The 57,671-nt window shown below is 66.0% G+C and carries 42 protein-coding genes and 2 pseudogenes (1 of these 44 running past the window's edge); 15 read left to right on the forward strand and 29 right to left on the reverse strand.

Translation table 11 applies throughout. The features are described from left to right. From V6M37_RS02185 to V6M37_RS02225, 9 genes are all read right to left on the reverse strand, one after another. Window positions 1-273 (reverse strand): cyclase family protein (locus V6M37_RS02185; RefSeq protein WP_332670693.1); only part of this gene is annotated, 273 nt, incomplete at its 3' end. Between the two features lie 59 nt (window positions 274-332). After that, on the reverse strand, window positions 333-1,577 hold the full coding sequence (locus V6M37_RS02190) for an SDR family NAD(P)-dependent oxidoreductase (protein WP_332670695.1): 1,245 nt from the start codon (window positions 1,575-1,577) through the stop codon (window positions 333-335). Then, complete coding sequence (locus tag V6M37_RS02195; RefSeq protein ID WP_332670696.1) at window positions 1,574-2,746, reverse strand: thiolase family protein; 1,173 nt, start codon at window positions 2,744-2,746, stop codon at window positions 1,574-1,576. The genes V6M37_RS02190 and V6M37_RS02195 overlap by 4 nt, the downstream gene beginning before the upstream one ends. Continuing rightward, on the reverse strand, window positions 2,743-4,377 hold the full coding sequence (locus V6M37_RS02200; RefSeq protein ID WP_332670697.1) for an AMP-binding protein: 1,635 nt from the start codon (window positions 4,375-4,377) through the stop codon (window positions 2,743-2,745). Before V6M37_RS02200 ends, V6M37_RS02195 begins: the two co-directional genes overlap by 4 nt. A gap of 14 nt (window positions 4,378-4,391) precedes the next feature. Beyond that, a complete protein-coding gene (locus V6M37_RS02205) occupies window positions 4,392-4,874 on the reverse strand; it encodes an aromatic-ring-hydroxylating dioxygenase subunit beta (RefSeq protein ID WP_332670699.1) in 483 nt (160 codons plus the stop codon). A gap of 10 nt (window positions 4,875-4,884) precedes the next feature. Continuing rightward, on the reverse strand, window positions 4,885-6,198 hold the full coding sequence (locus V6M37_RS02210; RefSeq protein WP_332670701.1) for an aromatic ring-hydroxylating dioxygenase subunit alpha: 1,314 nt from the start codon (window positions 6,196-6,198) through the stop codon (window positions 4,885-4,887). A gap of 39 nt (window positions 6,199-6,237) precedes the next feature. Further along, entirely contained in the window at window positions 6,238-7,218 is a 981-nt protein-coding gene (locus V6M37_RS02215; RefSeq protein ID WP_332670703.1) for a PDR/VanB family oxidoreductase, read from the reverse strand. Window positions 7,219-7,281: 63 nt separating this feature from the next. Next, the gene (locus tag V6M37_RS02220) at window positions 7,282-8,874 is read right to left on the reverse strand and encodes an indolepyruvate oxidoreductase subunit beta family protein (RefSeq protein ID WP_332670705.1); all 1,593 of its coding nucleotides are present in this window, start codon (window positions 8,872-8,874) and stop codon (window positions 7,282-7,284) included. Between the two features lie 10 nt (window positions 8,875-8,884). Then, on the reverse strand, window positions 8,885-11,086 hold the full coding sequence (locus V6M37_RS02225; RefSeq protein ID WP_332670707.1) for an indolepyruvate ferredoxin oxidoreductase subunit alpha: 2,202 nt from the start codon (window positions 11,084-11,086) through the stop codon (window positions 8,885-8,887). Between the two features lie 905 nt (window positions 11,087-11,991). Between V6M37_RS02225 and V6M37_RS02230 the strand changes: the two genes are divergently transcribed. Next, window positions 11,992-13,416: an aldehyde dehydrogenase family protein gene (locus V6M37_RS02230; RefSeq protein WP_332670710.1), complete on the forward strand. Its 1,425-nt coding sequence runs from the start codon at window positions 11,992-11,994 to the stop codon at window positions 13,414-13,416. Between the two features lie 197 nt (window positions 13,417-13,613). Here V6M37_RS02230 and V6M37_RS02235 read toward each other — a convergent pair whose 3' ends face one another. From V6M37_RS02235 to V6M37_RS02250, 4 genes are read right to left on the reverse strand one after another with little or no spacing between them, the layout of a single operon-like run. Beyond that, window positions 13,614-14,876: a DUF1329 domain-containing protein gene (locus V6M37_RS02235; protein ID WP_332670712.1), complete on the reverse strand. Its 1,263-nt coding sequence runs from the start codon at window positions 14,874-14,876 to the stop codon at window positions 13,614-13,616. Between the two features lie 20 nt (window positions 14,877-14,896). Beyond that, a complete protein-coding gene (locus tag V6M37_RS02240) occupies window positions 14,897-16,489 on the reverse strand; it encodes a DUF1302 family protein (protein ID WP_332670715.1) in 1,593 nt (530 codons plus the stop codon). A 50-nt stretch (window positions 16,490-16,539) separates the two neighbouring features. After that, complete coding sequence (locus V6M37_RS02245; RefSeq protein ID WP_332670716.1) at window positions 16,540-18,912, reverse strand: efflux RND transporter permease subunit; 2,373 nt, start codon at window positions 18,910-18,912, stop codon at window positions 16,540-16,542. Between the two features lie 54 nt (window positions 18,913-18,966). Then, the gene (locus tag V6M37_RS02250; protein ID WP_332670719.1) at window positions 18,967-20,043 is read right to left on the reverse strand and encodes a YCF48-related protein; all 1,077 of its coding nucleotides are present in this window, start codon (window positions 20,041-20,043) and stop codon (window positions 18,967-18,969) included. A 377-nt stretch (window positions 20,044-20,420) separates the two neighbouring features. Between V6M37_RS02250 and V6M37_RS02255 the strand changes: the two genes are divergently transcribed. After that, window positions 20,421-20,609, forward strand: a complete 189-nt coding sequence (locus V6M37_RS02255) for a hypothetical protein (RefSeq protein WP_332670720.1) — start codon at window positions 20,421-20,423, stop codon at window positions 20,607-20,609. Window positions 20,610-20,711: 102 nt separating this feature from the next. Continuing rightward, window positions 20,712-24,311, forward strand: coding sequence for a PAS domain S-box protein (locus tag V6M37_RS02260; protein ID WP_332670723.1), 3,600 nt, complete (start codon window positions 20,712-20,714; stop codon window positions 24,309-24,311). Between the two features lie 178 nt (window positions 24,312-24,489). On the opposite strand, the gene ycaC is transcribed toward V6M37_RS02260, so the two are convergent. From ycaC to V6M37_RS02270, 3 genes and pseudogenes are all read right to left on the reverse strand, one after another. Continuing rightward, the gene (gene ycaC, locus V6M37_RS02265; RefSeq protein WP_332670875.1) at window positions 24,490-25,116 is read right to left on the reverse strand and encodes an isochorismate family cysteine hydrolase YcaC; all 627 of its coding nucleotides are present in this window, start codon (window positions 25,114-25,116) and stop codon (window positions 24,490-24,492) included. Between the two features lie 495 nt (window positions 25,117-25,611). Beyond that, window positions 25,612-25,797: pseudogene (locus V6M37_RS18705) on the reverse strand (VOC family protein); the annotation flags it as partial. 36 nt (window positions 25,798-25,833) lie between these two features. Further along, complete coding sequence (locus V6M37_RS02270) at window positions 25,834-26,097, reverse strand: Lrp/AsnC ligand binding domain-containing protein (RefSeq protein ID WP_332670724.1); 264 nt, start codon at window positions 26,095-26,097, stop codon at window positions 25,834-25,836. Window positions 26,098-26,368: 271 nt separating this feature from the next. On the opposite strand from V6M37_RS02270, the gene V6M37_RS02275 reads away from it, so the two are divergent. Then, entirely contained in the window at window positions 26,369-26,878 is a 510-nt protein-coding gene (locus V6M37_RS02275; RefSeq protein ID WP_332670726.1) for a hypothetical protein, read from the forward strand. A 233-nt stretch (window positions 26,879-27,111) separates the two neighbouring features. Further along, window positions 27,112-28,824: an HAD family hydrolase gene (locus V6M37_RS02280; protein ID WP_332670728.1), complete on the forward strand. Its 1,713-nt coding sequence runs from the start codon at window positions 27,112-27,114 to the stop codon at window positions 28,822-28,824. Between the two features lie 251 nt (window positions 28,825-29,075). Here the strand turns inward: V6M37_RS02280 and V6M37_RS02285 are convergent, their stop codons facing one another. The 3 genes and pseudogenes from V6M37_RS02285 to V6M37_RS02295 all read right to left on the reverse strand — a co-directional run. Next, window positions 29,076-29,639, reverse strand: coding sequence for a mechanosensitive ion channel family protein (locus tag V6M37_RS02285; protein WP_332670731.1), 564 nt, complete (start codon window positions 29,637-29,639; stop codon window positions 29,076-29,078). Between the two features lie 158 nt (window positions 29,640-29,797). Next, window positions 29,798-30,493, reverse strand: coding sequence for a DUF6064 family protein (locus tag V6M37_RS02290; RefSeq protein ID WP_332670733.1), 696 nt, complete (start codon window positions 30,491-30,493; stop codon window positions 29,798-29,800). Between the two features lie 51 nt (window positions 30,494-30,544). Next, window positions 30,545-30,916 (reverse strand): annotated as a pseudogene (locus V6M37_RS02295) (Tn3 family transposase); the annotation flags it as partial. On the opposite strand from V6M37_RS02295, the gene V6M37_RS02300 reads away from it, so the two are divergent. Continuing rightward, a complete protein-coding gene (locus tag V6M37_RS02300) occupies window positions 30,850-31,161 on the forward strand; it encodes a DsrE family protein (protein ID WP_332670736.1) in 312 nt (103 codons plus the stop codon). The pseudogene V6M37_RS02295 and the gene V6M37_RS02300 overlap by 67 nt on opposite strands. Window positions 31,162-31,367: 206 nt before the next feature. On the opposite strand, the gene V6M37_RS02305 is transcribed toward V6M37_RS02300, so the two are convergent. The 3 genes from V6M37_RS02305 to nhaA all read right to left on the reverse strand — a co-directional run bounded on the left by V6M37_RS02305 (window position 31,368) and on the right by nhaA (window position 38,634). Further along, the gene (locus V6M37_RS02305) at window positions 31,368-35,927 is read right to left on the reverse strand and encodes an EAL domain-containing protein (RefSeq protein ID WP_332670739.1); all 4,560 of its coding nucleotides are present in this window, start codon (window positions 35,925-35,927) and stop codon (window positions 31,368-31,370) included. Between the two features lie 278 nt (window positions 35,928-36,205). Continuing rightward, the gene (locus V6M37_RS02310) at window positions 36,206-37,258 is read right to left on the reverse strand and encodes an AI-2E family transporter (RefSeq protein WP_332670741.1); all 1,053 of its coding nucleotides are present in this window, start codon (window positions 37,256-37,258) and stop codon (window positions 36,206-36,208) included. Window positions 37,259-37,284: 26 nt separating this feature from the next. Beyond that, window positions 37,285-38,634: a Na+/H+ antiporter NhaA gene (gene nhaA / locus V6M37_RS02315; RefSeq protein WP_332670744.1), complete on the reverse strand. Its 1,350-nt coding sequence runs from the start codon at window positions 38,632-38,634 to the stop codon at window positions 37,285-37,287. Between the two features lie 266 nt (window positions 38,635-38,900). Here nhaA and V6M37_RS02320 point away from each other — a divergent pair, with 266 nt between their 5' ends. Further along, window positions 38,901-39,167 carry a hypothetical protein gene (locus V6M37_RS02320; RefSeq protein ID WP_332670746.1) on the forward strand — a complete coding sequence of 89 codons (267 nt, stop codon included), beginning with the start codon at window positions 38,901-38,903 and terminating at the stop codon, window positions 39,165-39,167. 236 nt (window positions 39,168-39,403) lie between these two features. Here V6M37_RS02320 and V6M37_RS02325 read toward each other — a convergent pair whose 3' ends face one another. From V6M37_RS02325 to V6M37_RS02340, 4 genes are all read right to left on the reverse strand, one after another. Further along, the gene (locus V6M37_RS02325; RefSeq protein ID WP_332670748.1) at window positions 39,404-40,681 is read right to left on the reverse strand and encodes a nucleotidyltransferase family protein; all 1,278 of its coding nucleotides are present in this window, start codon (window positions 40,679-40,681) and stop codon (window positions 39,404-39,406) included. Further along, window positions 40,678-40,887: a hypothetical protein gene (locus V6M37_RS02330; RefSeq protein WP_332670749.1), complete on the reverse strand. Its 210-nt coding sequence runs from the start codon at window positions 40,885-40,887 to the stop codon at window positions 40,678-40,680. The genes V6M37_RS02325 and V6M37_RS02330 overlap by 4 nt, the downstream gene beginning before the upstream one ends. After that, window positions 40,862-41,572 (reverse strand): hypothetical protein, encoded by a 711-nt coding sequence (locus V6M37_RS02335; RefSeq protein ID WP_332670751.1) that lies wholly within the window; start codon window positions 41,570-41,572, stop codon window positions 40,862-40,864. Before V6M37_RS02335 ends, V6M37_RS02330 begins: the two co-directional genes overlap by 26 nt. Window positions 41,573-42,154: 582 nt before the next feature. Beyond that, window positions 42,155-42,448 carry a PqqD family protein gene (locus tag V6M37_RS02340; RefSeq protein WP_332670753.1) on the reverse strand — a complete coding sequence of 98 codons (294 nt, stop codon included), beginning with the start codon at window positions 42,446-42,448 and terminating at the stop codon, window positions 42,155-42,157. A 340-nt stretch (window positions 42,449-42,788) separates the two neighbouring features. Here V6M37_RS02340 and V6M37_RS02345 point away from each other — a divergent pair, with 340 nt between their 5' ends. The 4 genes from V6M37_RS02345 (at window position 42,789) to fdhD (ending at window position 47,955) form a co-directional block, all read left to right on the forward strand. Next, entirely contained in the window at window positions 42,789-45,416 is a 2,628-nt protein-coding gene (locus tag V6M37_RS02345; protein ID WP_332670754.1) for a molybdopterin-dependent oxidoreductase, read from the forward strand. Beyond that, on the forward strand, window positions 45,416-46,030 hold the full coding sequence (locus V6M37_RS02350; protein ID WP_332670756.1) for a 4Fe-4S dicluster domain-containing protein: 615 nt from the start codon (window positions 45,416-45,418) through the stop codon (window positions 46,028-46,030). The genes V6M37_RS02345 and V6M37_RS02350 overlap by 1 nt, the downstream gene beginning before the upstream one ends. A 99-nt stretch (window positions 46,031-46,129) precedes the next feature. Next, on the forward strand, window positions 46,130-47,035 hold the full coding sequence (locus tag V6M37_RS02355; protein ID WP_332670759.1) for a hypothetical protein: 906 nt from the start codon (window positions 46,130-46,132) through the stop codon (window positions 47,033-47,035). 23 nt (window positions 47,036-47,058) lie between these two features. Further along, on the forward strand, window positions 47,059-47,955 hold the full coding sequence (gene fdhD, locus V6M37_RS02360; protein WP_332670760.1) for a formate dehydrogenase accessory sulfurtransferase FdhD: 897 nt from the start codon (window positions 47,059-47,061) through the stop codon (window positions 47,953-47,955). 282 nt (window positions 47,956-48,237) lie between these two features. Here fdhD and V6M37_RS02365 read toward each other — a convergent pair whose 3' ends face one another. The 3 genes from V6M37_RS02365 to V6M37_RS02375 form a co-directional block, all read right to left on the reverse strand. After that, a complete protein-coding gene (locus V6M37_RS02365; protein ID WP_332670763.1) occupies window positions 48,238-49,524 on the reverse strand; it encodes an enoyl-CoA hydratase-related protein in 1,287 nt (428 codons plus the stop codon). A gap of 21 nt (window positions 49,525-49,545) precedes the next feature. Further along, window positions 49,546-50,253: a 3-hydroxyacyl-CoA dehydrogenase family protein gene (locus tag V6M37_RS02370; protein WP_332670766.1), complete on the reverse strand. Its 708-nt coding sequence runs from the start codon at window positions 50,251-50,253 to the stop codon at window positions 49,546-49,548. Window positions 50,254-50,386: 133 nt separating this feature from the next. Beyond that, the gene (locus V6M37_RS02375; RefSeq protein ID WP_332670768.1) at window positions 50,387-50,947 is read right to left on the reverse strand and encodes a winged helix DNA-binding protein; all 561 of its coding nucleotides are present in this window, start codon (window positions 50,945-50,947) and stop codon (window positions 50,387-50,389) included. A 571-nt stretch (window positions 50,948-51,518) separates the two neighbouring features. On the opposite strand from V6M37_RS02375, the gene V6M37_RS02380 reads away from it, so the two are divergent. From V6M37_RS02380 to V6M37_RS02395, 4 genes are all read left to right on the forward strand, one after another. After that, complete coding sequence (locus V6M37_RS02380; RefSeq protein ID WP_332670771.1) at window positions 51,519-52,724, forward strand: thiolase family protein; 1,206 nt, start codon at window positions 51,519-51,521, stop codon at window positions 52,722-52,724. A gap of 50 nt (window positions 52,725-52,774) precedes the next feature. After that, the gene (locus tag V6M37_RS02385; RefSeq protein ID WP_332670773.1) at window positions 52,775-54,883 is read left to right on the forward strand and encodes a hydantoinase/oxoprolinase family protein; all 2,109 of its coding nucleotides are present in this window, start codon (window positions 52,775-52,777) and stop codon (window positions 54,881-54,883) included. Between the two features lie 77 nt (window positions 54,884-54,960). Continuing rightward, window positions 54,961-56,712, forward strand: a complete 1,752-nt coding sequence (locus V6M37_RS02390) for a hydantoinase B/oxoprolinase family protein (protein ID WP_332670775.1) — start codon at window positions 54,961-54,963, stop codon at window positions 56,710-56,712. Further along, on the forward strand, window positions 56,709-57,671 hold the 5' portion of the coding sequence (locus tag V6M37_RS02395; RefSeq protein WP_332670777.1) for an acyl-CoA mutase large subunit family protein. 678 nt of this gene lie beyond the right edge of the window; only the first 963 of its 1,641 coding nucleotides appear in the window; it begins with the start codon at window positions 56,709-56,711; its stop codon lies beyond the right edge, outside the window. The genes V6M37_RS02390 and V6M37_RS02395 overlap by 4 nt, the downstream gene beginning before the upstream one ends.

Below are 57,671 nucleotides of genomic sequence, written 5' to 3' on the forward strand. Positions count from 1 at the left end.
GTTGTTCGGCTGGTCCTTGCCGGTGACCCAATGCACCGGCGCGTCGAAGTGCGTGCCGGTGTGCTCCGAGCACGAGAAGTTGTTCCAGTACCACGCCGGGCCGCGCTCGTCGTAGCGCGAGATCTCCTCGACGCGGAACGGCCACGCCTGGCCGAATTCCGGCGGCAGCACGATCGTCGGGAATTCCGGCGTCAGGGTCTGCGTGAGGTCAACGAGTCTTACGCGGCCGGACAGCAACTCGGCCATGAACTGCGCGAGGATCGGGGTGCTCACGATGGGGGTCTCCTTCGGTGGTTGGGGTGCCCTTGCGGGTCTATTCGTTGGGTGGGCCTTCAATTGCCGAGCTCGCGCTCGACGGCCTTGTGGTTTTCGCGCAGCCGCGCGCGCAGCTCCTCGGCGACTTCGCCGACATAGAGGTCCTCGACGCCGTCCTGCAGCGCGCGGGCGATCGCCTTCGCGACGGCGAACGGCGCGAGTTTCGGCGGCGGCGTGAGCTGCTCCCATTCGTCGTCGATCGGGCCGGGGAAGACGTTCAGCACGCGGATGCCGGACGCGCGAAACTCCGCACGCAGCGTCTGCGCGAGCGACAGCGCGGCGGCCTTCGACGCGGACCATCCGCCGCGGGTCGGCAGCGCCGCGAGCGCGTGGATCGACAGCACGTTGACCCACGCGACCGCGTGGTTCGCGCCGTCGCCGGCGCGCGCTCCCAGCGCCGGGCCGAACGCCTGCGCGAGGCGCATCAGGCCGAGCACATTGACGTCGATCGCGTCGCGCGCGATGCCGACGTCCCGGCGCGTCATCACGCCGCCGTCGCGCGGATGGTCCGCGGTATTCACGAGGATCTCGACCTTGCCGCCGATCGACGCCGCGAGGCGCTCGACCGAGTCGGTGTCGGTGACGTCGAGCGCGACCGGCTCGATGCGCGGATCGGACGTGACGAAGGCGTCGAACGCGGCGTCGGCTTTCCAGGTCGTCGGGTCGCCGACGAACACCGTCGCGGCGCCGGCGTCGAGCAGCGCTTTCGCGAGCGCGCGCCCGAGCGCGCAGCGGCCGTCGGTGACGAGCGCGCGGCGGTGCTTCGGGTCGCAGTGGCTTTCGCGCAGTTGCGGCGAGTCGTTCATGTTCGGGGTGTCCTCCGGGGGCAATGCGTGCAGCACAGCCTGGCCGCTGCGGTCGAGTCTCAGTGCGAGGCGCACGCGACCGTCGTCGGCGCAATCCTCGTGCACATGCGCGACGACCGACGGGCCGGCGTCCATCCTCACGGTCCCGACGCGCCACGGCAGGCGCTCGCGGAAATACAGGTCATTGCTGTGGCGCAAGGTGGTCGTCGCGACGAGCCGCCCGCCGTCGGCGACGGCGCGCCAGTCGAGCCGCTCGGACAGGCAGTCGCCGCAGACTTCGCGCGGCGGGTATTGCACCGCGCCGCAATCGGCGCAGACCTGCATCTCGAAGCGGCCTTCCGCCGCGGCGCGGGTGAGGCCGAGCGCGGTGCGGCTGCGCGAGCCGGGCGGCAGCGTCGGCAGGCGGGTGCGGGCGGTCGGGTTCTTCTTCGTCGGTTTGCCGAACGCTTCCGTCATGCCATCCCCCGTTCGAGCAGCGCCGCGCCGGAGCACAGGCCGCGGTCGTAATTGATCATGCCGAAGCCGGACACGAGGGCGATGCGGGCGTCCTTGACCTGCATGTCGCCGGCGCTGTTCGTCAGCTGGCGCAGCGCCTGCACGAAGCCGAGGTAGCCGCCGGCCGCACCCGCCTGGCCGACCGACAGCTGGCCGCCGGAAGTGTTGAACGGGAACGAGCCGTCGATCGTGAAGCGGTGCTCGCGCACGAAGGCCGGCGCTTCGCCTTTCGCGCAGAACCCGAGGTCCTCGAACTGCATCATGTTGATGACCGGATAGTCGTCGTAGGTCTCGACGAAATCGACGTCGGCGGGCGCGACCCCGGCGTGCTCGTACAGCGCGTCGCGGTCCATCGCCCAGCCGCCGCGGAACTGGATCGGGTCTTCGGGGAACGCGTTGTGGCGCTCGATCGTCGAGCGAATGCGGGCGAACGGCAAGCCGAGCGCGTGGGCACGTTCCTCGCTCATCACGAGGTAGCCTTCGGCGCCGGCGCACGGCATCACGCAGTCGAAGAGGTGGATCGGGTCGGTGATCGGCCGCGCGTCGAGGTACTGCGCGAGCGTCAGCGGCTTCTTCATCAGCGCGTGCGGATTCTTCAGGCTGTTGTCGCGCTGCGCGACGCACAGCTTGCCGAAGTCCTCGCGCGTCGCGCCGTACTGCTTCATGTAGTAGTCGGTCAGCAGCGCGAAGCTCGCGTTCGGGCCACCGGCCCCGTAGGGATAGACGGCGTCCTGCGCGAAGCGCGAGAACTGGCTGACGGTGTTGCGGAAGGAATCGACCTGGTTGGTGTCGCCCGCGATGCACGCGATGACGTCGGCGTCGCCGCCCTGCACCGCGCGCGCCGCCCGGCGCAGCGCGACGACGCCGGACGCGCCGCCCATCGGGATGTGGTCGAGCCAGCGCGGCGTCATGCCGAGGTGCTGCATCAGGCCGACCGCGGTGTCCGGGCCGAGCGTGAAGCTCGACACGCAGACGCCGTCGATGTCCGCCTTCGCGATCCCCGCGCCCCGAATCAACCCGGCGAGCGCGCGGCCGAGCCACCAGTGCGCGCTGTGCGTCGAGTAGCGTTCGTACGGCACCGTGACCGGCACCGCGACGGCGACGCCGTCGTAGCCGAGCCAGCGCGTCACTTGCCGACCTCCTGGCGCTTCTTCATCGCGCAGGTGTCGACGCAGTTCGCGCGGCCGACGAGCGTCGGCGCGAGCGTCTTCAGTTCGCCGCGCTGGATCTTGTTCGTCGCGGTCAGCGGCAGGCTGTCGACGAACGCAACGAAGCCCGGCGCCTTGTAGTACGCGATCTGGCCGAGTGTCCAGTCGACGAGTTCGGCCGCAGCCGCCTCCATCGTCGCGCGGTCGGCAGGCGGCTGCTGCGCGACGACGCAGGCCATCACTTCGTCGCCGCGCACCGGGTCGGGCACCGCGGCGACCGCGACGGCTTTGACGAGCGGGTGCTGCTGCAGCACGCTCTCGACCTCGACCGCGGCGATGTTCTCGCCGCTGCGGCGGATCACGTTCTTCTTGCGGTCGACGAAATGCAGCAAGCCGTCGGCGTCGCGCCGCACGACGTCGCCGCTGTGGAACCAGCCGCCGGCCCAGGCCTCTGCGGTCGCGGCCTCGTCCTTCAGGTAGCCGGCGAGGAAGCCGTAGCGCGCGTCGTCGCCGGCGTGGCGGACGAGCAGTTCGCCGTGTTCCTCGATCGCGGCGTCGCGGCCGTCGTCGGTGACGACGCGCACCTCGACGTCCGGTCCCTCACGCCCGAAGCAGCTCGTGCCGATCTTCCTCGGCTCGCGGTTCGCGATGATCACCGCGCCGGCGCCGGTCTCGGTCATCGCCCACGCTTCGAGCAGCGGGAAGCCGAAGCGGTCCTCGAAGATGCGGTGCAGGCTGCGGTCGACACCGGCGCCGAAGCCGAAACGCACCGAATGCTCCCGGTCTTCGGGGGACGGTTCGGCCTTCATCAGCATCGCCGGCATCACGCCGAGGTAATGCACGACGGTGGCGCGCGCGTCGCGGACATTCGCCCACCAGCTCTTCGGGTGGAAGCGGTCGAGCGGGATCAGGCAGCCGCCGGTCGTGAGCATCGCCATCGCCGAATACGCCATCGCGTTCATATGCACGAGCGGCAGCGGCGTGATCATCCGCTCCTCGCCCGGGTACAGGCGCGCGAGCCCGCCGACGTCCGCGTACCAGCGGCCGGCGTGCAGGAAGTAGCGGTTCGGCAGGATGCAGCCTTTCGGTCGCCCGGTCGTGCCCGACGTATAGAGCAGCGCGCATTCGGTCAGCTCGCCGACCGAGGTCCCGGCGAGCGGGGCCGCGAACGCGGCCGGCGGCGGCGCTTCGCCGTCGGCGACGACGCGGAACGGGCGGCCGGCGCGGTCGGCTGCGGCGACGAGATCGGCGTGGCGCTCGGGCAGCGCGACCGCGAGCGCGATTTCGGAATGGCCGATCAGGTATTCGAGCTCGGCCGCGCGCAGGTCGGCATTGATCGGCACGACCGATGCGCCGAGCGCGTTGAGCGCGAACCAGTGCAGGAAGAACGCCGGGCGGTTCTCGAGCAGCAGGCCGATGCGGTGGCCATGGCCGTAGCCGGCGGCGGCGTAGGCGTTGCGCAGCGCGGCGATTTTCGCGGCCGCGTCGCGGTAGCTGAGTTCGCCCGCCTCGATGCCGTAGATCGCCGCGGTTTCCGGCAGCACGCTGAGGAAGGGCCGCTCGGCCCAGCGCGCGGCCGAGGCGGTGAAGAGCCGATGGACGGTGTCGCTCACGTCGTCGTCCCCGCTCACATGAAGAGCTGGATGTTCGCGAACGCCGCGTCGCAATTGACGAGGTCGACGCGCTTCAAGCGGATCTTCAGCGCATCGCCGTCGGCGACGAGATGGTGCGTCGTCCAGCCCGCGTACAGCGTCTGCCGGTCCTCGCGCGTCTCGACGTAGTGGAACGCCGTGCGCACGACGTGCTCGCCCGCCGGGGCCGACGATTCGACGGACGGCGCCTGCAGCAGGTGGTGGCAGCGGCTCTTCGGCTGCTGCGAGAACGTGCGCTGGCCGGCGAGGCGCTCGACGCGCACGCGCAGCAGGAGCTTGTCTTCGTACAGCAGCGACGTCTGCAGGCGCGGGTCGGTCTGGCCGTGTGCGAGCGGCATCCAGTAGTAGCCGTCCTCGGCGAAGAGGTTCAGCCAGTCGCCGAAGCGCTGCTCGTCGAGCATGCGTGCTTCGGCGTAGACGAAGTCGGTCAGGGTCTTGTGCGTGATGTCGATCGTCATTGTCCTGGCCTCACATCGTCTCGGTCATGAACCGCGCCCACGCGCGGAACTGGTTGCGCATCTGCCACTCGTTCGTGCCGTTCGTCGCGACGTTCTTCCGGTCCTTCTCGGCGGGGTCGAACAGCCGTGCGACGTTGATCCAGTCGCGGCCGCGCGACTGCAGCGCTTCCTGCGCGCGCTCGTACATCTCGAGGTCGTCGTGGCCGACGACGGAGGTCGGCGCGTTGATCAGCCGGTTGTACATCAGCGTGCGTTCGAGCAGCAGGTCGGGCGCGCCGACGAGGCGGAAGGTCCAGGACTCGACGAGCGTCTTGTTCGCGGCGATGGGCTTGAAGATGCGCAGCGTCTGGATCGGCCCCTTGACCATGATGTTCGGGAAATACACGGTGTTGTGCCGCGTGTCGCCGAGGATCGCTTTCGCGCGCTCCTCGCCGTAGGCGGCGACCATCTGCTCCCAGTAACCGGGCGCGGGCGAGTACGCGGCGTGGATCGAGTCGCCGACGCCGGTGTGGCCGTGGCCGTTGTCCCACACGCGGATGCCCATGTTCTCGAAGAACTCGTACGACGACACGAACGGCGCGAAGAGCTCGACCGCCATCGGCTTCGGCGTGCCTTCCGGTGCTTCCTTCCAGACTTTCACCGCGGTGCCGGCCGACGACTCGTGCGCGACCATCGGATGGCAGGTGTCGGTCTGGTTGTCGACGAGCATCTTCCAGTTGCAGTCGTGCATGTAACGCAGCACGCCGCCGGCGACCTCGAGCCGGCCTTCGGGCGAGCGGTCGACCATGTTGTCGAGCGTCGACAGCGACTCGCCGAAGTAGTCCTCGAACGAGATGCCGTTCGGGTTGAGACGGCAGAACACGAAGTCGCGGTAGACCTTCACGTTGTCAACCGCGGCCATGCCGTGCTTCGCCTCGCACGAATCGAAGCCGGTGTTCTCGTAGCCTTTTTTCAACGGCACCGCGAGCAGTGCGCCGTCGGTCTTGAACGTCCACGCGTGGTACGGGCAGCGGAAGAACTTGCCGGTGTTGCCGCAGGTCTCGCCGGCGACCTTGACGCCCTTGTGCGGACAGCGGTTGTACAACACGCGGATCGAATCGTCGGTGTGGCGCACCATGACGACCGGCTCGGTGCCGACCGTCGTCGTGTAGAAGTCGCCCTTGTTCGGCACCTGGCTCGCGTGGCCGACATAGACCCAGGTGTTCGCGAAGAGATGTTCCATCTCGAGCTCGAACAGCTCCTGGTCGATGTAGGTGTCCTTATGCACTTCGAGGTCGCGCACGAGCGCGCGCACGGCTTCGGGGTTCTCTCTGTAGCGGTCCATCCTGGTCTCCTCCTGCGAGTTTTCTCGTCTGTGGTTTTTTTAAAGATCGAGCACCAGCCGCGCCGTCTTCGCGCGCGAGATGCAGATCTGGATCAGCTTGCCTTCGGCCTTCTCGGCGTCCGACAGCACGTAATCGCGGTGGTCGGGCACGCCTTCGAGCACGGTCGCCGAACACACGCCGCATTCGCCGCGCTTGCAGTCGATCATCGGGTCGCAGCCGGCTTCTTCCATCACTTCGGCGATCGTCTTGTCGGCCGGCACCACCAATACCTTGCCGGACTGGCGCAGCTCGAGTTCGAACGGCTGGTCGCCGGCGACCGGAGCCGCCGTCGCGAAGAGTTCGAAATGCACGTTGTCCGCCGGCCAGCCGCGCGCTTTCGCGCCCGCGATGGCCGCGTCGATCATGGCTTTCGGGCCGCAGACGTAGAGATGGCACGCGTCGATGCCGTTCGGGCGCCGCGCGTCGAGCAGCGCGCCGAGGTCGAGCCGCGTCGCGTCGTCGTCGTCCGCATGCAGCGCGAGCGCGTCGCCGGCGAGCGCGGCGAGTTCGTCAGTGAAGGCGAGCTGGTCGCGGCTGCGGCCGCTGTAATGGAGTTCGAACGGCCGTCCGGCTGCCTTCAGCGCGGCGGCCATGCTCGCGATCGGCGTGATGCCGATGCCGCCGGCGAGCAGCACGACCGGGGGTTCGCCCAGAGCCGGTTCGTGCAGCGGGAAGTCGTTCTTCGGCCCGGTGACGGTGACGCGGTCGCCGGCTTTCAGCGCATGCATGAAGCGCGAGCCGCCGCGGCTCGCGTCCTCGATCCGCACGCCGAGGCGGTAGCGCTCGAACGCGCCGGCGGCCGGCGACAGTTCGATCAGCGAGTAGCAGCGCGGATCGGCGAGGCCGGGGATCGCGACCTGCAGATGCGCACCGGCGGTGAAGGCGGGCAGCGGACTGCCGTCGGGCGCGGCGAGCTCGAACGCGCGGATCAGCGGCGTCGGCGTGGTGACGGAGCGGACTACGAGTTCGAACGTGCGCATGGTGGTTGGTCCTCGAAAAAAATGCTGTCTATGCGGCAGCCGGCTACCGTTCGGGCGGAGGGATCAGGCCGCGACGCGGCGGGTGTCGAGCGCTTGCGGGGAGCCGGCCGCGGCGCGGCCGCGCAGCAGTTGCGCGAGCTGCGCGTCGAGTGCCTTGCCTTCCTCGTCGGCGAGCGCGGCTTCGCGCAGGCCGCGCAGCGTCGCGGCGGCGTCGGGCTGGCCGAGCAGCCGGTCGGCGGCGCTCATCAGCCGCTCGAAGCGCTTGTCGCCGCGGTCGTGCGTGCCGCTGTAGCCCTTGATCAGCCGGCGGCAGTTCAGCACCTCGACGCCGAGCGCGTAGTCGGCGGCCGCGATGCGCGTCGCGCGTTCGAGCCAGTCGCGCAGGTGCGCGGTCTCGATCCGGTGGCGCAGCGTGGCGCGGCGAAAGCGCCGCATGCCGGCGACGCCGTACAGCGCGAGGAACCACGTCAGCGTGCCGGTCTGCACGCGCCGGCCCTTTTCGACGCGGCGGCGGATGAAGCCGCCGACCGCCTTCGAGTTCTCCAGCCAGCGCCCGAGCGGAGCGGGCAGCGTGCCGCAGATTTCCTCGAGGCGCGGATGCATGAACTCGGTTGTATAGACGAGCTGGCCGGCCTTCGCGCCGACTTCGCTGCGCACGCGCTCGAAGCGGCTGCCGCGCGTCTTCAGGTCGGCGACGCGGATCACGTCGTCGTAGCTCATCGCGACCGCGACATAGCGCGCGGCGGCCTGCGTCAGCGCCCAGTCTCGCGCGTCGCCACCCGCTTTCGCGTCGAGCTCGCGCAAGCCCTGCAGCGTGCGCAGATAGTCCTGGGCATACGCGACGTCCTGGTAGTCGATCAGTCGCCGCACCCCGGCGACGAGCAGCGGCTGCGCGGCCGTCGGGAAGCGTCGGACGTCGTCGAGCAGCGCCTGCACGCGCGGGTCAGCCGCGTGGCCGGGGACGTCCGGCAGCGCGCGGGACGTGTTGATCGGCGCCGGCTCGGCCGGGGCAGAAGCCGCGGCCTCGAAGCCGAGTGCGAACGCCCGCAGGCTCGCTTCGACGCCGACGCCGCCGTGGCGGATCGTCTCCTCGAATGCGTCGCGTGCGAACGGCAGCGCGCCGGACCCCGCGATCGCACCGAAGAGACTCGCCGAGATCACGCTGCCCGCGCGTTCGGCGAGCTGTTGCAGGTCGAAGCACAGCAGGCGCTTCGCGGCTTCCCGGCCGGCGTCGATGACCTTGTTCGGGTCGGCGATGCCGTTGCCCGGCGCGGCCTTCTCGGCGACCGCGTAGCTGCGGTGCGTCGAGGTGATCAGCGTCGTGCGGTCCGGCGTCACCAGGCCGCGCTGCATCGCGCGACCGGCTTCCATCAGCTCGGCCGCGACGACGAGATCCACGTCGCCCGGCGTCGGCATCATCGCGAGCGCGGGCGGCCGCCCGGCGGCCTGTGCGGCCGACTCGGGCAGCAACTCGACGTAGTAGATCGTCGCGCCGGTGCGCTGCGCGACGCCCGGCACGGAGGTCGTCTGCGCCCACCAGCCGGCCGCTTCGGCCATCTCGACGGTCCAGTCGGCGAGCACGCCGCCGCCCTGTCCGCCCATCGCGAGGATCGCGATCTTGATCGGGGTGCCCGGGTGAAGAACGATTTGGCTCATTTCGGATTCCTCACAGCGCGAAACGCGCGAGACGTGCCGCGCGACGGCGTTGCAGCCAGCCGATCACCGCGCCGCGCATTCTCGCGACGAAGCGGTCGCGGAATGTCGGGTTGTGGATGATGTCGGCGCGGTAGAACGACGGGCACAGCACCGCGGCTTCGGCGACCTCGCCGCAGTTGCCGCAGCCGACGCAGCTGCTGTCGACGTGCGCGACCGGGTCTTCCTTCAGCGGGTCGCCGCTGTCCTTGACCGACAGCGACGGACAGCCGGACAAGCGGATGCACGCGTGATCGCCGGTGCACACGTCCGGATCGACGCCGAAGCGCTCCTTGACGACGCGCTCGCCGGCCTTCACCGCCTTGTTGAAGAGCGGTTTCACCCGGCGCTGCTTGTTCAGCATGCACTCGGACTGGGCGATGATGACTTTCGGGCCGTCGGCCGTCGTCGTCAGCGCCTCTTCGAGTGTGTCGCGCATCCGGGCGACGTCGTAGGTGCGGTCGATCGTGCGCACCCACTTGACGCCGGCGCCGCGGATCGCTTTCTCGATCGGGTTCTTCGTCGTGCGGTCCGGGTTGTCGGCGCGCGACGAAAGGATGTCCTGGCCGCCGGTCGCCGACGAGTAGAAGTTGTCGACGATGACGATGACACCGTCGTTCTTGTTGAATACGGCGTTGCCGATTCCCGACGTGAGCCCGTTGTGCCAGAAGCCGCCGTCGCCCATCACCGAGATCGAGCGCTTGCCGTGCTTGACGTTGAACGCCGAGCTCGACGCCGCGCCGAGGCCGTAGCCCATCGTCGTCGCGCCGAGGTTGAACGGCGGCAGGATCGAGAACAGGTGACAGCCGATGTCGCACGAGATGTGATGCTCGCCGAGGTCCGCCTGCGCGAGCTTCATCGCGGCGAAGATCGGTCGCTCCGGGCAGCCGGTGCAGAAGCCGGCCGGGCGCGGCGGCACGACCGACGCGAGTGCCTGGACGTTCGGGTGGAACGTGATCGGCACCGCCGCGGATTTCTGTGCGGACTCGCACGCCGCCTGGTCGTGGCCCCGGCCGTCGGCGGTGTGTTCGCCCGTCGCCAGTGCGCGCGGCTCGTTCGCCTTGAGGAACGCCTCGATGCCGTCGCGCATCACCTGGGTCGTGTATTCGCCCGCCATCGGCAGCACGTCCTTGCCGGCGAGCTTCGTCGCGACGCCGGCCTTGCGCAGGATCGCGTGCAGGTTCTGCTCGATGAAGTCGGGCTGCCCTTCCTCGAGCAGCAGCACCGCGCGCTTGCCGTCGCAGAACTCGAGGACTTGGTCGTCGATGACCGGGTAGGTCACGTTCATCACGTACAGCGGAATGCGGCTGTTGCCGAACGAATCGGCGAGGCCGAGCAACTGCAGCCCGCGAATCACGCCGTTGTAGAGGCCGCCCTGCAGGATCAGGCCGACGTCCTCGAAGTCGCCGTCGAAGAACTCGTTGAGCTTTCGCTCGCGGATGAACTTCACCGCGGCCGGCCAGCGGTCGCGGATCTTCTCGTGTTCATGCAAGAAGGACGCGGGCGGCAGCACGATGCGGCCGGTGTCGCGGCGCGGGTTCGCGAGCGCGTCGGCGAGGCTGAACGCGGGGCGGCGGTTTTCGCGCGTGATGAAGCGACCATGCACGTGGCACGAGCGGATGCGCATTTCGAGCATCACCGGCGTGCTGCTCGCCTCGGACAGCTCGAAGCCGTCCTCGACGGCCTTGACGATCGATTCGAGGTTCGGGCGCGGGTCGAGCAGCCACATCTGCGATTTCATCGCGAACGCGTGCGACCGCTCCTGCATGATCGACGAGCCTTCGCCGTAGTCCTCGCCGATAATGATCAGCGCGCCGCCGGTGACGCCGCCGGATGCGAGGTTCGCGAGCGCGTCGGACGCGACGTTCGTGCCGACGGTCGACTTCCATGTCACCGCGCCGCGGATCGGGTAATGCACCGACGCCGCGAGCGTTGCGGCCGCGGTCGCTTCGGACGCGCTCGCCTCGAAATGCACGCCGAGCTCGTCGAGAATCTCCTTCGCGTCGGCGAGCACGTCCATCAGGTGCGAGATCGGCGAGCCCTGGTAGCCGGCGACGTAGCCGACGCCGGACTGCAGCAGCGCCTTCGTGACCGCGAGGATGCCTTCGCCGCGGAACTCTTCGCCGGCGGGGATGCGCAGCTGCTGGACTTCCTTCTTGAACGAACGCTCAGCCACGGCGCGCCCTCCGGCAGGGGATTCCGCCACCCGCGCCGCTGCGCGGGGTCGGGGCGCGTCCACCGCACTCGCGCTGCGACGTCGTCGCGGCGTGCTCGATCTCGGCCATCTTGTCTCCTCGTTATTCCCTCTGTCCGCGTCCGCAGGGCCGCCGGAAGCGTCGGGGATTCGTTGTGGAAACTACTTTAAGTATGAACAGTTCGCGTGTCAATGGAAACATGAATTTTCATGGAACTGCGAATTTCACCTGCAACGGCGCGGTGTTATCGACCCGGCCCCCGCGAGCACGAAGCGTCGTCCCGACCCCTGCGGGAGGGCGGGACCGGCTGCGCCGGGTCCGCCCCGCGCTCGGTCGAAGCGCCGGGGCAGACGCATTGCGAACGCCTTTCCCGGCCCGATCTGCAACTGCCGCGGCCGTTGACGGCCCGCGACCGGCGCGCGCGTGATTCGACCCCGGTTCGGGCCGGCCAGTACACGAAGAGTGGACGCGCGAGCGGGCGGACGGGCCCCCCACCGGGAGGGGCGCGCGTCGCCGCGACGCGGCTTGGGCGAGGGTTCAACGGCGCGCCAGCGCGTTCGCGACGGGGAAGCCCGAGGCGCCGATCTGGTACAGATTCCGCACCGGCGTCGCCCGGTGAAATGAAGTTGCGTGAAATCGGTTGGACCTGCGCAAAGCGTGCGTATGTCGGGCTTCCTGTGCCTCCAAAAGCGCGGAAATTGCGCGCCATCGCAACTACCATCATTGCAGCAACCACCCGGATGCCGTGCGCTCGAAGCAGGTCTTGGATCGGCGTCCGCCCGACTTGCCGAGTTCGGCTAACGCCCGATCGCAATGGTCGCCTAGTCTTGCCACCTGCAAACGCGAGCGACCGAACCGTACCGAAAACATCACAAGAGGAGGCGACATGGGGATTTTCAACATGATCATCAACGGCCAGCCGGTGAAGGCCGAAAGCACTTTCGACGTCATCAACCCGGCGACCGGCGAGCCGTTCGCGCAAGTGCAGGCCGGCAATGCGACGCATGTGGACGCGGCGGTCGCCGCGGCGCGGGCGGCATTCCCGGCCTGGAGCGGCCTCCCCGAGGCCGAGCGCAAGCGCCTGCTGCACGCGATCGGCGCGGCGATCGAGGCGAACATGGCCGAGCTGATGGAGCTTGTGACGAAGGAGAGCGGCAAGCCGCTGGGCGGGCTGAACGGCATCGGGTCCGGGATGGAAGTCGGCGGCGCGATCGCGTGGACGCACGCGACCGCCGATCTGGAGCTGCCGGTCGAGGTGATCCAGGACAACGACGACGCGCGGGTTGAAGTGCACCGCAAGCCGCTCGGCGTCGTCGCGTCGATCACGCCGTGGAACTGGCCGCTGATGATCGCGATCTGGCACGTGATTCCGGCGCTGCGGGCGGGCAACACGGTCGTCGTGAAGCCGGCGTCGTCGACGCCGACGGCGACGATCCGCCTCGTCGAACTCGCCAACACCATCCTGCCGCCGGGGGTGCTGAACATCGTCACCGGCGAGTCGGGCGTCGGCTCCGCGATCGCGAAGCACCGCGGCATCGACAAGATCGTCTTCACCGGCTCGACGCCGACCGGGCGCAGCATCATGCAGAACGCCGCGGCCAACCTGAAGCGGCTGACGCTGGAGCTCGGCGGCAACGACGCCGGCATCGTGCTGCCGGACGTCGATCCGAAGGCGGTCGCGCCGAAGCTGTTCGGCGTCGGTTTCCACAACAACGGCCAGACCTGCGCGTGCCTCAAGCGCCTCTACGTGCACGACAGCATCTACGACGATGTCGTCGCCGAGCTCGCGCGCATCGCCGGTGAAACCGTCGTCGACGACGGGCTCGCCGAGGGCACGCAGCTCGGGCCGGTGCAGAACAAGGCGCAGCTCAATTTCGTGCGCGAGCTGGTCGAGGATGCGAAGGAGCACGGCGCGCGCATCGTCGCCGGCGGCAGGGTGAAGGCGGGCGCGGGCTTCTTCTTCGAGCCGACGGTCATCGCCGAGGCGAAGGACGGGATGCGCGTCGTCGATGAAGAGCAGTTCGGGCCGGTGCTGCCGGTGATCCGCTACACGGATGTCGACGATGCGATCCGGCGCGCGAACGACAACGAGAACGGGCTCGGCGGCTCGATCTGGTCGAACGACCGCGCCAGGGCGGCCGAACTCGCGCGGCGGCTCGAATGCGGTACCGCGTGGGTCAACGAGCACGGCGCGCTGCAGCCGGACGCGCCGTTCGGCGGCGTCAAGCAGTCCGGGCTGGGTGTCGAGTTCGGCCGCTACGGACTCGAGGAATACACGTCGATCCAGACGCTGAAGATCATGAAGCGCTAGCGGCTGCGGGTACCCGCGCCACGTCTCCTCCTTACTGCGGGTACCTTCTTCGGCCCCTTTCGGGGCCGCTTCCCGCCGCCGAGGCGCGGAAAAAAACGCCCGGCAATACCATCGCCGGGCGAATTGGAGGACGCGCTTGAAGCGTGAAGCGGGCGGCCGGGCGTGACGGCGGGGCCCGCCCGGTCCGGCTCGGCAGTTCAGCGGCCCGCCGCCTGCAAGCTCTGCAGCGAGTAGTCCTTCGAGCTCACGCCCGGAATGTTCGTCTTCCACGTCCCGCTATCGACGAGGAACACCGTCGCGTGGTTGCGCTGGAAGTCGATGATCGCGCCGCCGCTCGTGCGCACGTCGCCGAAGCCGTCCTCGGCCTTCGCCGCGTAGGAGTGGAATTCCATGAACTTCCAGAACTCGCCCTTGCGGTTGTACGCCTCGCCGTAATAGATGCGCGGGTACTTCGTGTCGACGTAGAGGACCTTCTTGCTGTACGGGTGCTCGGACGGCGTCGTCGCCTCGATGACGTAGACCTCGCGCGGCTCGAAGCGGTTGTTGTTCATGTTCCAGAACGGCGCGGCGTTTTCGAGCACCGGGTACTTCTCGGCGAAGTCCTTGCCGTTCTTGTTCCACAGCGGCGTCTTGCTGTTCGCGACCGCGAGCACCCAGCGCTTGCCGAGCATCTTGTAGCCGGGGTACCAGCACGGGCGCGCGTTGAAAATTTCGAGGTCGTCCTGCAGCTGGTCCGACGAGCCGATCGGGTCCATCCACGCGCCGCCCGACAGCCGCCGCACGCGCCGCACCGCGGGGATGTAGGCCCAGACGTCGTTCACTTTCGTCGAGTCGTACATGATGCTGAAGGTGCCGAGCCCCTTCATGTCGGCCGGCCCCTTGAAGTACAGGAGCTGGCGGCTGCGCTCGCCGCCGTCGCCTTCGACCGCGTCGCCCGACAGCCGCCCCTTCATCGCGTAGCGCGTGAATTCGGCGACCGGCTCGGCGTGCACGCCCTTCGCGCCGTCGATCAGCGCCTGCGTGAAGTAGGGCACGTACGCGACGTCGCCGGAGAGCTGGCCGAGGTGCCAGTTCCAGACGACCTTCTCGGCGGCCTGCGGATCCTTCATGTCGATGTTCGGAAACGGCTGGCCCGCGCTCCAGCCGTCGACCTGACAGGTCTCGGCGTTGATCTTCGTCTTGCCGGCGTTGGCCTGCGACGCCTTGACCCATTTCGGGTCGAGCGGGATCTCCTTCGACTTCGCGAGCGGCAGCTTCCAGCCGTTGTTGCGGATCCGCCATTCCATGCGCTCCGACAGCAGGCTCTCGACGGTGTGGCCCTCGAAGGTGTCGCTCTTGATCTTGTCGATGTTCTCGGCCGAAATCACCGTGCCTTCGGGCAGTTCGGCCGCACCGGCCACGAGCGTCGTCGTCATCAGGGTGGCGGCGAGCGCGCCGAGCAGGGGTTTGTGCAGTGTCATCGTCGTTCTCCGTCCGGGTGTCAGAACAGGTAGGTCAGGCTCGTGTAGAGCTGGTCGCGGTCGTGGAAGATGCCGAAGAAGCCGGTGTCGTCGCAGGTCGCGCAGTCGGTCAGATCGCGCTTTTCGTCCGACCAGAACGCGTCGTACTCGACCTTCCAGCGCCAGTCCTTCGCAAGCTCCACCGTCACCGACGGCACCGCGAAGCCGCCGCCGTAGGTCAGGTCCTTGCCGACGACGAGTTCCGGTTTGATGCGCCCGTTGTCGTAGCTCAAGCTGAAGATGCCGGTCAGCAGGAACGAGTGCTCCTTCGTCCTCGCGCCCCAGCCGACGGTGTTCAGCAGTCGCTCGTCGTGGTCGTAGCTCTGCACCCATTTGTCGAAGAGCTGCACCGAGAAGAACATCGGCTTCTCGCTGCCGAAGAGGCGTTGCGTCGCCGCGATGTTCTTGTCCATCCGCAGCATCCACGCCAGCACGTCCTTGCGCTCGATGCCGTCGAAGCCGGGCGCGACGACCTGCGATGCGAACGAGCCGGGGAGCTGCGAGATCTGGTACGGCAGGTCCGTGATGTATGCGACCTCGGTGCTGAACACCGCGTCGGCCCACTCCGCGTAGCCGCTGGCGGTGAAGCCGAAGACGTCGACCATCGGGTAGATGATGTTGCCGAAGAGGCCGGTCGTGTCCGGACGCCCGACCGTGTCGACGGGGCTCGTGCCGGGCATGCCGTTGAACTTGCTCGTGCCGTTCATGATTGGCATTGGCCAGAACGTCTTCAGGTACGACACGGAATAGTTGATGTCGCCGGCGAGGCCGCTCCATCGGATGCCGCCGGTCGTGTCCTTGTAGTCGCCTTCCTTGTTGTCGAAGTCGTACGGGTCGATGTTGCGGAAATCGATGCCGGCATATGGATGCCCGGACCAGCGGCCCCCGTAGACGTCGAGCTCCGTGCCGATGTCCTCCTTGCGGTCCCAGCCCGGGCGCAAGAACGCCTCGACGCCGCCATCCAGCTCCGGCACATCGACGTTCAGCTTGAACATGATGTTGGTCTTGCGCAGCTCCTCGTTCGCGGGTTCGAGGAAGGTGCGCCAGGTGTAGTCGAAGCCGTGGACGAGGTCGTTGGCGGCGAAGAAATCGGTCTCGCCCCACGCGATCTGTTGCTTGCCGAAGCGCATCCGCGAGCGCTCGCCGAGCGGGAAATCGATGTACAGCTCACGCACGACGTCGCCGATGTCGTTGCGGTTGTAGAGCTTCATGATGTCGCCGCGCGCGCCTTCGTGGTAATTGTGCGCGCCCATCTTCTCGAGGTCGTTCAGGAAGCTCGTCCGGTACTCGCCGACCGCGCGCAGCTTCGCGACGACCGAGATGTCCTGCGTCGCCTTCCAGTCGATGTTCAGCCGCGCGGTCGTGCGCGCCATCGACAGCTTGCCGCGGTCGTCGTCGGGCGTATCGTCCCAGTCCGAGCTGTTCCACGACAGTTCCTCGCGCAGGTAACCGTCGACCCGCAGGCTGTCATCGGCGGCATGCAGCGGCATCCCCGCCACCGCGAGTGCCGCCGCGGCGCCGAGCTTCTTCAGCCCGGCACGCACGCGCGCACCGGAAGCTCCTTTCCTTTTCATGTTGTCTCCCTGGATGGATCGAAAGGTGCTGCGTGGAAGGAAACCGTGGATCAGGCGCGCTGCATCGCCGGGTGCAGCACGACAGGCGCCGCGCGCTCGCGCGGGCCGAAGATGAATGCGGGACGGAACACGTAGATCACCGACGGCATCACGAAGAGCGCCGACATCGCCGAGATCCCGAGCCAGATCGCCATCAGCAGGCCCATCTCCGCCTGGAAGCGCAGCGACGACGCCCACCACAGCAGCGTGCTGAAGATCAGCACGCTCGCGGTGACGACGACGCCCATGCCGGCGGAGTGGAGCGCGGTCGCGATCGCGCGCTCGGGCGGATGCCCGGCGGCGATCTCTTCCTTGATGCGGTCGGCGATGTAGAACGCGTAGTCGACGCCGAGCCCGATGCCGAGCGCGGCGACCGGCACGGTGTTGATGTTCATGCCGATGCCTTTCCACGCCATGAAGCTGAAGGTCAGCGTGTTCGAGATGATCACCGGCACCATGAACAGCATCCCGGCGACCGTCGAGCGATAGACGACCGTGCAGATCACGACGAGCACCAGCAGCGCGAGCGCGACCGCTTCGATCTGGCTCGACAGGATCACTTCGTTCACCGCGGCCATCACGCCGATCAGCCCGCCGGCGAGCTGCCACTGGCCTTCCGGCAGCGGGTTCTGCGCGATGAACTCCTTCACGCGCGCGACCGCGGTGCGAATCGTCTCGCCCTGGCGGTCGCGGAACATCATCGTGATCGCGCCGTTCGCGTACTGGTTGTCGGAGAAGCGGTCGATGTCGCCGGGTTCGGAGACGGAATCGAGGATCGCCATCAGGCTGCCGTTGACCTTCTGGCTGTCGCCCAATTCGAGGTAGCGCGGGTTGCCTTCGCGCAGCGTGCTGTTCACCACCGGCAGCACGTCGGCGATCGACACCGTGCCGCCGACTTCGGGCTGCGCCTCGATGAAGCGCTGGAAGCGGTTCATCGCGAGCAAGACATCGTTGCTCTTGACGAGGCCCTCCTTGCCGTCCTCGCCGAGCACGATGAACATCCGGTCGACACCCTGGAAGCGCGCGTTGATCGCGGCCGAATCGCGGTTGTACGTCGACTCCGGCCACAGGATCGGCGAGCCGGGGTTCGCGTCGCCGATCTTCAGGTTGAACGCGTAGAGACCCGACATCGCGACGACGACCACGCTGCAGCCGATCACCGCGAAGCGGAAGCGCGACGTCGCCATCCACACGCCGAGGTCGAGCACGCGGCGCAAGAGCGGCGCGAGGTTCACCGGGTGCACCGTGCCGTGCGGCCGGCGGATATACGACAAGAGCACCGGCGTCAGGATCACCGCGCTGATCGTCAGCGTCGACACCCAGACGACCGACAGCACGGTCAGCTTCTGCAGCATCGGGATCGGGGAGAGCGCGACGACCGCCATGCACGCGGCGTCGGCGATCACGCCGAGCATCCCGGGGCGGAAGAGGTCCGCGAGCGCGACGCGCGCCGCGGTCCGCGCGCTGTCGCCGTCGACCGCGATCAGCTCGAGCTCGTCGTCGAAGCGATTGACGATCTGTACCGAGTGCGACACCGCCCGCGACGTGATCAGCATCGCGACGACGATGACGAGCGGCTCGAAGTGGATGCCGATCAGGCGGCAGATGCCGAGCGCCCAGATCGCGCTGACGACGCCCGCGAGCAGCGGCAGCAGCACGCCGCGCCAGGTGCGCAGCAGCACGAAGAGCATCGCGAGCGTCAGGCCGAGCGCGGCGGCGACGAGGTTCACCGTCTCGGGCACGTAGTGATTGACCCAGCCGTAGAGGATCGGGTCGCCGACGACGCGGATCTCGACGCTGCCGTCATCGACCTTCGCGACAAGGTCGCGGATCTCGGCGAACACCTTCGCGTAATCCACTTCGCGGTCGATGAAGTCCACGGTGATCAGCGTCGCCTGCAGGTCCTTCGAGACGAAAGGGCCGTAGACGAGCGGATTGCGCAGCACCGACTCGCGCAGCGCGGCGAGTTCGTCGGCGTTCGCCGGCAGATCGGGCCACATCAGCGGCCGCGTCTCGATACCGTCGGTCGAGGCGCGCACTTCCTTGAGCTTCTTCGACGCGAGCGACGTGATCTGGTACGGATTGACCGCGGACACTTCGCGCAGCCCGAGCGTCACGGTGCGGACCTTCTCGAGCACGGCGGGCTGGAAGATCTCGCCGTCGGGCACTTCGAACATGATCGTGACCATGTTCGAACCGCCGAATGTGTCCTTGAACTTCTGGTGCGTCTGCACGTACTCGTGCCGCGACGGCAGCATGTCCTCGAAGACGGTGCGGACCTCGATGTGCAGCGCGAACCAGCTCAGCACCAGGGTCAGCAGCGCGAGGCTGCCGACGACCCAGTCGCGCCGGCGAATGCAGAAGGCGGCAATGCGTTCGATCATGATGGTCTCTCGGTGCGGGGAATGAAAGGCGCGGGGGGATGCGCGGTGCGGCGCTCAGTTGCCGAGCGGCATCCAGCGCGTGCCGTCCCAGCGTCCGACGTTGGCCCCGGCGAACCAGGCCAGCTCGCCGGCGGGGACGACGCGCGTGTGCCACGACAGGTCGCGCGCGTCGAGGCGCGCCGTGCTCCAGTTCGCGGCGTCCGCGTCGGCGCGCACCCAGCGCCCGAGACTGCCCGCGCCGACCCAGCGGCTGCCCGCGCGGTCCCAGGCGATGTCGAACATGTGGTCGTGGACGCCGATGTCGACCTGGCGCCACTCGCGGCCGCCGTCGCGCGTCACGAGCACGACGCCCTCGAGCCCGACGGCGACGCCGACGTCCGCGTCGCGGAAGGCGAGCGCCATCAGCGAACTCGGCACCGGCGCCTCGACCTCGCTCCAGCTCGCGCCGTCGTCATCGCTGATCAGGATGCGGCCGAACTCGCCGACGACGCGGATACGGCCTTCGCCGAGCAACGCGACGTCGTTCCACGCGACGTCCTCCTCGTCGCGCAGCCGCGCCCACGTGCGGCCGTGGTCGCGACTCATCAAGAGCGCGCCCATCTCCCCGGTCGCGGCCGCGACGCCACCCGCGGCGACGCGCACGCGGTTGAGCTTGTTCGCGACCTCGGAGCGCGGCACACCGGTCGCCGCCGTCCATGTGCGGCCCGCGTCGGCGGTGAACAGGATCACGCCGTCGTTGCCGACCGCGACCGCGTGCGACGCGTCCCACACCGCGATGTCCTGCAGCGTCCGGTCCGTCGGCGTCGCGAAGCGCTCCGCGCGGCCGTCCCCGCCGAGCGCGAGGATCTTGCCGTTCGACCCGGCGACCCACACCTGCCCGCCCGGCGCGAGCGCGAGGCCGTAGAAATGGTCACGCTGTTCGAGCACCGGCGGCTGCACCGTGATGCCGACCGGCTGCGGCTTGATGAAGAGCCCGGCCCAGAGTAGCCCGCCGATGATCGCCCACGGCAGGATCGCGACCGGCGCGCGTGCGAGCGATCTGCGCGAAACAGGGCGGCTGGAGGCGGGCGGCGTCGCGGCGAATGCGTGCGTCGGCGCGCATCCCGCGAAGTTCTCGGGAAATCTGTCCATGGGCGTGTCGCTCTCCGGAGGCCTCGTCTGTCGGCGAAGTGAAGGGTTTTCCATGGCTGTAACCCTAGGGCCGGGGCAGGAGAGGGACTATCCGCAGCGCGCAGGACCTATCCCGTTCGTGCAACTGAATCCACACCGCGAGAGGGGGAACAGCACCGGATCTCGAACGGAGATCCAGACCGGCGGCGGGAGCCGCGGGCATCGGGCGTAGCGTCGGAGCGGCATTTGCTGCGGACGAAGCAAAAGGCGAGGGCCGGGCGCCGCCAAGACCTTTTAGGGCGCTTTGCCCGTCGAGCGTGTTCGAGCGAAGGGGATCGCGATGACAGGAAAACGCCGGCGCCGCGGCGCCCGAAGGCTTCCGCTACGAGGCGGACGTCGTGTCGATCGACGAGGAGCGCGAGCTCGTCGAACGTCTCGCCGCGCTTCCGCTGCTCGTCGACGCGGTGTTTATCGGCCAGTTAACGCTGAGTCGCCTCAATTGCCCGCATAAACAGGTACGCTACTTCAAAATCGGACTCTTCCACCTTATGAAGTTAACGGCAGGCAGGCGGGGCTTCCTTCATTAACTCTCTGGAACTGAAACCACACTGTCAGAAGCTGGGCTAAGCATATGTTGCGGGAACAATAAGCAGGAACGAGCGTGTGTCATTAATTCAAGGCGAATTGCTATGGACGTCGTGCAAAGCGAAAATTTGGCTGAATACGCAGAGAATTGGGGATTGTTCGCCGACCAAATTCTCGACTTTGCCATCTATATGCTCGACCCAACCGGCCGAATCCAAAGCTGGAATGCGGGCGCGGAGCGCTTGTACGGTTATGCGCCACAGGAAATTATCGGTTGCCATTTTTCCGTGTGTTACCTACCTGAAGAGGTGGCGGCAGATCAACCTCATCGTGCACTGGAAATTGCAGTGCAGAATGGTACCTACCAAGAAGAAGGGCTAAGGGTAAGAAAGGACCATACGTCTTTCTGGGCGGCGACAACGCTCACGGCGCTCAAGGACGAGGCAGGCAAGCTGCGGGGCTTTGCCAAACTGACGCACGACATCAGTCGCCACAAAACGAATGAAGCCAAATATCTTGCCCTGTTCGAAAACAGCCATGACGCAATACTGCTCACGAGGCCGACTGATGGCGCCATTCTCAACGCAAATTCAGCGGCATGCCATTTGTTCGGCTATGCAGAACAGGAACTGTTGGATAAGCGACGGGACGATCTGGTTGAGCTGACCGATCCGAGATTCGTGGACGCCTGGGCAGAGCGTGCTGCCACAGGGGCTGCCGTAGCCGAGATGACTTTTATCCGCAAAGGCGGTGAACAGTTTGAAGCTCGGGTCGCCTCCAAACTCTTCCTGGATGAAAGCGGGCAGCAAATGAGCTGCACGACCCTACTAGACATCACCGAGAAAAAGAAGGCGGAAGAAGCGGTGCGGGCCAGTGAAGAAAAATACCGCACCCTGTTCGACAACATGACCGAAGGCTTCATGCTGGGGGAACCGGTCCTCGATTCATCCGGCCATCCAGTGGATCTCCGCTATCTGGAAGTCAATGAGGCTCTCTATGCCCAGACCGGCCTCCCCAGAAATATAGTGGGGCGTCGGCTGCGGGAGTGTCTCCCCCAAATTGAACAGCTATGGATCGACCGCTACGCCGCCGTCGCCCGCACGGGGAAGCCGGACTTGTTTGACGCCTACAACGCCGACACCCGGCGCCATTACGAGGTCCATACTTTCAGCCCTAGCCCCGGCCGGTTTGCCGTGCTTTTCCGGGACATCACCGAGCGCAAGCGGGCCGAACAAGCCATCAAGGACAGCGAACGGCGCCTGGCGATGGCCTTGGATGCGAGCGCTTCGTCCGTGTATGACGCGGATATGGCCACCGCCACCGTACACGGTGACAACCGGCACTTCACCATGCTGGGCTACGCTCCAGGGGAAGTGACTTCCCTGGCCGACTGGTGGAACCTGGTCCATCCGGATGACCGGGAGGCCGCGTCGGAACAATTCGATGACATGATCCAGGGCAGAAGCGATCGCCACCAGTCAGAAGTGCGGGTGCGGGCCAAGGAGGGCAGCTGGCGCTGGATCTTTTCCCAGGCAACCGTAGCTGAGCGGGATGCCCAGGGACTCGCTGTCCGGCTGATCGGCACCCTTACTGACATCACCGCGAGAAAACAAGCGGAAGAAGCATTACGGCAGAGTGAAGAACGGTTCCGCTTACTCTATGAAAATGCGCCGCTTGGCATCATCCATATCGACCAGAACGGGTACGTCACTTCCGTCAACAAGAAATTTGCAGAACTATCCGGCTATTCGCCGGAAGAGGCTGTCGGGCTGACCGGTGCCGATCTCGCGCTGCCGGAGGAGAGGGAAACTATTAGGGGGCGCTCAGAGCGGCTGCTCTCCGGGGGCAGGAGGGTGGCTAATCTGGAAAGGCGCCTGTTACGCAAGGATGGCAGCACGATATGGGTCCGTATAACTGCCAGCCTCATGCGCGACACCTTGGACCGGCTGCAAGGGGGCATTTTGATATATGAAGACATTGCCGAGAGAAAGCAGGCAGAAGAAGCGTTGCAGCACAGTGAAGAGAAGTTCCGTGCCACGTTTGAACACGCCCCGCTGGGCATCGCCGAATGCGCCGTCGACGGCAGGGTCCTTGAAGCCAACGCCAAGCTGGCCGATATCCTGGGTTATACCAAAGACGAACTCGCCCGCTTGACCGCCTCGGAGTTGAACCATCCGGGCGACGTGGAAGAAACGCTTGCCAAGCTTCAGAAGCTGGCCACAGGCGAGGCCGACTTCTATGCGATGGAGAAGCGTTACCTTCGCAAGGATCGTTCGTTGGTTTGGGTGAATGTCACCGCATCGCTGGTGCCCATCCCTGGGAAACCGCATTACCTGGTCCTGACTGTCGAGGACATCACCGAACGCAAGAAGACCGAAGCAGACCTCAAGAGGGCGATGGAACGGTCGTATCACCAGGCCAATCACGACATGCTCACCGGCCTGGCCAACCGCGCTGCCTTCCATGATCGCCTGACGGACGCGCTGGCTTATGCCAAACGGGATGGACATCTGGTGGCGCTTCACCTGCTGGACCTGGATGGGTTCAAATCCATCAACGACACACTGGGGCATCACATCGGCGACCTGTTGCTCCAGGAGGTGGCCAAGCGACTCAAGTCGCAGGTGCGCAACACCGACCTGGCGGCCCGGCTGGGCGGCGACGAATTCGTGGTGATCCAGACCCATCTGGCTGAACCGCCTGCCGCAGGCGTATTCGCCGGCAAGCTGGTCGAGGAACTGGGACGCACCTGTGTGTTGGAAGGCCAGGAAGTGCACAGCGGTGCGAGCATCGGCATCACTGTCTTCCCCAACGATGCCACCAACCCGGAAGAATTGATCAAGCACGCCGACCTGGCCTTGTATGAAGCCAAACATCGCGGGCGGTTCAATTACCAGTTCTATCGAAAGGAACTCGGCGCCGCCTTCCTCGAAGCGCAACGTCTGGAGCAGGAACTGGTGCGTGCCCTGCGGGAAAACGAATTTTGCCTGTACTACCAACCGCAATTCGACTTGAAGAATGTGGGACGCATGGCCGGCATCGAGGCGCTCCTGCGGTGGCGCCATCCGGAACGAGGAATGCTCGCAGCGGCCGAGTTCCTTCCGGATGCGGAACATGCCAAGCTGATGCTGCTGATCGGCGAATGGACGTTACAGACCGCTTGCCGGCAGCACAAGGCGTGGGTCGATGCAGGTCTTTCCGTGCCGCTGACGCTGAACCTGTCAGCGACACAATTGCGCGACCCGCGCCTGTTGGAAACGCTCGAACGCATACTGGAGGAAACCGGCCTGCCGGCCTCGATGCTGCAACTGGAGATGCGGGAGAGCGTGCTGTGGGACCCGAAGTTCTCAAAGAACCTGCTGGCCCAACTGAAAGAGCGCGGCCTGCGCTTGGCCCTTGATGATTTTGGCACTGAAATGACGGCACTTCCCAGTCTCGATAAGTTCCCGTTGGATGTGGTGAAGCCTGGCCAAAGGTTGGTGAAAGGGTTGTCCTCCCATCCCCGCGGGGCGGCCCTCCTGGCGGCGATTATCGATGTGGCGCACAACCTGAACATTGCGGTGTGTGCAGACGGGGTGGAAACCGGTGACCAGTTCACTGCGGTGAAAGAACTGGGTTGCGATTCGGCGCAAGGGTATTGGCTGAGTGCGCCCCTGGATGCTCACCAGATGCAACAACGCATTGATGCTGCTCTGACGCATTGATCGTCCGCTTTTGGGCCGGACTCGGTCAGCTTGCCTAGGGCGGAAAAGCGCAGCGCCTTCCGCCGAATGAAGGATCCTCTCCTCATGTACATCGAGGCGCAGGAGATCGACACCCCACTCGCGCATTGTCACGCGCCATACCGGATGGCGCGTGCCGTACGCGATCGCGTTGCAATCCTTACCGGCCCGACTTCAAGGTGTTGTAGCTGGTGATCAAATTTCGATAATCGGGGATGTGGTTCGAGAACAGCGTGCCGAGCCCCTCGATGTCGTTGCGCCAGTCACGGTGCAATTCGCATGCGACGCCGAACCATGTCATCAACTGGGCGCCGGCGGCGGACATCCGGTCCCATGCCGAATGACGCGTCACCTCGTTGAAAGTGCCCGACGCATCGGTCACGACAAAAACCTCGAAGCCCTCTTCGATGGCGGAGAGCGCAGGAAAGGCCACGCAGACTTCCGTTACCACGCCGGCGACGATCAGCTGCTTCTTGCCGGTCGCCTTCACCGCCTGCACGAAGTCGGCGTTATCCCAGGCGTTGATCTGGCCGGGCCGCGCAATATAGGCGGCGTCCGGGAACATTTCCTTCAGCTCCGGCACGAGCGGGCCGTTGGGACCGTCCTCGAAGCTCGTGGTCAGGATCGTCGGCAGCCGGAAGTATTTCGCCAGATCGGCGAGCGCCAGCACGTTGTTCTTGAACCTGTCGGGCTCGATATCCCGCACCAGCGACAGCAGGCCGGCTTGGTGATCGACCATTAGAACGGCTGCGTTGTTCTTGTCGAGGCGTACATAAGGATTGTTCATCGTTACGCTCCTTTCTCTCAACAGGGGGAAATTGCCGCACCGTTTCCGCCAGCGTGAACGACGGATGGGTGCGGCCGCGTGTGGCGCGCGGCGGGCACTTCGGTATTCGGTGACGTTCAGGAGTCTCGCGCCGAACATCCGGAGTAGTGGATAGCGACGAGGAGCGTTAGCCTGGCAGTCGCGCGCCAACCATCAATACGTCAAAGAGTGGGCGCAAGATCCACACCCAACGAAAGGTGTGCGCCTTTTCAGTGGCTTAGTGCTTCGCAGGCGGGATCCGGCGGCCCGCGTGTAAAGGAGCCCGACGAAATCGATTCCGTTCGCGGAGGGGCGCTGCCGTCCCCTAGACCTTCGGTATGTCGATCTGCTGGAAATCGGCATTAAGTTGCGACGTCCGCGTCGCGGAATGCTGCCGCTATCCGCAAAGTGGGCATGGAGAGAATCGGTTAAAGGCTTCCAGGCCTCGTCGCACTTCAGCGGTTCGCCTGCGAGGCATCATTCCCACGTGTTGGCTCCCTGCTCGAAGTCGCCGCGGTAGGGGCTGCCAACGCAGAATCGATTTCCACTGGGAGCTTGCATGACTACCCACCCATCATTGCGAGAGGCTACTGTTGCTCCTAGGCGCTCCAAGCGCGCGACTTCTGAGTGAATTGCATCTGTCTCGATATCGAGATGTGCACGTGCTTCATGGCGGACTACAACAGTCGCTTCCCCGTATCAAACAGGCAATGCAGTAGAAGACTTCACGTCTCGCAGGGAAAGATTCGACCGAATCGAGGTCACCCCTGGCAGCTTGCGAAACTGGTCTCGAACGAACGTCCCGTATGTGTCCAGATCCTCGGCCACGATTTGAATCATGTAGTCGCAATCACCGGTGACGTTATGGCAGGAGAGTATCTCGGGCATGCTGGCCACGAGCTTTTCAAAAAGTAGCGGCGTTTCGCCGGCATGGTTACCCAAAGTCACCTGGACAAAAGCCACGACGCCATACCCGAGTTTTTTTCGGCTGAGATTGGCCTGAGCCCTCAATGAACCCTTCCGCCTCTAGGCGTTGAGCAATGTCAGCTCGGGCAAGTGCGCGGAGCGGCAAACGGCCGGTGCGAAGGGGGCGCGAGGAGACCGGTCGCGGCGCCGAGCGCGACTGTCGAATTGGCGCACGCCGCGATGCCGTCAGTCCCGTCAGCCGTCACTTGAATGCCCGCAACGGTCGCCTATGTTGAACCAAGGGACAGCAGGGTCGAAGGAGCGGGCGATGACGATTGCCAAGGCAGTGGCATGGGCGGCGCTCGGTGGCGCTGTCGGTCTGGTGACGGGCGGTTCATTCGCGGCTGCCCCCGGCGGTGCGAGTCTGAGCGAAGCCGACAAGGTTGCCGTATTCAAGGCGGCCAAAGCCGTGCAGCGCAAGGGCAAATGGGTCGTGTGCGCGGATGACCCGAACGCGACCGGAGCCACCATCGAGACCGTGCGCGACCTCAACGGAGACGGTCTTCCCGAAGTCGTCGTGACCGAGGGCGGCAGCTTCTGCTACGGCGCGGCCGAAATGGGCTACCAGCTGTTGAGCAAGCAGCCGAACGGCGCCTGGAAGGTGATGTCGAGCAACAGCGGAATTCCGCAGTTCCTGTCCTCCCGCGGCGCAAACGGCTGGCCCGACATTTCCGTGGGCGGTCCCGGCTTCTGTTTTCCGGTCGAGCGCTGGAACGGCAAGGCGTATGCGCTGCACCGCTTCGAGTATGAAGGTAAGCGCTGCAACCCGCCGCGCTAGCTCGGTACTTCATCCGATGGATCGGCGGGCTCATCGGCTGCTGTCGGGAGCGCTGCCGGCGGTGTCCGGAGCCATGGAACGAACCGAGGTTGGGGGAAAAGACGTGCGAACGGGGGTGCTCCTGCCCATGAACTTACCCGGCCGAACTGCCTCAAATTGCGAAGCCTGAGCGGGGCGCGGCTGTAGGGCGGCTCGTGGGGCCCGTGCTGTCAGCGACAACAGGGGGATTCCGCGTGTACTTCCTCGCCCTCGCAACCGATTACGACGGAACGATCGCTCACCACGGCGCCGTGGACTCCGAGACGCTGGCGGCGATGGAGGCCTTCAAGGCCTCCGGGCGACGGCTGATTCTCGTCACCGGCAGGGAGCTGCCCGAGCTGCTGCAGGTCTTCCCGCAGGTGAAGGTGTTCGACCGTGTCGTCGCGGAGAATGGCGCGCTCCTTTACGAGCCGGCGACCGAGCAGGAGCGCTGCGTCGCGCCACCGCCACCCCCGGAGTTCGTCGAAGCGCTCGAGCGCCGCAACGTGCCGCTGTCGGTCGGCCGCTCGATCGTCGCCACCTGGGAGCCGCACGAGACCACCGTGCTCGAGGTGATCCGCGACCTCGGACTCGAGCTGCAGATCATCTTCAACAAGGGTGCGGTGATGGTGCTGCCGGCAGGCGTGAACAAGGCGTTCGGCTTGGCCGCCGCGTTGCAGGAGCTCGACCTGTCGGCCGCCAACGTTGTCGGCGTGGGCGACGCGGAAAACGATCACGCGTTCCTGCGCGCCTGCGGCTGTGCGGCGGCCGTGGCGAACGCCCTGGAGTCGGTCAAGGACGAAGCCGACGTGCGCCTCGAGTGCGACCACGGCGCCGGCGTCGTCGCGCTCATGGACATGATCCTCCGCGAGGACGGTGGCATCGTCGCTCCGCAACGCCACGGCCTGCTTGTGGGCGCCGACCGTGCCGGCCGCGAGGTCTATCTCGAACCCCACGGCGGCAGCGTGCTGATCGCCGGCACTTCCGGCATCGGCAAGTCGACGCTCGCCACCGCGCTGACCGAGCGCATGGTCGAGAAGACGCTCGAATTCTGCGTGTTCGATCCGGAAGGCGATTACGACCAGCTCGAGAGTGCCGTTTCCGTCGGCGATGCGAAGTCGGCCCCCAACGAGGACGAAGCCCTCGCGCTGCTGCGCACGCGCACGGCGAACGTCGTCATCTGCACGCAGTCGCTGAGCCCCGCGGAGCGCCCGACGTTCTTCGCCAAGATGCTGCCGCAGCTTTCGGCTTTGCGCGCGAGCACCGGGCGTCCGCATTGGGTGATCGTCGACGAGGCGCATCACGTGCTCGGCGCCGCGCGCGACAACATTGCGCAGGTGCTGCCGGAGAAGATGCTCGCGACCATCATGATCACCGTGCACCCGGAGACCTTGGCCGCCGAGGCTCTCAAGGCGGTTCGCCATGTGCTGACGCTGGGCGAAGACGCCGCGGAGACGCTCGCCAGGTTTTGCCGGTCGGCGGGTGTCGCGCCGCCCGATGCACCCCCGCTGGAAGAAGACGAGGTGCTGTTCTTCGACCTCGATTCGGATGAGCCGGCGCGCCCGCTGAAGGCGATCAAACCCAGGCAGCTGCATGACCGGCACGCGCGCAAGTACGCGGAGGGCGAGCTCGGCGAAGACATCAGCTTCTATTTCCGGGGCCCCGGGAACAAGCTCAACCTGCGCGCGCAGAACCTGATGCTGTTCGGGCAGATCGCCGAGGGCGTCGACGCCGGGACCTGGGAACATCATCGTCGTGCGCGGCAATACTCCGCGTGGTTCCGCGACGTGATCAAGGATGACGAGCTCGCGCGCGAGGCGGTCGAGATCGAGGCCGATGCGTCCCTCGACGCGGACGAGAGCCGCAAGCGCATCCTCGCTGCGATTTCGCGCCGCTACACGGCGCCTGCGCGCGGCCACCGGACCTGAGAAATCCTCGGAAGGCTTCCATCTTGACGACCCCGCGAGGCGGGACACCTACGAACCCATGACTGCCGTAAACTAAAGCGGGCAAAGAGAATCGGAGCTGCCGAAGGCAAGCTGAGCAGCAGCAAGTCGGGAGCTATCGCGAAGGATTCATCGTATACGGCAGCCCTACCCGGACGAATTGCTCGTGCAGAGGTGCCGCGGAAGCGTCCAATCTGGAGAGCGCCGAAGATATCGGGGCCGTCTGGCTCCGCTCAGATTTGCTCCCGCTCCCATTCCGTCGAGCAGCGGATGATGCGCTGGAAGAACAGGCTGTTCGGCACGCGCAGGACCGCGCCACGGTGCTCTGCCGACGTTTCCTGCAGCGTCGTGTAGATCAGGTTGATGTCGATCACGTTGCCCTTGAGTCCCGGCTTCTCGCCGTTTTCGAGCACCTCGACGTGGTCATGGAGGCGAAACGGCCGGACGGTGAGGATCAGAAGCGTGCAGAAGATGTTGGACAGGACGCTCCACGCGGCGAAGAACGCGACCGCGCCGACCGCCGCGAATCCGGTGAGCGCCGTCCACAGCACCGTGGCCGAGACGCCGAAGCGGTCGAGGATCAGGAGCAGCGCGCCGAAGTAGACGAGGAAGGCGAGCCCTCTGCGCGCGCCGAGAACCATTTCCGGTGGCAGGCTGTAGCGCTCGCCGAGGCGACGGATCAGGCGCGAAAGCGACAGGCGCAGCACCCACGCGCCGACGATGATCGCGACGACCTGCAGACCGAGCGTGCTCACTTCGAGCCACGGGAAAATCCATTCGGGGAATATCTGTCTCATCTCATCCGCGTCGGGAGTTACGGCGGGGCGGGCGCCGCCCAAGCCGCGAATTGTAGTCGACGCGCTCCAGAGTAAGCCGGCGGCGGGCGCGTCGCCGGAAACGGCGCTCGCGCTGAGTTGCGCGGCCAGCGCGGACCCTGGACCAGGTGTGCGGCCGATCAATCCGATCGATCGTCGACCGGCTCGACCCGATCGGGCCCGTCGTTCCGGACGTTTCCGACCGGTTTCGTCACCGGGACAAACAGAAGATATACGCCGAGCACTGCAACGACGACCAACCCGAAGTCCTGGGGAACGTCCAGCGCAAAGGCCGCGCCTGCCCCGATCAAGGACCAGACCAGCGGTCCGATGACCATCGTCCTGGAGAATCCGGGCGAGGCCATGAGCAGGATTCCGAACGTATAGAGCGTCGTCGGGCACGGAAGCCCGAAAGTCGGCGTCCGCGGATAGCGGTGCCCGATGGACTCGCCGATGACGGGATACAGCGCCAAGGCGTAGAGGATCACGAGCAGGCCGACCGCCCGACGGCTGGAAATGCCGGACTCAAAGACCAGACCGTTCCGGATTCCGCCGGACCAGACAAAAGCACCCGCCGCGCCCAACGAAACGGCCGCGAACAATGGTGCGGTCGGGTTCACCGCCCAGAAGAATGCCAAGTGATACACGAGCGCAAGCCATGCCCAAAGCACAGCCAGCCCGAAGGCCACGAATCGGCCTGCTCTTCGCGGCGCCAAAAGAATCAGTACGAGCAGCGCTATTGCGATAAATGCGAGCACGAACTGCGCTGGCCACACCGCGTTGTTGTATGCAGCGAAGACGTCGAAGAATTGCGCTTTTGTGAAAGGAAAGTTCATTTCTTTCGCTCGCTATTAGGGAGCGGCTCACGAAACGGAAAGAATCGTACGCTAAGCTTCGCCGAGCACCCGTAGCGGCCGGAATTTGCCCTGCTCGACGTGTTTGTTCTGCCGCCAGATGTAGTCGCCGGTCAGGTTGATGTGCTCCCAGCCCAGCGGCGAGCGATGCGGCAACAGCTTCTCGTCGATGTCTTTGCCCGAGTCCCGCAGCGCCTGGATCGCCCGCTCCAGGTAGACGGTGTTCCATAAGACAATCGCGGTCACCACCAGATTGAGGCCGCTGGTGCGATAGCGTTGGTTCTCGAAACTGCGGTCACGGATTTCGCCGAGCCGGTTCAGGAACACGGCGCGCGCCAATGCGTTCCGACGCCGAGCGGGCTGCCACCCCGTTCGTCGCCGCACAGGCCGCCGCTGCACTCGATCTGGAAGTGGAGCTGCTGTTCACCGCCCGATCGGTGCACTGGCTGCTGGCTGCCCAGCACGAAACCCCGATCGGCTTCGGAAGCGAAACCGTTCCACTGGCGACGTACCTGCAAGCCTGCGCCCAAGCCGGGGTGCAGATGCGGGCTTGCAGCCAGGCCTTTGCCGCGCTGGGATTGCCGCGGGAGGCGCTCGTGTCGCAATGCTCGGGGCTCGGCGGCATGGTCGCCTTTGTCGAACGCACGTAAGATCCACGGTGGAGCACGCTGGTTTTCTGAACTCTAAGCTGCGCTGGCGCGAGCAGTAGCGCGTACCTCGACGTCGGACGAGTGGCCGCGAACCGGTCTATCGATTAATCGAATCCCGACAGCGGCGAATCAAGAGCGGTACGCTGGGCCCGTTTGGTCTTGCTGAACAGTACGTTGGTGACCGTCCAGCTCATTCAGCAGGGCGCTCACGTCGCATTCCAACCCTGGCGATGGAGCAGGGCAATCACGTCAGCCGGCAGCAGGGGCTCGGAAAAGAAATAACCCTGCCCGAGATCACAGCCGGTCGCTCTCAAAATGTCGTATTGACCGGCGTGTTCGATGCCCTCGGCGACCACCTGCATGCCGAGCGTATGCGACATGCCGATGATCGCCCGTGTGATCGCATTGTCGTCCGCGTCGTGCTCGATCGCGTCGATGAAACTCTTGTCGATCTTGACGTGGTCGATCGGAAGCCGCTTGAGGCAGCTGAGCGACGAGTAGCCGGTGCCGAAATCGTCGATCGTCACGTGCACGCCGAGCTCGCGCAGTTCGGTCAGCGGGCCGAGCAAGCGCTCCAGATCGCCGGTGAGCGCGCGCTCGGTCACCTCGACCTCGAGGAATTTCGCCTCGACGCCGCTATCCTCGAGGGCCTGCCGGATCGACTGCACCATGCCGGGGCGGCGAAACTGCCGCGGCGAGACGTTGATCGCGACCCGCGGCGGCTCGGGGATCACCGCCTGCCATGCGTGGATCTGCGCGCAGGCCGCCCGGAGCACCCACTCGCCGATCGGGATGATGAGGCCACAGTCCTCGGCGACCGGGATGAACTGCAAAGGCGGCACCAGGCCGCGGGTCGGATGGCGCCAGCGCAGCAGCGCCTCGACGCTGGCGATACCCTTCGCGGCGAACTCGACCTGGGGCTGATAGACGAGGAAGAACTCCTGCTGATCGATCGCGCGGCGCAGGTCGAGTTCCATGACCCGACGCTGCTGCGCCCGCGCGTCGAGCGCACTCGAGAAGAACTGCAGCGCATTCTTGCCGGTCTCCTTCGCTTCGTACATCGCGGTGTCGGCATTCTTGAGCAGCGTCTGGATGTCGCGGCCGTCCTCCGGATAGTTGCTGATGCCGACGCTCGCCGTCGTGTGGACTTCGCGCTCGCCGAGCCGCACCGGCGCCGCGAAGCTGTCAACGATGCGCTGCGCCATGACCCTGACCTCGCCGGGCTGGGCGTCCTCGATGAGCACGCTGAACTCGTCGCCGCCCATCCGCGCGACGGTGTCCTGCGCGCGCACGCATTGACTGATGCGCCGGCCGATCTCCTCAAGCAGGTGATCGCCCGCGTCGTGCCCGAGCGTATCGTTGATCGTCTTGAAATTGTCGAGATCGATGAACTGCAGCGACAGCCGCGAGTGCTGGCGCTCGCAACGGGCGACCGCATGCCCGAGCCGGTCGAAGAACAGGTTGCGGTTGGCCAGGCCGGTCAGCTCGTCATGCGTTGCGAGGTATTCGAGGCGCCGCGTTTCCTTCACCTGGGTGAGATCGGTGAACACGGCGACATAGTTCGTCACGACGCCCCCGGCGTCGGCGACCGAGCTGACCGCTAGCCACGCCGGAATGGTGGAGCCGTCCTTGCGCTGGAGGGCGATCTCCCCCTGCCAGCGTCCATCGCGGCTTACCGCATCCCAGATCGCAGGGGCCATGCACTCGTGCGCCGGGTCGAGCGCGCACACGGCCGCGTCGTGTCCGCCGACGTCCTCGAGCGCGTGCCCGGTCAGGTGCATGAAGGTCGGATTGACGCTGATGATTCGGTGCGTCACATCGGTGATCACCACGCCTTCGCCGACGCTTTCGAATGCCCGGCCGTAGAGCAGCGTCTGCCGCTCGGACCGTCTGAGCTCGGTGACGTCGGTCGCCAGCGTGCAGATCGAATGGACGCTTCCGTTGTCGCCGAACAACGGAAAGCGGAGCGCCAGCAGGTGGCGCTCGCCGTCCGGCAGCGGCAGGGCATCCTCGGACTGCACCGGCCCGCGTCGACGCAGCACCTCGATCTCGCGGTCGTGCAGCACCTCGACGATCTGGCGCGGCAGCACCTCGATGTCGGTCTTGCCGGCGACCGCGGCGGGTGCCATGCCGAACAGTTGCGCGAAGCCGGCGTTGACGAACTCGTACTCGCCGGAGACGCGCTTGATCATGATCAGGGCGCTCGAATTGTTCATGATCGCGAGCAGCTGCTCCTGCGTATCGCGGAGGCGGCGCTCGGTGTCGACGAGCGTCGTCGTGTCGGCGAGCACGGCGATCGCACCCGCGATCTCGTGGCGGTCGTTGCGGTACACCGCGGAGTGCGCCAGGTAGTGCCGCTGGCGGACGCTAAGCAGCCGCTCGCCGCGTACGCCCGAGCGGATAGCGTCGGCGAGCATCTCGGCAACTTCGCTCAAGTCGTTCGACGACTCGCAGTCGCGCAGATCGCGGCCGACGGCGCGACGGCCGATGTCGAACGTCTCCGCGGCGGCCTCGTTGTAGCGTCGCAGGTGCAAGGCGGCATCGACGACGACGACGGGGAACCTCTGGTTGCTCAGAATGGTTTCCAGGTCGCGGTTCGCGCGCCCGAGCTCGCCCGTTTTCTGCTGCAGCTCGGCGTTCGAAGTCGCGAGTTCCTCGTTCATCGACTGCAGCTCTTCGTTCGACGCCTTGAGTTCCTCGACGGTCGACTGCAACTCCTCGTTGAGCGGCTGCAACTGCTCGTGCGATGCCGCGAGCTCGTCGAGCAGCGTCTGGACGTATTCGCGCGCGGACACCAGCTCGTCGCGAGCCGCGCGCAGCGCCGATCCCTCGCCGTCGCCGTCCGCCGCGTTCCCGGCCGCTGCGGGAACCGCCAGCGGTGCATATTCGAACACGCACAGGTATTCGTGGTCCCGCTCGTCAGACCCGAAGGGGTAGACGGCGAGCCGGATGCCGCGGCCCGGGGCGCCGGGCAGCGGCCGGATCGACCCAGCGGCCGGCGTGCGGTCGTGGTTGACGCGGAACACCAGCGTCTGCAGTTCTGTCCGGTAATCTTCGCGGATGTACAGCGGCAGGCTCAGATTCGCCGCGCCCGCAGGCATCGTCAGGAAGGGCGACGCGTCGCCGTGGATGTGCCGGATCTCGAGCCGTCGGTCGACGACGATCGCCGCGCGCGCGTAGAGGCTCGCCAGCGCGGATAACAACCGGTCGTCGCGGCCGGCGCCTGGTTCCGCCCCGCGGCGCCCGGGCTCGACGGCCGTGCGCGACGCGTAGCTGCGCGGAGGCGCGACTCGGGCGCTCGCGGACGTGCGCCGATACAGCTGCACGCCGACGTCCACCGGCGCGAATAGCTCCTCGGTTTGCGCCACCGCTTCCGACTTGCCGAGCAGCAGGTGGCCGCCGGGTCGCAATGCGTAGCCGAATGTCCCCAGAACCCTGTCCTGGCAGGCAGGCAGCAGGTAGATCAGCAGGTTGCGACAACTCAGTAGATCGAGCCGGGTGAAAGGCGGGTCCACCAGCACGTCGTGCCGCGCGAACACGACCATGTCGCGGAGGCGCTTGACAACCTCGAAGCCGCCGTCGGCGGGCACGAAGTAACGCTCGACGCGCGCCGGGTCGACGTCGACGAGTGCCCCGGCCGGGTAGCGGCCGGCGCGCCCCACAGCGAGCGCGGCGGTGTCGATGTCGCTGGCGAAGATCTGCACGGCGGCGTGCACGCCCGCGGCGTGCAGCGCCTCGTCGAGGACGATGGCGATCGAGTACACCTCCTCCCCGGTAGCGCAGGCGGGCACCCAGACGCGGATCGGGTCGTCGAGGTGCTTGCCGTCGACCAGTTCGGCCGCAACCTGCGCGAGCGCGGCGAATGCGGCGGGGTCGCGGAAGAACCCGGTGACCGAGATCAGGAACTCGCGCTGCAGCCGCTCCAGCTCGCCTGCATCCCCGCAGGCGAGCTCAACGTACTCCTCGAGCGCGCGCGTATGGGTGGCCGCGATGCGGCGGTGGATGCGTCGCCACAGCATCGCTTCCTTGTAGCGCGAGAAGTCGACGTTGCCCTGCTGGCGAAGCCGGCCCAGCAGCCGCTTCAGCGCCGCCTGATCGCCCGCCGGCGGGACGGCGTCGTGCAGCCCGGCCAGTCGCACGAGCTCGTCGGCGATCCGTGCCGGATCCAGCACCCAGTCGACGCAGCCGGTGTCGATGGCCGCGCGCGGCATGCCATCGTACTCGGCCGACGCCGGGTCCTGGGCGAACGAGAAGCCGCCCTCGGCCTTGATCGCGCGCACGCCCGCCGCGCCGTCGCTGCCAGTGCCCGACAGGATCACGCCGACGACGAGCATCTCGCGTGCCTCCTCCGCGAGCGAGCAGAGCAGCTCGTTGACCGACGGACTGGGCCGCATGTGCGGCGCGATCGCCACCAACCGCAGCGCGCGGTCGCGAAACACCGCGTTCATGCTCGGCGGCACGACGTAGGCGACGTTCGGCTGGGGTGCGTCGCCGTCCGCGAGCGTGCGTACCGCGATCGACGTCCGCTCGCCGATCAGCTGCGGCAGCGCGGTGTCGTGGTCGGCGGCGACATGCTGCGCCACGACGTAGGCGAACCCGAGATTGGCGGGCAAGCGCCCGAACAGCTCGAACAGTGCGGCAAGTCCGCCGGCCGAGGCGCCGATCGCAACGACGCCGAGGCACGCGGGTCGACTGCGCGTGCTGACCGCAGCAGGGCACGGGTCGGCCGGCCGACGCGCGAAGGGTGAAGACGGACGCTTTGGCACATTGATCCTTTCGGAATGCGAGATCGGCGCCGCCCCCGGTCGAGGTCGGGGCGCAAGCTACGCCGGGTTCGGGTATTGACGCCGTCGCTTCGGGGTAGGACGTACGGCTGCGGCTCGTGACGGGCGAGCCGGTGATGCTTCCCCATCTTATTCGAACAGGACGCGAGGCGGTGTCGCTGCCAGGGCAACAGGCAACCCGTCCGAGCGCACGCATGTGCCGTCGAGGCCACTGTCAAACCGACGACGGGTTAGGTGACAGGCGTTCCCTTGTCCTGTGCTCAGCGCTGATGCGACAACGTGTCGTCGACGAAACGCAACAGGGCAACCAGAACCGTCAGCAGCACCGGCCCGACAATGAGGCCGATGATGCCAAAGGCCGAGACGCCGCCGATGACACCTACGAATACTACGAGCGTCGACACCGGCGCCTGGGTCGAAATCAGCAATGGGCGCAGCAGGTTGTCGGAGACCGACACGGCTGTGCCCCAGACGGACAGGAAGATCGCCCAGCCCCAGTGGGAATCCGCGGCTAACACAAGTACCCCCGGCACCCAGACGAGTGCTGCACCACCCACGGGGAGCAATGCCAGAAGCGCGGCCAGCACGCCGAACACAACCGCTGACGGCAATCCTGTTATTGCGAAGCCGACACCCACCAGGATGCCTTGGGCGACCGCGGTCAAACCGATGCCGTAGACTACGGCACGCGTCGTGCCGGCAATCAGTCGGAGCAGGTCTCCTCTGCGCTGCGCTTCCATCGGGACCAAGCGGACGACCCGGTCGAGCAACTGCTGGCCGTCGCGCAGCAGGAAGAAGAGCAAGAACAACATCATGAAAAAATGAACGACCGTACCGAGAGCGCTGATTACAAAATTGCCTCCCGTGGCTGCCAGCGACTGCAGCAGCAGTTGGGCGCCCTTTACCAACCAGCTCTGAAGCTGTTCGGTCGTGGCAGTGAGGTTCTGGCGTAGCCATTCGACAAAACTGCCGACGAAGGGATACTGCTCCAGTTGCGCGAGCAGGTGGATATCGAAGCGCAGTTTCTCCTCCTGCAAACGCGTGACCAGTTCCGTCACCTGCTTCGCGAATGCCACGCCGAGGCTCACCACCGGGCCTGCGAGCACGGCGGGCACGAGCAGCGTGATGATTCCAGCGGACAGCGCGGAGCGTCCCTTCAGCTTGCGCGTCAGCCAACGATGCACCGGCGCCAGCAGGAAAGCGAGACAGATGCCCCAGGCAAGCGCACCCCGAAAGGGCGCCAGCATCCAGTACAGCGCGAGGGCGAATAGGGCTGACACGACGATCACGAAGGCCTTGCGGTAATCGTTCACCAACGCTCCTTGAGCTAGATGAGCATTCAGTTGAGGTCCGCTTCAGGCAATGCACGTCGACGGGTCGACCACATCAACAGGGCGAGACCGGCCCCCGCCGAAAAAATGGATCCGAGGAAGATGCCCAGTTTGGCGCTGTCTATCAGTTCCGAGCCGAAGGCCAAGTTGCCAATGAACAGTGCCATTGTGAATCCGATGCCGGCAAGCAGGGCGCCACCCGCTATCAAACGCCAACCGAGGTCCAGGGGCCGGACCGCAAGTCCCGAACGCACCGCTAGCCAACTGAACGTAAAGACCCCGATGGGCTTGCCGAGCGCGAACCCGACGAACACCGCGACGACGACAGAGGCATTCAAATCGCCGAACGCGAGCGGTAATCCGGCGTTGGAAATGGCGAAGAGCGGCATGATGACAAAGCCGACCCACGGGTGCAGGGCCCTCTCCAAGCGTTCGACCGGAGAAAGGGTTTCGCGCGCTGCAATCTCCGCCACCCGCAAAGTCTCACGGTCCCTCGTGTTGCCGCTGCCTTCGTCTCTTGCAGGGTGCGCGACCACCTGCCGCAGGATCGCGTACAGACGTTCATCGCTCACCCATCTGCGCGCGGGCGTGAGCAACCCGAGGATTACGCCGGTGACCGTAGCGTGGATTCCGGACACATCGACCGCAAGCCAAACGAAGCACCCTACAAGGAGGTAGACCGGAGTGCTACGAACGCCGGCCAACGCCATTATTCGCACGCTCGCGAGACCAAGGATGCCCACGCTGAGCGCACCCCAAGAAATGTCGCTGCTATAGCCGATCGCGAGAACAAGAATGGCGCCGAGGTCGTCCACGATCGCCAACGAAAGCATGAACACGCGCAGGCTTTGAGGGATTCGCGAGCCGAGGAGTGCCAGGCAACCCAACACAAACGCGGTGTCGGTCGCCATCACGGTGCCCCACCCCGTCTCACCCGGTTGCCCCCATAGCAGCGCGAGATACACCCCGGCAGGTACGACCATGCCGCCGAGTGCGGATGCAATCGACAGCGCAGCTACGCGAGGATGTTTTAACTCGCCGAGCACGAGCTCCCGCTTGAGTTCCAACGCGACCAGAAAGAAAAACAAGGTCATCAGCCCGTCGTTGATCCAGTCCCTGAGGGACCGAACGAAGTGCAGCGTGCCAATTTGAAATCCGACTTGAGTCTCCCATGCTTCCAGGAAATGGTGTGCCCACGGAGAGTTGGAAAGCACGAGAGCAGCAACGGTAGCCAACAGCAGAACGGCCGCGGCAGCGACCTCGAATTGCAAGAAGCGCGCAAATGACGCTGTTAGTCGGTTAACGGCCTCCTTCGGCAGGTGCGCCAGTTCTCCATCGGCTTGCCGAATTTCGTTCATTGCGAGCCTCTCCAAGGCGTGCCCAGCAGCAAGGAAGCCGTGCAAACGGCGACGTAGGTGGGCGGTCAGAACCGATGCACGTTTCCGACGCCGCCCATTTCGGAAATTGACTACTGGCGGGTTTCGGGCACATGCAACGGAAGCAAAGGCGTCGACATCCTGAGAACTCGGCGCTGTGCGCCGACGCTCTCGCCACCGCTTATCCCCAAGATCGAGTCAATCCCCCTTTCATCCGCTCTTGCTCATACATCTTCGCGAGCTCCGCCGTGTGCTCGAACGGGGGCCTCGACGCCGGCTTCTGCCTGATCAGCGGGGCGCGGCAGTCGCCCGGCGCCCACGCGCTGTGGCACGCGCTCGCCCGCCGCCACATTCTCGGCTTCGTCAGCTTGCGCGAGAAAAGACTGCACTACCTCGGCGAGGAGGCGAGCGAGCAGGATCGCGACGAACTCGAGACCCGCATGATCCTGCTCGGCAAGGGCTGGACGCTCGAACGCTTGCAGCGGATCGCCGGGGCAGAGCTGGCGGGGAAATAGCGGAAGGGCTTTCTCCCTCCCGTCGGCAAGCCGGGGACAGGCAACGATCTTCACGCGGGTGTTGCGGAATAAACCCTGGCCTTGTCCCCGATCCCTTTACTCCCCTTCGGTCTGTCCTCTCGACCTGACTGTCACGACGCGAAGCTCACTGCCGGGACGCTACAACTCGGCGGCTCTCTCCTTATAGCCGGCGTGCGGCGCTGAAGTCCGACGCTATCGACTTTCGACCGTGTGCTTCACGCGAGCCGATCGTCCAGTCCGGCGACGCGGTGCACCGCCGCGCGCGCTTCCATATCTCGCAGACACAAACGAATCACTGACTTTCCATAACGGCGCGTCAGATGGAATACTCTTTTGAATGCCAATAAGGGGGGCGCGCCCGGGCCGTATTGTTGGTGTAAGGCTTCGCTCGAGAACGACCTGAAGACGTGCTGCAAGTTGGTCCGCGACAAACCGCGGATTCCAAAAGCCGCGAGGGTGCTCGATATCGGCAGCGAGTACTCGCGGTGAAAAACCCGATTGATGCCTTCCCGTATCAGTTCCTTTGGAAAATCGGACGGCCGCAGGTGCGCGGTGAATTCTTCTGGAACCTTTGCGCCGCAAACGAGCCGCGCCAGCTCCAATGCCAGATAAATGTACGCCGTCGCGCCGCCGTTCGCCGCACGCCGTGCCAGCTCTTCCCAGTCCAGGCCCGCGTGCATCCGATTGACCACCCTGGCGACGTCGCAGGTTTGGCGCAAGCTGGGCCCGGCGAGCTTGTCCAGATAGCAGCTGTGCACGGCCAAATGAAGCAATAGGTCGAGCGTGTCGAGGGCGAGCACCGGCCCATCTTCCGAATGTATCGGGACCGCGCGGGCCCAAAGTGCCTCACTGTCAAAACGCACTTTGTCGTTTGGGTGCGTCAATTGAAAGTGGACCTCCACGGCATGGGGGTGCTCGGGATGTGCAAACGGGTTCAAGTGAAAATGCTCGTTCCTCCATACCCCCGGTGCCTGCGGGCCGTCGATATACCGATATCCAAGTCGGCACATCATCCGTTCGGCCGCATCCAAATCATTACCACGAACCAAAATGTCAATGTCCGACATCGGTCGGAGTCCGAAGTCGTCATACGCGTATTTCGCCAGATAGGCTCCCTTGAGCACGACGATCTTCAAGTTGCAGCGTGTCGCTTCTTGTACGAGCTGCGCAAGCTGATCGTAAAGAGCGGTATTCACTCGCACGGTGTCGACATAACTGCGATAGAGCGCGCGCTCAAGGGGGCGGGCGTCCTCCCGTCCCAAGGCGGCCTGAGCGGCGAGGGGGCGATCGGCATAGACGTACTGCAGTCCCCGATACACCATCGGACCGACCTCGAGTCGAGCGACTTGCGAATACACATCGCGCCAGTCGAGAGGCGTCTGTTGCAGATGTTTCCATGCGTCGCTCATTTCGGCACCGTCGCACACCGCCGTGACGGCGGCCCGGATGAGCTGGTCCAAGGGGTGCAGATCGGCGAATGCGGGCTCGTTCATCGTTCCACAGCGGCTATCACTTCGGCCAGATTCCGCGCGAAGTCGCCGATCCGTACGCGGTAAAACGACGCCTTGCCAAACACGCGCTCGAAAAACCGCAGATCCGCGTCCTGCGCCAGCAGGTTTGAATGGCGCGCGATTTCGATGATCCCCTGAGAAAAGGAAAGACTGGTCGGCGGCTCATGTTCCGACGAGTCGCCCTTCACCAGAAAAAACACGTGGATGGCGCTGCGCGTCAGGGGCGGGGGGGGGGGATTGGAACCGTCTCGTCGGCAGTACCACGTAGCGGCCGATCAGTTCGGCCTCGGCCTTGAGGTCGACGCCCACACTCCCGAGTTGTGACAGTGCCGTTCCGCGAATTCTCGGGCATCTGGGACACGGTATGAGGCAATGTTCAACCATGTCGAACAATACGACGTCGTCAGTCGCGATCAGGAAGCCATGGTTGGCCAATCCGAGACTGAGCGTGGTCTTTCCGCACCCCGAAGGGGCAACCAGAAAGACGACCGATTCCCTTCGAGCGACGCAAGCTGCGTGAATCCATAGCTTGTCCGAAGAGCGCGTCACAGCATAGTCAAGCGTAGTTTCCTCGGCACGAGTCAGATAGGCGAGGTCATCGGCACTATCGACGGGGAGTCGGTAATGGAAGCTTAGCTGGTGGCCCTCGCGCGTCACGGTCACCGCTTCGGCGCCGTCCCGCAACAACACTTCACTTTCGTTACACCGGTACGCACCATTCTGCGGCACGCCTCCAAAGTTTGCGTGACCCTCAACGACGGAAGCTTCGGTGATCTGGAATGGGCGGAGAATTTTTTGAAACCAGTCATTCGCGTGTCGCAACTGCGCCCGATTTCCTCCCGAAAAGTGAAGGCTGACGTCGAAATCGACCAATCGGTATCGCGCGGGGCTCGCCGACGTAAAAACAAATCCGCATTCACTCACTGACTGACTTTCCCCTGCGCGCCCAGCCGGCCCGACGCTCCGAAATGACTCGGGACGCTGCCGGCCCCGGGCAACGCTATTACATGAGTAGCGCGGGATTGCCTGGAAACGGCCCATAAATGACGGTTGCAAGGAAGTGATCCGCCCGGCATCGCGGCCGTCTCGTCATGGGAACGTCCATTGGTTCAGGTCGCGCCGCTCGATCAGGTCGAGATCCTGTCAAACCGGGCACTTCTCTTACGTGAAGGCGCAAGACCCATTCAGGCACAAATGGCGGGCGGGACCGCCATCACTAGTTGCCGAGCCTCGGAGATCGGCTTGCTGCGGTAGTGGGCATTCGACCGCGGCCGGTGCTCGGCGCCGCAAATGCATCTATCACGCTCATTCCGAGATATACGCCTCCACTACGTTCAAGCGCCCGGGCAATAAAATCGCGTCTCGACTTCGAGGTCACTTGTTTTGCCTCGGAGAGGGTCCCATCCTCGAAACTATCGGTTCGATTCCTGGTGTTGTCATCGTTTCGATCCACCGTCAGGCCTCCATCACAGAAAGGAACGTGCCGACTTGCAGCAAGCCCAGATCGGCTAGCTGCTCCGTCATCCGATCAATGTCAGTGCGGATCGTTTCGCTGGATTGCTCCGGATAAAGCTGGCACATCGTACGGAAAATGGCGGATTGCGTCCTGACGCCGTCACAGAGCTCCCAGTAGATTCCGGCTGGCGGCGTGACCACGACCGTGCTCGCCGTTTCGGCGTTAAACAATATCCACGACCCGTCAGGCAGTACTGTTGGCGCATAGTCGTGGTTCTTCGTAACGGAACGCATACCGACCCACCTCGTTTAGCGTTAGCGGACTTTCGACGCGGACGCTCGAATCCTAGACTACGAAGTCTGGGACAGGTAGGCAGAGAGCCTTGTCGCTCCCCGTTGCGCACTATCAATGCGTTCAGCTGATTCCACGGTAAACGAGGTGTCGAGCCGTCTATCGCTAAGCTCGAGTCATTACTTTCCAGTTCGTAAAGTTTTGAAAATGCCCTCGCGGCAGGCTAAGGCCGCGCTCCGTGCATTTCGCGGATACCGCCTGCACTCGGCGGATAGCGAACGCCTGCTTCGCCGCTTACCTTGATTGCGAAGACCGGATGGTCTGCCCGACAAGGAGCGCGACATGAGCGGTAACCCGCCCGTACAGAATTCGTTGAAGCCAGGAAAGTGGATCAACTCGACGTGCAAGATGTGCCTGCATTCCTGTTCGATCCGCGTGCACGTCACCGACGGCGGCGTGGTCAACAAGATCGAGGGCAATCCGACCAATCCGTCGAACGCCGGCAAGCTGTGCCCGAAGGGCAACGCCGGGATCATGCGGCACTACGACCCGCAGCGCTTCAAGCAGCCGATGCGCCGCACGAACCCCGAAAAGGGGCCAGGGATCGACCCCGGCTGGGAGCCGATCGGCTGGGACGAGGCGCTGGAGATCACCGCGCGCGAGATCAAGCGCTCGCTCGACAAGGACCCGCGCCTGATCATGCCGTCGCTGGAAGACTTCCAGAAGATGCACATCTGGTTCTGGCCGCTGGCGATCGGCAACCACAACTTCTACCAGTCGGGCGGCACGATGTGCGGCGGCGCGTATCACCCGCTGAACGGCTACATCCACTCCGCGTTCGGCGCCGCGAACGACGCGAAGTACTGCAACTACTGGATCAGCAACGGCGGCGGCGACGGCTTTTCGTCGCACCTGCACGCGGCCGCCGCCGCGCACTGGGTCGCGAAGGCGCGCGTCGAGCGCGGCATGAAGGTCGTCACGGTCGAGCCGCGGATGTCGATCGCCGGGGCGAAGGCCGAGGAATGGATCCCGATCCGTCCGGCGACCGACCGCCTGTTCGCGATGAGCCTGAGCCACGTGCTCGTCAATGAAGGGCTGTGCGACTACGAATTCCTGCGCAAGGACACGAACGCGCCGTATCTCGTCGGTCCGGACCAGTTCTTCGTGCGCGACGCCGACGGGCAGATCTTCGTCTGGGACAAGGCCGCCAACTGCGCGAAGCGCTGGAACGATCCGACGCTGAAGAACGACAACCTCGCGCTCGAAGGCGAGTACGTCGTCAATGGCGTCAAATGTCGCCCGGCCTTCCAGGTGTACAAGGACATCCTGCGCGACGCGTCGCCCGAGGCGATCGAGAAGCACACGACGGTACCGGCCGCGACGGTGCGCCGCATCGCGCGCGAGTTCGCCGAGGCCGCGCAGATCGGCGAGACGATCACGCTCGAGGACGGACGCACGGTGCCGTTCCGCCCCGCGGCCTACAACTACTACCGTGGCGCGCAGGGCCACAAGACGGGGATGCAGACGAACCAGGCGTTCCAGCTGGTGAACATGCTCGTCGGCAACATCGACCACCCGGGCGGGCGCTGCGGCGTGACGATCACCGACGGCTGCGTCGACAACAACCACTGTCAGCCGGGCGAATGCGGCCAGATGCTCGGCACGCCGCACCAGCTCGGGCACATGCCGCCGTTCGCGTGGCCGCCCAATGAGTATCACCTCGCGGGCTACTTCCCGGTCGGCGTCAACGGGCCGCACCTGAACATGCTGTCCTACACCGAGCCGGAGAAGTACGGCATCACGTTCAAGCCCGACGTGCTCGTGAACTGCCATTCGAACCCGGTGTGGTCGATCCAGGGGCCGCGCGAGAAGTGGATCCAGTTCCTCAAGGACATGCGCTTCATCGTCTGCGTCGACGTGATCCCGACCGAGATGACCGACTTCGCCGACATCATCCTGCCGTCGAGCGATTACCTCGAAACCTACAACGCGGTGATGATCGAGCCGCCGTATACCGAAGGCATCTGCTTCCGCCAGCCGGTGACGCCGCCGCTGTACGACACGAAGAGCGAGGAGGAGATCTTCTTCGAACTCTCCGAGCGCCTCGGCGTGCTCGACCAGTACAACGAGGTCATCAACCTGATCCTCGGCTTCAACCAGAAGCCGCATCTCGCGCTCGAGCCGGGCAGGAAGTATTCGGACCGCGACATCGCCGAACGGCTCGGCCAGCTGTGGAACGACAAGCCGATCGAGTGGTACGTCGAGCACGGCCACTCCTCGACCGAGCGCCGCCTCGACAAGTGGTACCGCCCGTGGGAAGGGCTGCGCCTGCTGTTCTACATCGAGGATCTGCCGGTCCAGCGCGAGCAGCTGCGGCGGCAATTCGAGGACGCGAAAGTGCCGTTCCGCGACGAATGGCCGTTCGACGACTACCAGCCGCTGCCGACCACGGTGCTCGACCCGCTGCACTACGAGCCGCCCGAGTACAACCTCTACGCGATCACGTTCAAGGACATCCAGATGAACTTCGGTGAGAGCCTGAGCAATCCCTGGATCAAGGACATCACCTATCGCGACCCGGTGCACACTGGCCTGCTGCTCAACACCGCGACCGCGCGCAAAATGGGCTTCGCCAACGGCGACATCGTTCTCGTCGAATCGCCGTACGGCAAGCTGTACGGGCGGCTCACGACCGCCGAGGGCATCCATCACGAGACGCTCGGCGTCTCGAACGCGCTGTCGCGCACCCGCAACGAAAACCGCGCGGTGCTGATGTCGGGCGGTCATTACAACGACCTCCTGCCCTACGACATGAAGCACACCGACGGCGCGACGGGCCAGCCGGAGACGACCTGCAAGGTAAAGATCACGAAGCTCGCCGACTGGCCCGATTTCCTCAAGCAGGGCTCGACGGTGTACGACTTCGTCGATTCGATCGAGAAGGCGGAAGGAAAGGGAGGGATGCACTGATGGCCAAGATGGGCATGGTCTTCGACCTCAAGGCGTGCATCGGCTGCAACGCCTGCGTGGTCGCCTGCAAGCAGGAGAACTCGCTCCCCGACGGCGTGTTCTTCACCCGCACGCTGAGCCACGACTACGGCGAATATCCGACGAACAAACGCGTCTATATCCCGACGATCTGCAACCAGTGCGAGGACGCCCCATGCGAGAAGGTCTGCCCGAGCGGCGCGACCTACACGCGCGAGGACGGCATCGTCATGATCGACAACGAAAAATGCATCGGCTGCAGCAGCTGCGCGGTCGCGTGCCCGTACGACATGCGCACGATGTTGAGCGACGAGATGTTCCAGAAGGGGCTGTTCGGCACCGGGCAGATCACGCCGTTCGAGGAGCAGGGCTACGACCGCTACATCGCCGGCACCGCGGCGAAGTGCGACTTCTGCAGCCAGCGCGTCGACGCCGGCCTGAACCCGGCCTGCGTGTCGACGTGCCCGACGAACGCGCGCATCTTCGGCGACCTCGACGATCCGAACAGCGCGCCGAGTCAGGCGATCGAGAAGCGCGGCGGACGTCAGCCGCTGCCGGAGAAGGGCACGAAGCCGAAGGTTTATTACATCGATTGAGAACCGTCCCCTTATTGACCGGCAACCGAATGGCACCGTTCGACGAGCTCGGGACGAACGGTTGTGTTTGATGGCCGGCAACAGAGAAAGAGGTGATTCATGACTCAAGTCAGTGAGCGTCTGGTCGGCAATTCTTTCCGGCCCGGCTACCGCTTCCAGCGCTATTGGGATACGTCGATGGCGCTCGCGTTTTTCTTCGCCGAGGTCGGCACGGGGCTTTTCGTCGTGTCGCTGTATCTCGACCTCGTGCCGGGGATGATCCTCGGGCTCGCGCTCGCGGCGACGTTGAAGCCCTACTTCCACCTCGCCCACATGGGCGTGCCGAAGAAGTCCTGGCGCGCGATCGCCCGGCCGGACCGCTCGTGGGTGAGCCGCGGCGCGATCGCGGTCGGCGTGCTCGTCGCCACCGGCGTGCTCCACATCCTCGCGCAGACGGTCGGCCTCGGCCTGCCGCCCGAAGTCGTCAATGTCATTCGCTATGCCGCGCTCGCGGCCGGCCTCGTCGTGATGTGCTACCAGGGCTTCGCGATGGCGGCGTCGGAGGCGTTCGCGCTGTGGGCGTCGCCGCTGCTGCCGGTCGCGAGCTTTCTCTACGCGACCACCGCCGGCGTGCTGCTTGCGTCGATCGTCTGCCCACTCGCGGGACATGGGCCGGCGGCGCTGCCGCAGGGCCTCGTCGGGGTGCTGCTCGCCGCGGACTTCGCCGTCGTCGGCAGCATCCTCGTCGCCGCGCGCCGGAAGTCGAAGGGCGGCGCGTTCTCAGTGGAGTTGCTGTTGAAGGGGCGCTATGCGCGCGGCTTCGTCGGCGGCGCGCTGGGTGTCGGCCTCGTGCTGCCGTTCGTCGCCGTGATTGCGGGCGGCGACGCCCTCGCGCTGCGCATCGGCGCCGCGCTCGCGATGCTGGCCGGCTTCTTCGCGTTCCGCCTGCTGATGTTGCGGGCTGCGGTCTACGAGCCGATCACATACGACCTCGCGGCCAGCATCGGCCTGCCGGCCCGCTCCTGAACGCGCCCATTCGGAGAACTGCGATGATCGAACTTGCGGCGTGCACCGACCCTGCGGGCAGGACGTTTCGCGCGATGCGACTCGCGGGCGACGGCCGTTCCGGCACCGTCGCGAACCAAGTGATCGCCGAGGAGGTGCTGACGCTCGACGTCGCGGAAATCGGCACCTACAACCTGATGTGGACGCCGACGCGTCCGCTCGACGGGCCGGTCGGCTACACGCCGGACGACGGCGTCCTCGCCGATGAACCGGCGCCCGAGCCGCTCGCGCTCGCGGCCGGCTTCCTGCTCACCGAAGGGCTCATCGACGAACTGTCGGATATCGCCGAAATGGCGGTCTGCGAGCAGCGGCTGGACGTCGTCCGGGTGCGACTCGCGAACCCCGCCGCGACGAACGTCAGACGCCGCAACGTCGTCATGAACAGCTCGTGCGGCGTCTGCGGCGGCGGCGACCAGATCGCCGCGCAGCTCGCGGGCCGTGCGCCGGTGAGCCGCCGGCTGCGCGTCGCGCCGAGCGATCTCTCCCGCCTCGGCCGCGCCCTGCAGCAGCGCCAGTACGTGTTCCGCAGCACCGGCGGCGCGCACGCGGCGCTGGTTTTCGGCGCCGATCTCGGCGTGCGCGCGTTTGCCGAAGACCTCGGGCGCCACAATGCGCTGGACAAGGTCATCGGTGAGCTGTTGCTGCGCGGCGAGACGTTCTCCGGATGCGGTGTCCTCGTCTCCAGCCGGTTGAGTTACGAGATGGTCGCGAAGTCGGTCCGTGCCGGCTTCGAACTGATCGGGGCGATTTCCGCGCCGACCTCGCTCGCGATCGACATCGCCGAACGCGCGGGGATCACCCTCTGCGCCTTCGTCCGCGGCGAGGGCGCTGAGGTCTATAGCCATCCGGAGCGCATCCGCTCGCTCGTCGCCGTCGCCTGAGCCGAGCGTGCCCCCCGCGGCAGATCTGGCTTTCAGGGCTTCCACGCGTTGAAGCGGGCCTCGGCCACCGCGAATAGAGACTTCACCCCTCTCGATATCCCACGGTTGCTCGACTAGGGTTGTGCGGCATGAGGCTCATGTTCGGCGCCCAGACGAAATTGATGATCGTCAGATCCTTCGAGCGGTACAGCGGGGTGATCCCCGCGTGGGTTCGGGGCATTCCGCCGCGGCCGGCCCCCGCGGAAGTCCGGGTTGTGCGGGCGCCGCGGTGCGGCAGTCGGATTACGGCGTTTTCGTGAAGTCCGGCTGCCGCTTCTGCTGGAACGCGGTGATGCCTTCACGCGCGGCGGCGGTGCAGGCGCTGCGGCCCCAAGCGCGGTAGCCGATCTCGAGCGCGTCGGCGAAGCGCTCCGCCGCCGCGGCCTCGGCGACCGCGGTTTCGATGATGCGGGTCACCTCGGCGCTCAGCGGCTGGCCGTTCGTCGCCTTCGGTTCGATCGGGTCGAACGCCGCGATGCGGACTTTCCCGTCGCGAACCCGCGCCGGTTTGCCCGCGAGCGCATGGACTCGCTCGATGGCCGCCGCGATCAGCTGCGGATAATCGTCGGCCAATCGGTCCACGATCCCGAGTTCGAACGCGCGCGACGCGTCCAGGCGAGCGGCCCGGCGCAGCATGTCGTGGAGCACCGCCGAAGCGTCGGGCCAGCGCCGGTACGGCACGACCATCGCGCCGATGCCCGGGACGATGCCGAGCGTGATCTCGGGCAGCTGCATCTGCGCCGAGCGCAGCGCGACGATGCCGCGGCAGCGGGTCGCGAGCTCGAAGCCGCCGCCGATTGCGAGGCCGTTCAGTGCTGCGACGACCGGCTTTTCCATCGCGTCGAGGTGCACGAGCAGCCTTGAGCAGTCGCGCGCGTACTGCGTCGAGGCTTCGGCGTCGCCGAGCATCGACGTGAAACGGCCAATATCCCCGCCGGCGCAGAACGCCTTCGTGCCATAGCCGACGAGGACGAAGCCCCGCACCGCGGGATCGGCTTCGCAGCGGCGGATCAGCGCGAGGATCTCGTCGGTCATCTCGTCGTGCAGCGCATTGAGCGCATCCGGACGACGCAGCGTGATGACCTTGACGCCGTCGACGTCGTCGACGAGCAAGTGCCGCCAGAACGTCTGGTATTCGGCGAGCGGCCGCGTCGGCATCGGCATGCCGGGACGCTCGGCGGCAAAGCGTTGGAGGATGCGGCGCGTCTCGGGTTCGCCGAGTTCCCGCATCAGCTCGAGCGGCCCGTGCCGGAAGCCGAGCGCGAGCTTGCAGCCGAGGTCGAGGTCGGCGGGCTCGCCGATACGACGGTCGAGGATGTCGACCGACTGCGAGAACAGCACGCCGAGCAGGCGATCGCGTATCGCCTCGGAGATTTCGGGCGGCGTCTCGACGGGCTTGCCCGGGGCGGCGGTAAGCCAGGTATCCACCGAGCGGAAGATCGGCGCCGGGCGGTAATGCGCGCCTTCCTCGTCCGCCTGCAGCGTGTTCGTCTCGGTGATGATCGGGTTGCCGCGCGCGAGGTTCAGCACGAAGAACGGCCCCGCGTGGACCTAGCGCGCGACCGCGCCGTCGATCTCGGCCGCGGTCGCGCGGTCGAGCAGCAGCGCGGCGTCGTTGCACCAGTTGTCGAAGACCCGGTCGAGCATGAAGCAGACGACGTCGTCGGTCAGCAGCGGCACTTTGCCGGTGAAGGCGAAGAGCCAGCGCAGGTACGCGAGGACGTCGGCGTCAAGCTTGTCCCAGTCGATCACTTCGACCGCGGGGTTGCGCCACGCGGGCGCGAAGAAGTGCGTGACCGTCGCGCGGCCTGGGTGCTCGAGCTCGGCGAAGATCCGCTTCGCCGGCAGCGAACTGGTGTTCGACGTGATCAGTGCCTGCGGGGAGACGATGCGTTCGACGTCGGCGAAGAGGCGCCGCTTCAACGCGAGGTTCTCGGTCGCCGCCTCGATGACCCAGTCGCAGTCGGCGAGCGCGCCGTAGTCCAGCGTGCCGACAATGTCCGCGGTGATGGCCGCCGCGTCGGCCTCGCTCATCTTGCCGCGCGCCACGGCCTTTCGCGCGTAGTCGTGGCAGCGCTGCAGCGCGCGGTCGAGCGCCGGCTGCGCGACGTCCACCAGCGTGAGGCGGATCTGCGGCAGCGCACGTTTCAGGTAGTAACCGATGTCTGGGCCGATCGTGCCGGCGCCGATCACGGCGACGTGCCGGGGCAGCGGGCGTTGCGGATGATGCAGCAGCGGGTTTGCGGGGATCGTTTGCACCGTGCGGGTCTCCTTCGACGTGGGTGTCCTTCGGAAGGGACCCGTTTGCACGGGCGACCGGCGGCCCGCTACCCGTCGAACGCGATTCCCTTTTTCTTGTGCGGCCCGAGCGCGGACGGGCGTCCCCGCTCGTTCATTCTTCCGGCTCGCTCCTGTCGGGTTCCTTCGGCGCGGCGACCCGGCAGTACGTGGCCGAGATCCGGCTCGCTTCGTCGTAGGTGCCGGTGAGCAGGCTGATCAGCTTCGCGGTGTCGTACAGCTTCTTGTCGATGTTCTCGATGTTCTTCGTCTGGTCGGTGAGCATTTCGCGGCGAATGCGCGTGTATTCGTCGAGCATGCCGGCTGCGCGTTCGGTCGCGGCGTACATCCAGATCTTGCTGTTCGCGCCCTTGATCTTGTCGACGAGGCCGAAGTTCAGGAGCTTGCGCAGGCTGTACTGCACGTTCGTGATGCCGTCCATGTTGAGCTGGCGCGCGAGCACGGCGGCGGTCTTGGGACCGTCCTGCATGCGGATGACGTGCAGCAGCACGAGCTCCGCCGCGCTGAGCTCACCGAGTCCGCACATGCTCGCGGCCTGCAGCATGAAGCGCAGGAAGGCCTGCTCGAAGCGCAGCACCGCCCACTCGAACTCGGTGGTCATCGCATCGTGGTGCGTGCCGCCGAGATGCCATCCCTTGTAGTAGCTCTGATCCAAATCGTCTTCCCCGGTCGGTGCGCGATTGAGTTTCGTATCCAAAATGCCTCACGTGATCGATGCGTGAATGATCAATGTTCAATTGATTTTCAGAGTAGCCGCCATCGTTCGGCGCTGTCAATCGTCGGGCGACGCGCAGGCCGGAGTGCTCGGCGACGCACCCGAGCGCGGCGCCACCGCTTACCTCGCCCCAACAGGTGCAGGCGGAACCGCAGTCCCAAAGATCCGTAGGGCGGAAAAGCGAAGCGCCTTCCGCGCAAGTGACGGCCTCTGTTCGGCGCTGCACCGCCGACTGGCGGAAGGCGCCGTCGGCTTTTCGGCCCCGCCCGGCTGCGACTCCTCGTCGTCGATTTAGCGGGTTCCATTCCCGGCGCCGAGATGGTCTCAAAGGAAGCGAAAAGATGAGTGGAACGGTCTGTGCATCTTCAAATATAAACCGATCAAAAAAGTTTAGATGATCGATTGACTTTCAATCGATGTAGGAAGAGAGTGCAGCAAAACGAGTTTGAGCGGTTCCCTCGCGGCGTCGGTTACGGGGAGTCAGGCAGAAGACGATAAAAGGAGGAGGCACGTGGCATTCAAGGCCGAGATTCCCTACGGCGCATACTGGAGTACGCCCTTCGCCCGCTGGCAGGGCAGCTTCGCGTCATTGCACAGCGTAGAGTTCGCTGCGCATGTGACGAAGCGCGAGCTCGCGCGGCGCGACATTTCTCCGCAGACCTTCGATTTCGGCGTCCTCGGGCTGTCGGTGCCGCAGCGTCATGCGTTCTACGGGCTGCCGTGGCTCGCGGGAATGGCAGGCGCGCCACAGCTCGCGGGCCCGACCGTGATGCAGGCGTGCGCGACTGGCGTGCGCAGCCTCTTCACCGCGTCGCAGGAGATCGAGAGCGGCGCGGCCTCGGTCGCGCTGACCGTCACCTGCGACCGGACGTCGAACGGGCCGCACCTCTACTACCCGAACCCCCACGCCCCCGGCGGCACGGGCGCCGCGGAAAACTGGGTGCTCGACAACTTCGGCCAGGATCCGCTCGGCGGGCACTCGATGCTCGCGACGGCGGAGAACGTCGCGGCGAAGCACGGCATCTCGACGTCGCAGCAACACGAACTCGTGCTGCGGCGCGAAGCGCAGTACCGCGACGCGCTCGCCGACGACAGCGCCTTCCTGCGCCGCTTCATGACGCTGCCGTTCGACGTGCCGACGGCGGACTTCCGCAAGAACGCGACGACGCTCGACGGCGACGGGGGCATCAACTGCTCAACGCCCGAAGGCCTCGCGCGCCTGCGCCCGGTCGTCGCCGGCGGCAGCGTCACCTACGGCTGCCAGACCCACCCCGCCGACGGCAACGCGGGACTCGTCGTCGCCGACCCCGCGCGGGCGAAGGCGCTTTCGACGCGACCCGAGATCGCCGTGCGCCTGCTCGGCTTCGGCCAGGCGCGCGTGCCGCTCGCATACATGCCGGAGGCGACGATCCCGGCGGCGCGGCGCGCGCTCGATGCTGCCGGGCTGTCGCTCGCGCAGATCGACGCGATCAAGACGCACAACCCGTTTGCCCTCAACGACATCGTGTTCGCGCGGGAAACCGGCGCGAATCTCGAGGCGATGAACAACTGGGGCTGCTCGCTCGTATGGGGTCACGCGCAGGCGCCGATGGGGACGCGCTCGGTGATCGAGCTGATCGAAGAACTCGCGCTGCGCGGCGGCGGTTACGGCCTCTTCACCGGCTGCGCCGCGGGCGACAGCGCGATGGCCGTCGTCTTGCAGGTCGGCGACCGCTGACCGCGCCCGGCCCGGAGACGGGCCGGGCGAAAACCAGAGGGAGGTTCCGGATGAACTATCGAATCGGCGTGGACGTCGGGGGCACGTTTACCGACTTCCTCCTCATCGACTCGCACGGCAATTCGAGCGTGTTCAAGACATCGAGCACGCCGAAGGATCCGTCGATCGGCGTGCTGAACGGCCTGCGAGAAATGGCGGACTCGCTCGGTATGACGCTCGGCGACTTCGTCGCGCAGGTCGAGCTGATCGTGCATGGCACGACGGTCACGACGAACGCGGTCCTCACCGGTCGAGGGGTCAAGACCGGGCTGCTGACGACCGCTGGGTTTCGCGACATCCTCGAGATGCGGCGCGGGTACCGCGAGGAGCTGTACAACAACAAGCTCACGCCGCCGCCGCCGCTGGTGCCGCGCGACCGCCGCCTGCCCGTCGTAGAACGGATCAACGCCGCCGGCGAAGTCGTGACCCCGCTCGACGAGTTGTCACTGCGCGCGGCGGTCGAGGAACTGAAGCGGCAGGAAGTCGACGCCGTCGCGATCTGCTTCATGCACAGCTACGCGAACCCGGCGCACGAACAGGCGGCGAAGGCGATGGTCGCCGAGCTGCTGCCGGGCGCGTACCTCACGGTGTCGTCCGAGCTGCTGCCGCAGGCGCGGATGTACGAGCGCGTGTCGACCGCGGCGTTGAACAGCTACGTCGGACCGATCCTGCGGCGCTATCTCGACGCACTGCTCGAAAACCTCAAGGGCATCGGCTTCGACGGCGTGCTGCTGATCATGCAGTCGAACGGCGGCGTCGCGACGCCGGCCTCGACCGCGGAGCGCGCGGTGATGACACTGCTGTCCGGCCCCGCGAGCGGCCCGACCGCCGGCATCACGTTCGCGGCGGTGCAGGGCTACGACCGCTGCATGACGGTCGACATGGGCGGCACGTCGTTCGACGCCGCGGTCGTGCAGAACGGCGTGCCACTGCTGCGCAGCGAAGGCTGGATCAACCGCCAGCGGCTCGCGCTGCCGATGCTCGACATCCACACGATCGGCTCGGGCGGCGGCTCGATCGGCTGGATCGACGACGGCGGCCTGCTGCGCATGGGGCCGCAGAGCGCGGGCGCCGATCCGGGACCGGCGTGCTACGGGCGCGGTGGCACCTTGCCCACCTGCACCGACGCGAGCCTCGTGCTCGGCTATCTCGACCCGAACTATTTCCTCGGCGGGCGGATGAAGCTCGACGTCGATGCGGCGCGGACCGCGATCGACACGCACATCGCGCAGCCGCTCGGCCTCACGGTCGAAGACGCGGCGGCGGGGATGTATCACCTCGTCAACGTCAACATGGCGGCCGGACTGCGCGAGATCACGGTCAGCCGCGGCATCGACCCGCGTGAATTCCCGCTCGTCGTCGCCGGCGGCGCGGGGCCGATCCATGGCGCGATGATCGCGCTCGAGCTCGAGCTGCCGGTGATCCTCGTGCCTAAGGAGTCGTCGATCTTCTGTGCGAGCGGGATGCTGCGCTCGGACTTCAAGCACAGCTACGTGCGCACCTACCACGCGCTCGCGTCGAAGGCCGACGCGCGGCTGATGACGCAGTATCTCGGCGAGCTCGAGCATGAAGGGCGGGCGGTGCTGCATGACGAGAAGGTCGAGGAGCGCGACCGGGTGCGCGTCGATTACGCGGCCGACATGCGCTACCTCGGCCAGCACAACGAGATCACCTGCAGCTTCGACATCATCCGCTTCGAAGCCGACGGCATCGACTACCTGCGCGAAGTGTTCCACCACGAGCACGAGGCGCTCTACGGCTATTCGCTCGCCGGGTCGCCGACCGAGATCGAGATCGTCAACCTGCGCGTCACCGTCGTCGGCATCACCGCGAAGCCGGCGATGAACTTCATGGAACGCGGCGACGAGAGTGCCGAGCGCTGCCGCAAGGGCACGCGCCGCGTGTATCTCGCCGGCGAACGCGCGTTCCGCGACATCCCGGTCTATGACGGCGAGGCGATGGTGTTCGGCAACCTCGGCAGCGGGCCGGCGCTGATCGAGCAGGTCACGACGACGACCTTCGTGTCCCCCGAGTACGACTTCGTCGTCGACCGCGCCGGCACTTTCTGTCTGTTCCACAAGGAAATCGGCCACACCTATCTGCGGAGGGTTTTGAAGTGAAACCCCCACGCTCACTTTGTTCGCTGCCCCCCAAGGGGGCGCAGGCCCCCTCGGGGCGGCCCAGCGGGAGACCTGAAATGACGAACGCAATCGATCCGATTTTGGTGACGGTGATCCAGCGCCGGTTGAAGGCGATTACCGAAGAGATGGGTCTGGTGATGCTGCGCACCGCGCGCTCGCCGATCCTCAGCGAAGCACGGGATTTCGTGACCGGGCTGTACGACGCGCGCGGCCAGATGATGGAGCAGACGGCCTACATCCCGATCCTCGCGTTCGCGGTGCCGCTGGGCATCCAGTACATCGTCGAGTACTACGGCGACGAGCTGTACCCGGGCGACGTGATCATCCACAACGACCCCTTCACCGGCGGCAACCAGGCGGCCGACGTCAAGATCGTGCGGCCGATCTTCGCCGGCGAGCGGCTGATCGGCTTCTCGGCGATCAACGGGCACCAGGCCGACGTCGGCGGCGCGGTCGCCGGCGCATACAACCCCGGCGCGACCGAGATCTGGCAGGAAGCGCTGCGCATCACGCCGGTGAAGCTGTACGAGAAGGGCAGGAAGCGCCAGGACGTCTGGGACCTCGTGTTCGGCAACATCCGCTTCCCCATCGTGCAGGAGGACATCCAGGCCGCGATCGGCGGCTGCGCGGTCGGCGAGCGCGAGCTCGGGAAGCTCGTCGAGCGCTACGGCTGGGAACGCTTCGACGCGCACCTGCAGCACTTGTACAACGCGACCGAGCAGCAGATGCGCGCGGAGATCGCCGCGATCCCGGACGGCACCTATCGCGGCATGTCGACCGTGCATTACGACGGGTTCAACGACGGCTCGACGATGGACATCAAGGTCGCGGTCACGGTCAAGGGCGAGGACATCCATTTCGACTTCACCGGCACCGCGCCGCAGACGCCCGGCTACGTCAACGCGCCGCTCGGCTCGAGCATGACGTCGGTGATCCTGACGCTGCTGATGTGCCTCAAGGACTCTGGCATCCCGCAGAACGCCGGGATGGTGCGCCCGCTGACGACGCATATCCCGGAAGGGTCGATGCTGAATCCGCGCTTCCCCGCGGCGAGCACCTTCGGCAACCACCTGTCGGACCAGATCTCCGCGGCGATCTTCGACGCGTTGTCGCAAGCGCTGCCGGAGCGTGTCACCGCCGCGTGGAACCCACTGTTCGCGATCGCCGCGGTCGGCACGAACGACCGCACCGGCCAGCCCTTCGTCGACATCCTGTTCAACGGGCTGAAGGGCGGCGGCGGCGGCACCGAAGGCGCCGACGGCTACGACCACATCGGCCTGATCGCGTGCGGCGGCGGCCTGCTCGCGCAGGACCCCGAGATGTTCGAGATGAAGGAGCCGCTGTTCCTGCACCGCTTCGAGTACCTGCCGGATTCCGCCGGGCCGGGGCAGTGGCGCGGCGGCCTCGGCGTCGAGATGGAGATGGAGTTCCTGAATGACGGCAACCTGATCAGCGCGTTCGGCGACGGCATCGACCCCGGCTCGGAGGCGAAGGGCATCCTCAGCGGCGGCGCGGGCGTCTTGAACCGCGGCGAGCTGCGCTATCCCGACGGCAGCGTGCATGTCTGCCGGAGCAAGGAAGTTGTCGCCGGCATTCCGAAAGGCACGCGCTGGTACCAGGTCGCCGGCGGCGGGGGCGGCTATGGCGACCCGCGGCGGCGGCCGGCGGAGTTGGTCGCGCGGGAGGTTCGGTACGGCTACGTGTCCGCGGGCGAGGCCGAACGGCATTACGGCGTGATCGTGAATCCAACGACGCTCGCGCTGAACCGCGAAGCGACGCAGGCCTTGCGCAAGGGAGAGACGGCATGAGCACGAAGGGAGCAACAGCAGGAACCGCGCGCGACCACGAAGAGCAGATCTTCGAGACCGGCGCCGGCATCGGCATCAACGAGATGTACCGCCCGGACGACGTCGGCGACTTCGACAGCGCGCGCGATCTCGGCGAGCCGGGCGAGTTTCCCTTCACCCGCGGCCCCTATCCCGGCATGTACCGCGAGCGGATCTGGACGCGCCGCTTCCAGGTCGGCTTCGGCTCGCCGCAGGAAACCAACGAGCGCATCAAGTACCTGCACGGCCAGGGCGCGAACGGCTTCGTGATCACGATCGATCTGCCGACCTCGTACGGTTTCGATTCCGACGATCCGGTCGCCGACGGGGAAGTCGGCGTCACCGGCGTGCCGATCAGCACGCTCGAGGACATGGAGACGCTGTACGACGGCTTCGGGCCGGATGCGGTGTCGTATGCGCTGTCGATCCGGCCGCCGGTGTCGTCGGTGACGCTGGCGATGCTTGCCGCGGTCGCCGAGAAGAAGAACGTGCCGTTCGACAAGGTGATCGGCACGCAGCAGAACGACCCCTTCTACCAGATGAGCGGCGGCCCGCTGCAGACCATCACGCAGTTCTTCCCGCTCGACGGGACGCTGCGCCTGTGCGTGGACAACATCGAGTTCATCTCGAAGAACATGCCGCGCCTGAACTGGATGGTCACCAACGGCTACAACCTGCGCGAAACCGGCGTCGACGCGATCCAGGACGGGGCGTTCTCGCTCGGCCATGCGTTCGCGATCTATCGCCGGGCGCGCGAGCGCGGCCTCGACGTGAATCTCTTTCCGCGCAAGGCGTCGTTCTTCCTGTCGTGCTCGATCGATTTCTTCGAGGAGATCGCGAAGTTCCGCGCGATGCGCCGGCTCTATGCGAAGACGATGCGCGACGAGTTCGGCGCGACCAATCCGGAATGCTGGCGCCTGCGCTTTTCGGTCCAGTCGGCG

This window comes from Aromatoleum sp. (genome assembly GCF_036675785.1).
Lineage (GTDB): Bacteria > Pseudomonadota > Gammaproteobacteria > Burkholderiales > Rhodocyclaceae > Aromatoleum.

What these genes read in the sequence shown, in the direction of transcription:
- V6M37_RS02210 (WP_332670701.1), bottom strand. Translation starts at nt 6,198, where the DNA reads ATGGACCGCTACAGAGAGAACCCCGAAGCCGTGCGCGCGCTCGTGCGC.
- nhaA (WP_332670744.1), bottom strand. Translation starts at nt 38,634, where the DNA reads ATGAACGAAATTCGGCAAGCCGATGGAGAACTGGCGCACCTGCCGAAG.
- V6M37_RS02300 (WP_332670736.1), top strand. Translation starts at nt 30,850, where the DNA reads ATGCGTTCCGACGCCGAGCGGGCTGCCACCCCGTTCGTCGCCGCACAG.
- V6M37_RS02250 (WP_332670719.1), bottom strand. Translation starts at nt 20,043, where the DNA reads ATGGACAGATTTCCCGAGAACTTCGCGGGATGCGCGCCGACGCACGCA.
- V6M37_RS02350 (WP_332670756.1), top strand. Translation starts at nt 45,416, where the DNA reads ATGGCCAAGATGGGCATGGTCTTCGACCTCAAGGCGTGCATCGGCTGC.
- ycaC (WP_332670875.1), bottom strand. Translation starts at nt 25,116, where the DNA reads ATGAACAATCCTTATGTACGCCTCGACAAGAACAACGCAGCCGTTCTA.
- V6M37_RS02385 (WP_332670773.1), top strand. Translation starts at nt 52,775, where the DNA reads ATGAACTATCGAATCGGCGTGGACGTCGGGGGCACGTTTACCGACTTC.
- V6M37_RS02390 (WP_332670775.1), top strand. Translation starts at nt 54,961, where the DNA reads ATGACGAACGCAATCGATCCGATTTTGGTGACGGTGATCCAGCGCCGG.
- V6M37_RS02275 (WP_332670726.1), top strand. Translation starts at nt 26,369, where the DNA reads ATGACGATTGCCAAGGCAGTGGCATGGGCGGCGCTCGGTGGCGCTGTC.
- V6M37_RS02190 (WP_332670695.1), bottom strand. Translation starts at nt 1,577, where the DNA reads ATGACGGAAGCGTTCGGCAAACCGACGAAGAAGAACCCGACCGCCCGC.
- V6M37_RS02345 (WP_332670754.1), top strand. Translation starts at nt 42,789, where the DNA reads ATGAGCGGTAACCCGCCCGTACAGAATTCGTTGAAGCCAGGAAAGTGG.
- V6M37_RS02205 (WP_332670699.1), bottom strand. Translation starts at nt 4,874, where the DNA reads ATGACGATCGACATCACGCACAAGACCCTGACCGACTTCGTCTACGCC.
- V6M37_RS02220 (WP_332670705.1), bottom strand. Translation starts at nt 8,874, where the DNA reads ATGAGCCAAATCGTTCTTCACCCGGGCACCCCGATCAAGATCGCGATC.
- V6M37_RS02245 (WP_332670716.1), bottom strand. Translation starts at nt 18,912, where the DNA reads ATGATCGAACGCATTGCCGCCTTCTGCATTCGCCGGCGCGACTGGGTC.
- V6M37_RS02325 (WP_332670748.1), bottom strand. Translation starts at nt 40,681, where the DNA reads ATGAACGAGCCCGCATTCGCCGATCTGCACCCCTTGGACCAGCTCATC.
- fdhD (WP_332670760.1), top strand. Translation starts at nt 47,059, where the DNA reads ATGATCGAACTTGCGGCGTGCACCGACCCTGCGGGCAGGACGTTTCGC.
- V6M37_RS02340 (WP_332670753.1), bottom strand. Translation starts at nt 42,448, where the DNA reads ATGCGTTCCGTTACGAAGAACCACGACTATGCGCCAACAGTACTGCCT.
- V6M37_RS02215 (WP_332670703.1), bottom strand. Translation starts at nt 7,218, where the DNA reads ATGCGCACGTTCGAACTCGTAGTCCGCTCCGTCACCACGCCGACGCCG.
- V6M37_RS02235 (WP_332670712.1), bottom strand. Translation starts at nt 14,876, where the DNA reads ATGACACTGCACAAACCCCTGCTCGGCGCGCTCGCCGCCACCCTGATG.
- V6M37_RS02240 (WP_332670715.1), bottom strand. Translation starts at nt 16,489, where the DNA reads ATGAAAAGGAAAGGAGCTTCCGGTGCGCGCGTGCGTGCCGGGCTGAAG.
- V6M37_RS02285 (WP_332670731.1), bottom strand. Translation starts at nt 29,639, where the DNA reads ATGAGACAGATATTCCCCGAATGGATTTTCCCGTGGCTCGAAGTGAGC.
- V6M37_RS02355 (WP_332670759.1), top strand. Translation starts at nt 46,130, where the DNA reads ATGACTCAAGTCAGTGAGCGTCTGGTCGGCAATTCTTTCCGGCCCGGC.
- V6M37_RS02230 (WP_332670710.1), top strand. Translation starts at nt 11,992, where the DNA reads ATGGGGATTTTCAACATGATCATCAACGGCCAGCCGGTGAAGGCCGAA.
- V6M37_RS02290 (WP_332670733.1), bottom strand. Translation starts at nt 30,493, where the DNA reads ATGAACTTTCCTTTCACAAAAGCGCAATTCTTCGACGTCTTCGCTGCA.
- V6M37_RS02260 (WP_332670723.1), top strand. Translation starts at nt 20,712, where the DNA reads ATGGACGTCGTGCAAAGCGAAAATTTGGCTGAATACGCAGAGAATTGG.